Source organism: Pseudodesulfovibrio halophilus DSM 5663, assembly GCF_059568665.1.
This window is the reverse complement of sequence record NZ_JCANTV010000016.1, coordinates 1-57,671: the sequence shown is the minus strand read 5'-3', so window position 1 is coordinate 57,671 and position 57,671 is coordinate 1. Positions and strand designations below refer to the sequence as shown.

Below are 57,671 nucleotides of genomic sequence, written 5' to 3'. Positions count from 1 at the left end.
CTGGATCGCCGATTTTTACTTCACCGTCTTTGTAATAAAAACAGACGTCTTCCAGATCTTCCTGCACCTTGTGATATGCGGGTCCGATGCTGATCTCCACGCCTGACCTCACCCGTCCCGGAACCAGCACCTTGCACTCGTGAAGTTTCTCCGTCCTGCGCACCCCTTCCCAAAGGCGGGCGCGTTTGGCCATGCATTCACGAATCTGCTTTTCGGTGTCCTCGAGTTTCGAGGCATGATCCTTGGCGGGAAAGCCGCCTTTCTCGATCTGATTCCTGCTGTGCCGGGCATCGGCCCTGAGTTGCTTCAGCCGGGCGTGCAGATTGTTGTCCACGAAGAGCATCATGGGATGATACCCGAGAAGAATGGACATGTCGGCGTCCAGTCCCCCGCCAAGCTGCTCCCCGACGTATACATACTTGTGGCAGTAGATATCGCTGCCCTGCATGCGTCCGCCCACTGCGAGGCGCTCGCCGCAAAAGACCTTGCTGTGCATGACGGAGCCGCGAATCAGGACATTGCGCTTGCTTTTCAGTGTGGCCATCTCGCAAAACGACAGCTTCATGTCGCCGCCTGATTCGAGAAAGGCCTTGCCCTGCCCTTTTACGCCTCCGCGACAGGAAAGCTGCTCGTGCGCCCTGACCGTTGCACCTTCTATCTGCCCCTGAACGTCAATGTCATTCGCGTGAACCTCGAACCCGGCGCGAATGGAGCCGTAGACATTCAGGGAGCCGACAAAGCGGATGTTCCCGGTGTTGAAATCGAGATCCCGCCGGACGTTGAGGGTCTTCTTAACGGTGATCCGTCCGTCCATGTAAAGGACGTAGCCGTTGACGGCCGCGAAGAGCTTGTCGGGCTGGCTCCGTTTCAGGCCGGTGCCCCTACCTGCAGGAAACACAGCTTCCGCGAAAACGAACCGCTCCTCCAGCGCCTCGACCTCTTCCTCCGAGACCTCGACCAGTTCGGCGAGCAACTGGCCTTCCACCACATTCTGAACGTAGTCGAGCTGGTAGTGATTGACACTCCCGTCCTCCTGCTGTCTTGGCTGAAGACGAGTGTAGTCGAAATCAGGGTCGAAGTGATGCTTCAGAAAGAACGGCATTGGCCCTGGCGCCTCGAGAAGTGGTTACATGCATGTTCGGTTGTGTTTTCAAAAGCCTATTTGAATTTCCCATCCGCGTCAACGAGGCAGGATGGAGCATTTGTCTTCTCTCTACTATAACATTCAGCAATAAAAGAAAAAACCGGAAAAACCGGTTTTTTCATGCTGCCCGTCCGAAGATTCACTCGACCGGATAATAAAGGTGTACGCTGGAGCGTGTCATCATTTCATCGTAATGTTTGGCCTTTTTTAGTTCCTCGTCGTAATTCCACTCCCGCCCGTCTTTCATCTGCTGATAGGAAAACAGCACCGTGAAGCCGGAAAGCAGAAAAATCATCAGCATCAGTCTCAATGCCATACCTCCGGTATTATTTGCCCGCCCGGCAAAGCAGCAATAACCATTCCCGAAGGCCCTAAACCGGCACTCTCTACGCGGACTTGTAACTAAACAATTTTAATATTATATTACAGCATATTAAATTTTTCATAGAAAATTTCTAGAGTCGTTTCATGCGTTTTTCTCATTTATCTGGAGTTTACGGGGCAACATTTTCCGTCCCAACCTGCCCCCGCTTTCGTCTACCGGACCATATGCACTCTCCTTGCATACTCCCGCCCCCTGAGGAGAACTCATGGTACCGGTTGAAAACAGCCTCCAGACAACCTAAAGAATTACCTGCCCAGTGCCGATAAGGCTTACAAGGAAAACCTGTAATGGGTTATTCATGTTAACCAGGGAGGGAAGATCATGAATATCCCGGAAATGAACAACACCATCGGCACCGGGAACTCTCGCGAAGGGGGTATCGAACTCCCCCGCGCTGAGACGGAAAAGGCAACCTCTAGCGCCCGAAATGCGACAAGGACAGCCGCAGAGGGCGAGCGGAACAAGCCTGAACTGACCAGAGACGAAGCGATCAAGCTCGCGGAAGAACTCCAGAGCAAGCTGCGCGAGGGCAACGTGAACGTCGCCTTCAATGTGCATGACAATCTGGACACAGTTCAGATCGAACTTCGCGATGAAGCGGGAAATGTCGTCCGCAAGATACCGAGCGACGACTTTCTGAAGCTCTCCAGAAATATTCGCGAAGGAAGACCCACGGGCTTCCTGAACCGCTCATACTGATTCCTGACACTCGGCCACTTGATTTTCTCCCTCCGATGCTGCATCATCATGATGCAACATCGGAGGTCTGCCATGTCCGACATCAGCTTATCGAACAACAGTGTTCAGGCCATGGGGTATGATTCCCAGATCAGGCCGATCGAACTGGAGTCCACTTTCATGCAGGCGGAAGGTGCGGAAATCGATACCGCGCGGACCAAGACCGAATCCCCCAACATTGAAGTGGCGCCGAAGAACACAGGGGAACACGTGGACACCACGAACGACCCCAACACCCAGCGGCTCAACGCCATGTTTCTCGAAACAGGCGTCGGCTCCATAACCGAACGACTGGCCTGATGTGAACAGCGAAGACACGAAAAATCCCCCTGAAGGAAGAATCTTCCTTCAGGGGGATTTTTTCATATCTTGGTCCGGCTAGTCGCAGTCGGTGCAGATGCTCTGCACTTCCTCCACGATTTCAATCACCTTGATAAACTGATCTTCGGGGACGGCTCCTTCGACTTTAACGCCGTTAATCAGGAATGTGGGCGTACCGGTCACGCCGAACCCCGCGCCCTCTTCACTGTCAGCCCGGACTCGCGCCTTGAGCTTTTCGCTCGTCATATCCTTTTTGAGACGCTGCACATCTATGCCAAGGTCTTCAAGTATCCCCATAACAAACGGTTCACCATTCTCAAAGACCTGCTGCTGCGACTCGAAGAGCCTCTCTCCGAACTCCCAGGCCTTGTCCCGGTCCTGCTCGGCAACCGCCTCGTACATGAGCGCCAGCCGGTAGGCATTCTGATTTCTGGGAGAATGCTTGAAAACCACTCGAACCTTTCCGTCGGACTCTTCAACGATGGAATTCACCGTTCTGGCCCCCTTGGAACAATACGGGCACAGAAAATCCGAATACTCCACTATGGTGACGGGAGCATCAGGATTCCCGAGTGAGGGCCGGTCACCACTCAATTCGGGGCTGAGGGGGTCGGCCGCCTGCATCCGCCACTTGTCTACTTTCTGCTGAAGCTGACGCTGCTTGGCTCCTTCTTCAACTAGTTCCAGAAGAGCCAGCTTGTCCTGCTCGAGAGCCTCAATGACTATGGAGGGATTCTCGCGAATGGTCTGCTCCACGGTTTTTTTCGAGGCTGTGGCGCATCCGGCAAGCAGGACGACTGCTGCAAGCGCCATAACTATACGAGGTGTCATAAATATCTCTCCCAAAGGAAAAGCGGCCCCGGAGAACCGGAGCCGCTTATTGTCATACACTGATTACCACTTCTGTTCTCGTTGCTTGGCAAGGGCGGCTTCCTGCTCTTCCCAAGTGGAGAAACCGGCGTGATGCAGGGCGTCCTCGACGGTGTGGTTCCAGTCCCAGGACGCGTAAATCACGGGTTTGTGGAACATGCCGCGGAACTTCTGCATTTCCTGGCGGTAGAACTCTTCCTTCTGCGTCTCGATATTGTCGCGCAGCTGTTCGCTGAAGCGGTCGAGCTCACCTTCGTACCATTCCATGAAGTCGTCAGAGGTCTTGTAGCGCTTGAGGATGTGGCTGTAGCCATTCTCGTCGAGCAGCTTTCTCAGGCGATTCATGTGCTGGGTGGAGAGCCACTTGCCCAGATCGCGGGTGGGGATATTCTCGGCTTCCAGTTTGGCAATATCTTCCTTGGTCTGGTGGTAGGTATCCGGAACCACGGAAGCGGAAACGATGCCGGCAATGGAGACGAGGCCACGCAGGATAACGCTGTTGGAAACACCCTGCCCGCAGAAACCGACCTTCTTGCCGTATTTCTGACCCGCAAAGATGGTGGACAGGATAGCCCAGACCACTGCGGGGTCTTCTTCGTCGTAGATGTGCTGCAGCCGCGTGTTGTCACGGTCCGTTGCCAGCACCATCTGGGTCATGTCGTTGGAGCCGATGGAGAAACCATCAACTTCCTTCAAGAACTCCTTGCAGAGGACGGCGTTGGCCGGGATCTCGGACATGAGGATGACCTTGAGGCCGTCCTTGCCGGATTCCAGATTGTGAACCTGCTTGAGGTAGCGCTTCATGCTGCGGGCTTCTTCGAGGTTGCGGACGAACGGGAACATGATGTGCAGGTTCTTTCCGCCGAACATGCCGCGCGCCAGCTTGAAGGACTCCAGCTCCCAGTCGTGGATGTCGCGGGAGACGCCGCGGTAGCCCATCATGGGGTTGTCTTCATGACCTTCAAAGAGCGAGCCGCCCACAAGGTTACGGTACTCGTTGGTCTTGAAGTCGGTGGTGCGGTAGACGATGTCCTTTCCGTAGAAAGCCATGGCGAACAGGGCCAGTCCCTGCGCCAGCGTCTGGATGTAATTCTCCTTGCCGGTGCGGTAACCGCGGGACTCAAGGAGCTTGCGGATACGCTCGGAGAGGGTCTTCACCTCGTCCATTTCGGACTTGAGCCCCATCTTGAGCGCCACTTCGCGGCGAAGCTCGGCCACCTTATTGATGTAGCCAGTGACTTCGGGGTCGTTGGCAACCTGTTCGACGGTGCGCTTGACGTCATCCTTGTGATCGCGCCATGCCTGCCACGCTTCGGTATCACGTTGATCCGGCGCACCTTCGAGAAGGTCGGTGTAGCCGAGAATGACGGCAACATGAGCTTCAAGGTCCACGGAGGTCTTGAGGACGTCAAGGCGCTCGGTGGCCATCTCGATGTGGGTGTCGAGCTTTTTGTCCAGTTCACGCAGCTTCCGGTGCAGGGCGAGCACTTCGTCGGTTCCGCGCGCCGCTTCCTGATCGGAAAGGGAATCCATCTTCTGCGTCAGGCCGGTGATGCGGCCCACGTATTCGCGCAGCTTCAGCGGCAGCGCAATGAGACCGTCCGCCAGCTGCTCCTTCATGACCTTTGTCAGGCGGGAGTCCATCTCTGCGAGCTTCTCGCTGACAAGGTCGTTGAGGGTATCGTTGTCGTATGCCTCCAGCGCCATCGGATGAACGCCGATGTTGCCGAGCATGAATTCCGCGCGCAGCAGGCCCACTTCGAAGTCGGGCACGTTGCGCAGGCGGGAGAGGAACAGGGCCTGCCCCACGTCGGCCAGAATCAGGCCGACCTTGGTCTTCGTCTCGGGCAGCGCGCTGATGTCGATTTCACCGCCGACTTCCTCAAGGGGAAGCTGGCCGCGATAGACCTTTCCGCTGGAGCCGTCCACGGTGATCTCCTGCCCTTCAAGCGAGCGCAGGACTTCCAGCCGCTGCAGGCCGATGATTGCGGGAATTCCCAGTTCGCGGGAAGTGATTGCCGCGTGGCTGGTGTCGCCGCCCACGTCTGCGAGGATGGCGGAGGCGATGCGCATGCCCGGAACCATGTCCGGGTCGGTGCGCTCGGCAGCAAGGATGTCGCCCTTGTTCACCTTGTTCAGTTCAAGAGCCGAACGCAGGAACTTGACCACACCCTGCCCCGCACCGCGGGAGGCGCCGTTGCCTTCGAGGATGACTTCCGCGCCGACCTTGGCCTTCTTGTCCACCTCGAGGCGCCGCATGAATATCTTGTGCGGATGCTGCTCGAATTCCTCGTTCCAGCGGGTTTCCGGGCGGGCCTGCACGAACCACAGACGATCCGAGGCGTCGATGCAGAACTCGGTGTCCATGATCATACCGCCATAGGCCTCGGAGATGTTGCGCACGCCGCGCGCCACTTCCTCGGCCTGAGCGATGGACAGGGACCAGCGGAAAACGTCGTTCGAAGGCACCTTCACGCTGTTGGTTCCGGAGCCGTCTTCCTTGTAGACGATCTTCTTTTCCTTGCACCCCATGTAGCGGACAACGACCTCGTTGCCGCCTTCGCGCTGGAATACGTAAAACTTGTCGGGGGTGACCATGCCGCCCACGACCGCTTCCCCGAGGCCGTAGCTGGCATCGATGGAGACGAGATCATTGCGGTCGGTTCCGCGGCAACCGGTGGCGGTATCCGCGCTGAACGCGGTGCCGGAGATCACCGGGTTGATCATTCGCATGATGCACACGGAAAGAGAGGTGTGCTCGATGGCCCATTCTTCCTTGGCCTTCTCCGCGATGGAATCGTCGCCGGTACGCTCCGCGGTCATGATCGCGTCGAGGATGGCCTCACGGCGGTAAGTCATGGAGCGCAGGTTGTACGCGGAAGAACAATCCCAATGGTAGGCCTCGAGGCAGGAGTCCTCGCCCACGATATTCAGGTAGGTATCCTGAAGTCCGGCGAACGCCTTCTTGCGGCTGTCCTCACCCGCTGCGGAAGAGCGGACGGCGACAGGAACGTCGTCAAGCCCCGCTTCCTTGCAGATGGAGGTGTATGCGCCGCGGACTTCCTTCTTGACGTCTTCGGGCACCTCGACGGAGAGGATCGCGGTCTGCACGAGCACGGAGCGCTTGCGCAGCTGGTCGATTCCCTCGGGAGAGGTGGCGAACCCCTCGACCACGTTGTTGATGAACGTTCTGAGCTTGATGGGGGTTCCGGTGTGGCTCTCCGTGGCCTCGCGCACCTTGGCGCCGAGCCTGCGGACGAACTTCTGAAGGAACTCCGAATCTTTGTTCGTATCGTCGGACGCCCAGTCGATGGCGTTGTACTCTTTATCCACGATGGACCGGACAAGCGAGGCATGCACCTTGGTCTCGTCCAGGATCTTGTGGAAACAGATGGAAGAAATGGCCCTGAACTCCGGAGCCCGGATGCCTTCAACCTGACTGATAATGGCAGTGTTGTAGTTCTTGCCGCCCACCAGCAGTTCGGCTTCCTCGCCGATTCCGGCGATATCGGCACCGGTGAGCACCATTTTCTGTTTCAACTTGTCCACTCCGGCCTCACTCTTCTTTTTATTCTTGGCCGGAGCCTTGGCCGCAGGCTTCTGGGTCTTCCCCATTTTTTTCCTCCTGACTCATGCCCGAACCAACATTCAGGCAAGTCATACCATGTAATTGAAGGGTTACGAAACGCACAAATCGTAAATCAGCTCAGAATATATGCCTACAAGCTGCAGGCACGTTCCGTCAATAATTCCCGCAGGAAAAATCACACGGCGCGTGCCTGCAGCAATGCATAGCTACAATTTCTGTCCGCAGGAGGGGCAGAACCTGCAGTCGGCGATGGGAACCGCTTCCTTGCAGGTGGGACAATTGTCCGCGGGCGGTCCGAGCTCCACGAGCAGTTCGCCTTCCACTACGGGGACCATTTTTCTGTCTTCCTCGTAGTTTGCGGCCTTAAGAACGCGCTTCACCACGCCGTCGACAGGCGCGTAAACCGACTTCTCCTGCTTCATGACGGAGATGTTGAAGATCTCCTCCCCTGCCTTGACCGCATCGCCCGGTCTCACGTGCATGACCCACAGGTCGCCGTTGCACGGGGAGCCGATGTGATTTTCGTTGCCGGCCTCGGCCATCTCAATGGCATCCTTGTCGGAGCCGACAGGTTCGGCGATCTTGACCTGATGGCTGACGTTCTCGGAGTCGAGCATGTAGCGCACGAGGCACATGCCGTTCTCGTCAGGCTCGGGGATGTCGATGATGCGCATCATGTGAGGCTTCTTGCAGTCGCCCTGGAAGTGCAGCACCTCACCCTTTTCCAGCCCTTCGAACCAGACGTCCAGAGGCAGGTTGTTGATATTGCCGTACTTCTCGCAGAAGTCGATGGTATTGATCGCATCGCCCGGGTGGTTCAGGTACATCACGAACTCTTCGGGAGACGGGAACCGGCCCAGACGCTCCTGAAGCGTGGCCTCTTCGGCCTTCACGTCCAGATCGGGCAGGGTCTTGAGCGGCGAATCCTCGGTACGACTGTTGAGCGCCTTTTCCCAGTTCTTGCCGAACGCGGACTGGTAGACCCAATCCGGCGGAAAGCCCAGCGGCAGCTTGCCGTAACGGCCAAGCAGCAGCTGACGGAAGGCATCGTTGGAATCACGGTACAGGTCGAGTCGCGCATCGCGCTCGTGGTACGTGAGTTCCTCTTCATCGCAGAGGTTCACGATGTCCAGAATGTTCAGCAGCCTACGCACTTCCACCTCGCCGCCGCGCTTGAACGCGCCGGTGACGGCCAGGAATGCGGTGTTCCAGGTGATCTGCGAGCCCGGAGTCACATCGTGATACCGCACGATCTTGCGGGTTCCTTCAAGGAACTTGAGCATATACGGCAGCAGCTTGATGTACCCCTGCTTCATGGCCCCCTCCTGCGAGGAGGAAGTCGCGCCGCCGGGCATTCCGTGGCGGACCACATCGTGGTCGATGCCCTGGAAGTAGGGAGCCGTGTACTTGTCATAGTACGGCATGACCTGTTTGAGCACGAAGTTGCAGGTGCGGATCGCGTCCTTGTCCAAGTGCGTCTTGAGGCCGATTTCGTCCTCGATGTAGCTCGCGGTGGAGAGGACTTCGCCCTGCCCGTACCAGCGCACGGAGGAGCCGATGGCCACGTCCACGATATGCGCACCGGCATCTGCCGCGGCACCCGTGCTGGGTACGAACAGACCATCGGTATAATGGCGGTGGGAGTGCAGGACCAGCTCGGGGTACTTCTTGCGAATCGTGCCGATGAGCTCGCGCATGAAACGCGGCGGGCAGACGCCTGCCATGTCCTTGAGGCCGAGGATGATCATCTTTTCGGCCTGCTTCTTGGAAACACCGGCCACATCGGCGCACATGCTGATGATTTCATCCGTCACCGTCAGATAGCGGTCCACGCTGAAACCCTTGGCCCACGACAGGGATATGGCGGGCTCGAAGATGGCGGTGTCGGAAGACAGAGCCACCTCGGCGAACGGCCGCATATTCTCGACATGGTTAAGGAAGTCGAAGCAGCGGATGACGTCGTAATGCTCGTTGATCATCTCGCCGGTCATCCGCATCACGTTCTTTGGCTGCGGCTTGTAACCGAGCACGTTGGTGGAGCGAATGAGGATCTGCTTGAGCGTGTCCGGAGCGAACTGATTCCACTTGCGCCCTTCGGTGAAGGGATAGGTCATGTTCGCAAGCATGGCCACATGAAAGTGCGCGCCGCCGCCGTTCTCCAACGAGAAGAAGCCGCATTTGTCGAGGTACGGTCCCACCAGCTTGTCCTCGGCCAGCCGGAAGCGGTTGCCTGAGTTGGACTGCGTGATGTCGCGGGTGGTGGTATCCGTCATGTGCACGATGCCCGCGGCGCGGTCTTCGCGCAGGCGGTCGAGAATTGTGTCGCGCCGCATGCCGCGCTTGAAGCGGGCTTCGAAGCCGGTCGTGGGGAGGTCCGGCAGGACCGGATCGAAACGCCCGAGGCGCTTGTCCTCGCGGCCACGGTACTCGCCCAGCTTGACATAAGGATTATAGCCCTTGGCGGAAATCTCGGCCACGAGGCGCGAGAGCCGCAGGGAGTCCGGTTCGCGATCGGAGTAGTCCATCAGCTCCGCGCGGTTTTGGCGCACGAAGTTGGTATCGTAGTCTCCGGCGATGAACCCGGGGTGCTTGGTAATCTTGCGGTGGAACGGGATGGTGGTCTTCACGCCGCTGATCATGTACTCGCGCAGCGCGCGTTGAGTCAGCTTGACGACCTTGTTCCAGGACCTGCCGTACGTGATCAGCAGCGAGGCCGCGGAATCGTAGCGAGACGGGAAGCGGTACCCGTCGCAGATGCATGAGTCGATTCGCACGCCCTGCCCGCCGGGAGACACGTAGCGGGAGATGCGGCCCGCATTGGGGGCGAAGTCCTTCTGCGGATCCTCGCAGTTGATGCGGCACTGCATGGCCCACTGGAACGGCTTGGCGTTCTCCTCGTTGAGGCGCAGCTGCGAACCGAAGGAGACGGCGATCTGCTCTTCTACAAGGTCTATGCCGTAACGGCACTCGGTGATGCCGTGCTCCACCTGCAGGCGGGTGTTGACCTCGATGAGGTACGGCGTGCCCTTCTGGTCCACGAGAAACTCGACCGTGGCGAGGGAGTGATACCCCACTGCGGAAACGAGCCTTCTGGAGTATTCCTTCAGCTTTTCGCGAAGCTTTTCGTTGTACACCGGCCACGGGGACGGGGTGATTTCAACGAGCTTCTGGTGATTGCGCTGCACGGAGCAATCGCGCTCATCAAAGGCGAACACGTTGCCGAACTGGTCCGAAATGACCTGAATTTCGATGTGCCGGATGGAGGTCAGGAGCTTTTCCACATACAGGCGCGGGTTGCCGAACGAGGCCTGCGCAAGCGCAGACGCCTTGGAGAACGCACTCTCGAGCTGCGACTCCTCGTAGACCTCGTAGATGCCGCGGCCACCGCCGCCGCCCTCGGCCTTGAGCATGATGGGAAAGCCAATCTCCTTGGCGAGCTCGCGCGCCTCCGGGATGGAGACCGCCCCTTCGGACCCCGGAACCACCGGCACGCCGACCTCCTGGGCCAGCTTGCGCACCGCGACCTTGTTGCCGAGGGTGCGCATGGGTTCCTGTTCGGGACCGATGAAGATGATGCCCGCTTCCTTGCAGCGTTTGGGAAAACTGTCGTCCTCGGCGCCGAATCCCCAACCGGGATGGATGGCCACGATGTCACGCGCTTTCGCCTCTCGGATGATCCTGTCTAGGTCAAGATAGGCGCGGGGATCGGGCCCCAGCAGCATGAGTTCGTTGGCGCCGGATGTGGCGGGAGAAGTCTTGTCGACGTCTGTTGCGGTCATGACCGCGACCGCGTCGAACACTTCCGAGATGGAGCGGCAGATTCTGCGGGCCGGGATTCCCCGGTTCGCCACCAGTATCCGCTTGCCCCGGACCTCTTCGAGTACCTGCTCAAAGGATTTGGGCTGCATGCTTTCTCTACTCTCCTTCCTGAGACCGTGCACGCCCGGGGAGCACCCGGACTTTCCGCTCTTCGGAATCGGTGGCGGACTACACCGGCGAGACAGACCCGGAGCGAACGACGGACTCCACGCCGTTCCGGGTCAACATCAACCCGCCGTCGGGATTCAGACCGACGATGCGGCCCTCCGCGGCGGGTTGTTCCCCCTCCCGGACAAGAACCTCACGTCCCATCCAGGCTAAACGACTCTCTGCAAGAGAGAGAAATTCGCGGGGAGAAAAATCGTAGATCAGGCTTTCATATATATTTTTCGCCCGATTTACAAGGAGTGCCAACAGCTCCGGCACGGAAGGCGCCCCTCCCGGAGCCAGCAGGACCCCGGCGGCACAGGCCGCGTCGCGCCGCATCTGCGCATCTTCGGGCCGCGAACGCAGATTGACGCCGATCCCGGCCAGAAGCGCACCAAGGCGGTCTTCCAGCAGTATCCCGGCAACCTTGCGCCCTTTCTGCAAAATATCGTTGGGCCATTTAAGCTCCAATTCGACGCCAAACTCTTCGAGCGCGCGAATCACGCACCAGCCGAGCACCACGGACTGCAACCCGGAATCCGCACGACCCCACTCTCCCCCGGGGGAATCGGGCCAACGCAGGGTCAGGTACAGGTTACCCTGCGGCGAAAGCCACTCGCGCCGCATCTGTCCACGGCCGCTTTGCTGGATGAGACAGGCCACGCCGCCCCACTCGGGGAGCAGGCCAAGCCTGAGCAATTCCGCGCCCACATCCATGGTTGACCCACACTCACCGCAGACATACAGCGGCGCGGGAAGGTCGGAAGGCACGACGCCGAATGCCAGTCCGGCCTCGCAAAGCTGTGTGGAATCATCCGCACTTGCGCGCAGATCATCCCAGCCGTCCCCTGTCTCGTCCGGCGAGCGGGGAAACGGTTTCGCAAGATCGTTCAACCCTTCGGAAAAGAGGTAAATTCCCTGTGGAAGCATGGACCGGTTTCTGTTAGCTTTTCGCAATGCGCATTTTTCTCAGCGGCGGTGCCGTCAGAGACCTTCTACTAGGCAGAGAGGCCACCGACAAGGACTATCTTGTTTTCGATGCCGAACCGGATGAATTCTTGGACGCTTTTCCCCGCGCGCAGCGAGTCGGCAAGACGTTTCCGGTCTTCATGCTCGACGGGTCAGAATACGTTTTCCCGCGCGCCCTGCCGCTGAAAGAGGACCTTCGCCTGCGCGACCTTACGATAAACGCCATGCTGCTTGGGCCGGACGGCGAACTCGTATGCCATGACAAGGCTCTCGATGACATCTCCAACCGGGTCTTGAGGCCCGCTTCGGATCGCAGCATGAGAGACGACCCATTAAGAGTTCTCCGCTGCGCCCGGTTCTCGGCGCAGTTGCCCGAATTCACAGTGCTGCCGGAGCTTCTCGACGCCATGCGCGCCTGCGCCGAGGACGGCCTTCTCAGCGCCCCCGCTCCGGATCGCGTGGCAAGGGAAGTGGAAAAAGCCATGAGCGCACCACGTCCGGGGAATTTCCTGCGGACTCTGGCGAAAGCCGACTGTCTGGTGCCGTGGTTCAGCGAGTTCGCTCATGCGGCGTCCATTCCGGCAGGGCCTCCGAGACACCACGACAGCAGCGTCCTGGAACACACCTGCCGCGTCATGGACGAGTGCGCCGGGCGATGGCCCGGAGACGCCCTTACGACATGGATGGCGCTCTGTCACGACATCGGCAAGCCCTCCACTCCCCCGGAGGAACTGCCGAAACACATCGGCCATGAAGCCCGGGGGGCAACCGCCGCAAGGGAACTGGCCCTGCGAAACAGGATGCCCAACCGTTTCCTTCACGCCGGGGTCACCGCCGCCTCCCAACACATGAAGGCCGCTGGATACCTTGAAATGCGCCCTGTCAAACAGGTGGACCTCATCATGCTCGGACGCAAAAACGCCTGCCTGCGAGAACTCTTTCGGCTCGTGCTCGCCGACAGCGGCATCGACCTGCGTGAGAGGGTGCACGAAGACACCAAGACGATTCTCAACGTAAAGCTCCCGGCCGAGTTGCAGAACCTGGGGGAAGAGTCCGGAAAGCGTCTGCGAGAGATGCGAGCCGCAAAAATCACGCGAGCGCTTTGACACGGATTTCTCTGGGGGCTATTCTTTACCGAACTCCGCCCCGCGCGAACATGCCGGTTCGGCAACCGCATCAAGGAGGGATCCCATGCGTCTCGTCACCCGCTCGGACTTCGACGGTCTCGCCTGCGCAGTGCTCCTGAAACAGGCCGGCGTCATAGACGACTATCTTTTCACCCACCCCAAGGACCTCCAGGACGGCAAGGTACCCGTCACCAGCAACGACGTGCTCGCCAACGTCCCCTACGTGCCCGGTTGCGGCATGTGGTTCGATCACCACAGCAGCGAGCAGGAACGGCTTTCGGCGGAGCTTCGCTACGAGGGGGATTCGCGTCCGCTGCCGAGCTGTGCGCGGGTCATCTGGGAATATTACGGCAAGGAAACCTTCTCCCACACCCTGATTCCCATGATCGACGCAGTGGACAAGGTGGACAGCGCGGACCTGAGCGCCCGCGATATTACCGACCCGCAGGGCTGGATTCTACTGGGTTACATCATGGACCCGAGAACGGGACTGGGCCGCTATCGCGACTACCGCATAAGCAACTACCAGCTCATGCTGGACATGATCGAATACTGCGGCTCCATGACCGATGACGAGATCCTCGACCTGCCCGACGTACGCGAACGCGTGCAGCGCTACAAGGCGCATGAAAAGCCTTTTCAGGACATGCTGTTCCAGAACGCAACCGCACACCGCAACCTCGTGGTGGTGGACCTGCGCAATCAGGAGCCGATATACTGCGGCAACCGGTTCGTAATCTATACGCTGTTCCCGCAGTGCAACGTCAGCGCACGCATCATCTGGGGATTCCGCAAACAGAACGTGGTCTTCACGGTCGGCCACAGCATTCTCAACCGGACCAGTAAAACCGATGTCGGCAGCCTCATGCTGCGGCACGGAGGGGGCGGGCACAGAGCCGTGGGCACCTGTCAGGTTCCCGAAGATCGCGTGCAGGAGACGCTGGCGGACATTATCAGTCAGGTGAACAGCGACGGCTGACCCGTGGAAGGCAACACCACCGCCTGAGTCAGAGGTTTTCCATGAGCGCCCTGATCTCGTCCTTCCGGCGTGGATACACGGCGCTACAGAATTCGGTGATGTCCTTCTCTACTTTCGCCGGGTGAGGCAGGTCCTGAATCTCCAGCAGGCCGAAGCTGTCGAAGTCGAAGGGCCTGAACCGCAGCTGGTCATCAATGCCGCAACCTTCCTCAGGGACACAGGGATCAACCAGCTTCTCCTTGGATACGTGCTCGGAGTCCATGCTCCTGATGTAGCGAAGCGCCTCGCTCGGAGCCATGTCCTTGTTGATGTGCTCCACCTGATCGTTGACGTATTCCGTCATGGCCTTCAGGCGCAGGTAATGCAGGGTCAGACGCTTGCGGCCCTGTTTGTCGGAGTAGTACCGACCGTTGATATATTCATCCACCTCTGCCTGCAGTTCGCCGTAAGCCCGTCGCACGCACTTGGTCCAGCGCCCCTTGAGCGTGAATGCGAACGGCACCTTCTCCAAAACCGGCTCAGGCGGGCTGGAGTCGAACGGCGGAACGCACGACGGAAGAATATCCAGCGCAATGTAGAACTCCCGGACGATTTCCTCCTCAAGAAGAAGATGGTGCAGGCGACCGGCCGCGGCCAGAACGCGCTTTTCCATTTCCTTGAGTTCGCCGACCCACTGGTCGATGACCTCGATCATCCTTTCGAGATCCTTGCGCGCCCCGAAATAGTGCTCGGCCATCTCCGAGACCACGTCCCGCTGCAGGTTGTCGGCAAATTCCTTCATGCTGCTCACGTGATCACTCCTCTGTTTAGGGCATGGTTCCAGACAGCTCATTCCACACCCTTCAGTCCCTCGGGTCAACCATTTCACCCAAATCGACACCCTCTCCGACGATAATTCGGCTGATCACCCAGTCAATCCGAACATTTCCGTTGAAAAAACATGGCAAAGCACCTAATGTTTCGCGGAAAATCACTTAAATCTCGCACGGGGACGCCACATGCTGTTGAACGAGCACCAAAGCAAGCTGCTGTTTGAGGAGGCGGGGATTCCGGTCCCGCAGGGTATCGCCATCACTCCTTCCGAAGCCGAAGGCAAACGACCCCGTTTTTCGATGCCCTGGTTTCTCAAGGCTCAGGTCCTTGCCGGAGGACGGGGCAAGGCCGGGGGCATCCTTCGCGTGGATGACGAAAAGGAATTCACCGCTACGGCCAACAGGATTTTCGACCTGACCATCAAGGGCGATCACGTACCGCTCATCCGCGTGGAGCCCGCCGCCGACATACAAAAAGAGTTCTACCTCTCCTTCGCCGTCTCCCGGGAGCGACGTTGCCTGCTGCTCACGGTGGGAAGGCAGGGAGGCGTCGACATAGAGCAACTCGGCGAAGACAACCTTCTTGTTCAGGAAATACAGCTGCCAGGCGGCCCGCGTCCCAACCAGATGCGAGCCGCCTTTTTCCATCTCGGGCTGGAGCGCGAGTCATTCAAGGAATTCTCCCGCCTGTTGCACATGCTCTATCGCGCCGTATTGGATTACGGGCTACTGCTTGCGGAGATCAATCCGTTGGTCATCACGCGAGGGGGAGACTTCGTCGCCCTCGACGGCAAGGTCAAGATGGACGACAACTTCGTGGACCTTCACGCCGAGATGGAGAAATACTACCAGCCCGAGCACGTCTCGGAAGAGGAGAATCGCGCCCGTGAGGCCGGACTGTCGTTCGTCAAGCTGCCGGGCTGGGTCGGCCTCATGGTCAACGGCGCGGGGCTGGCCATGGCCACCATGGACCTGCTGAACTTTTCCTCGCTGCCCGCCTCGAACTTCCTCGACCTCGGCGGCGGGGCGGATCAGAAGCGCATGGAAATCGCCATGGACCTGCTTTTCGGCGACGACGCAGTGGAAGCGATCTTCATCAACCTCTTCGGGGGCATTCTGTCCTGCGAAAAAGTCGCACTGGCCCTCAAAGGCGCACTGGGCGGCAAACCACCGCAGAAACCGGTGGTGGCGCGCATGTCAGGCAAGGACTCCGAGAGCGCGCTGGAAATTCTGCGTTCCCTTGACGCTGAAGGGCTGCACATCGCGACAAACATGGCAGAAGCCATGCAGGCCCTCAGGAGCCTCAAGTCGGAAGGAAGATCAACCGTCGAATACCCCGAGCCCGTGGGTGGCCAAGGACGCGCCCTGACCAACGACCAAGGGTATGTCTCAGAATGCTTCTTCGATATTGACGCGGGCACCCCGGTCCTCGTACAAGGCATCACCGGCCGCGAAGGCCAGCTGCACACCCGGCTCATGCAGGAGTACGGCGTCAATGTGGTGGCGGGCGTGACCCCGTTCAAGGGCGGTCAGGAAGTGCTCGGCGTTCCCGTCTACGACTCGGTGGCCGAGGCCCTGCGACATCACGAGGTACACGCTTCGATCATTTTCGTACCGCCCGCCATGGCGGCGGACGCGGTCATGGAGGCAGGCTTCAACCACATTCCGTGGGCTGTCTGCATCACCGAGGGCATCACCCAGCATCAAATGATGGAGGCCTTCGACGCGATTCGGGAGACCCCCACGCGCGTCATCGGACCGAACACGCCCGGCATTATCGTGCCCGGACAGGTCAAGATCGGCATTATGCCCGTGAAGCCCTTCACACCGGGTCCGGTGGCCATCCTGTCCCGCTCGGGCACGCTGACCTACGAAGCCGCCCAGCGGCTCACGGACGCGGGCATGGGCCAGTCGCTGGGCATCGGCATAGGCGGCGACCCCTTCATCGGCACGGATTTCGCGGACATCTTCGAGATGCTGCGCAACCATGCGCCCACGGAAGCTGTGCTCGTCCTTGGCGAGATCGGCGGACAGGCCGAAGAGGAGCTGGCGCGCTACGTCAGGGACACGGGCTTTGACAAGCCAGTGATATCCTTCATCGCCGGGCAGACCGCTCCCCCGGGCAAGCGGCTCGGACACGCCGGGGCCATCCTCGACAGGAAGGGCGGCATCGGCGGCAAGATTCAAACAATGCTCGACGCGGGCTTCTACGTATGCCGCAGCCTGCGCGAAATACCGGAAATGACCAGAAAGGCGCTTTCATAGATGCGAGAGAAAAGCATCTGCTTCTTCAACGGCAACAAGCCGTGGGGCGGCGGAGAAAAATGGAATCACGAATACGCCAGACTGTTGCGCGAAAAGGGCTACCGTGTGTGCGCCGTCTGCAACGCCCCGAGCGAGCTAGGCGACCGACTGGAGCAGGAGCGCGACATTGAGGTGCTGCGCATGGGACTCGGGAACCTCAGCTTCCTGAATCCGGTAACGCGGGAAAAGCTCAAGCGATTCTTTAAGAAGAACCGTGTCGACACCGTGTTCACCGCACTGCCTTCCGACCTGAAGACCGGTGGAATAGCTGCACGAAGCGCCGGAGTGCGCGAGGTCATCTTTCGTCGCGGCATCGCCCTGCCGACGCGAAACACTGCCCTGAATCGGTACCTATTTCGACACGTTATCACCAAGCTCATCTGCAATTCGGAGGAAACGAGGCGTCAGGTGCTCTCTGCAAACCCGGACCTCATTCCTCGCGAACGGACCCATATCCTTTATAACGGCTTCGACGTGGCCGCGTTCGACGCACAGCCCGACGAGCCGCTGGTGGAACGAAAAGGCGATGAAATCATCATCGGCAACGCGGCACGGCTCACCGCGCAGAAGGGACAGGCCCTGCTCATAGAGGCTGCGGCAAAGCTCAGGGAGCGCGGCAGAAACATCCGGGTTCTCATAGCCGGAACCGGCGAACTGGAAGATGAACTCAAGGCAAAAGCCAGAGAGTACGGAGTGGCGGATGTGGTGGAATTCCTCGGATTCACCGATGACATCAAAGGATTCAACCGCTCCCTCGATATTTTCGCCCTCCCTTCCCTTTGGGAAGGGTTCGGCTACGCCATGGTGGAAGCCATGACCGCCCGGCTTCCGGTGGTGGCTTTCAACGCCAATTCCATGCCCGAGGTGGTTTCGGACGGGGAAACCGGATTGCTCGCAACGCCCGGAAACGCGACATCGCTGGCCGACAAGCTGGACACCCTCATCGCAGACGCCTCCCTGAGAAAAGAGCTCGGAGAGGCCGGACGGCAACGAGTCATCGAAAGATTCGAGCTAAACAAGACTTTCGAGCAATTCGAACGGATTCTCGACGCATAAGGCCAAACTGTTTCTCACAAAAAACGGGCCGGATTCCATATGGAATCCGGCCCGCTTTTCGTGAGTGGCCGCAGTATCAGAAATCCCAGTTCATCTGTTTATCCCACTGAACCTTGCCCTTGAGCTTCTTCTGCTTGCGCAGCAGCACGTACATGGCGCCGCCCCCGCCATCGCGGGGCAGAGCCGTACAGAAGGCCAGTACGATGCGCCGCAGCGGCTCGCGGGTGAGCCAGCCCAGAGCCTCCTGCTTGATGATGCTCATGCCGCCAGGCGAGTTGCGCCCTCTCCCGGTGACGATGAGCACGCATCGCTTGCCCTGGAGGTAGCTTTCGCGAACGAAGAACAGCAGTGAGTCGTATGCCTGCTCAGAATTCATCCCGTGCAGGTCCAGATGTGCCTCGCGACTGAGGGTTCCGGCCTTGAGCTGCTGAAATATCTTGCTGTCCAGCCCGCGCACATAGCCGTGCATGTATTCCTCGGTGTTCTCGAGCTCAAACTCGATGTTGCCCTTGAGAAAGTCGTCCAGCGCCTGCTTTTCGGGGTCCTTGGCAACGGGCTTGCTCACCTGCTGCTTGGCGGGCGCAACCTCGCGGCCCTTGCCTTCAAGGGTGTCCACGCCCTGCATGGCGTTGAAGAACAGGTCGGCCTCGTCCGGCTGCTGTTCTTCCTCGATAACCTCGGTCTCCTCGGCATAGTTCTTCTGCCGCTTTTTCCTGCCCTTTTCCAGCAGTTCGGAAGCATAATCCTTGGGCTTTTCCGGCTCTATCTTCAACTTGCCGAGTTCATCGAGCGAACCGACGCGTTTTTTCTTCTTTCCCATGAGTCTGGCTCCTGTTCACTTGTAGCCCGGCATCACCGGACGCGTAGTGTTTACCGCATTCGCCTGCCGGTCGCAAACGCTCTCCCTTCCGAGCGGCTGATCAAAGATATTTCACACTGGACTTAACAGGCCGGCTCAAGTATGCCACCCTTTGCGTAAGCCGCAAGGTATGAAAACGAGGAAACCCCAATGCTCAAGATAGAAGATCTTCACGTAAATATCGGCGACAAAGAGGTTCTCAAGGGTCTCAACCTGGAGATTCAGGAAGGCGAGACCTTCATCCTGTTCGGGCCCAACGGCTCGGGCAAGACCTCCCTGCTCATGACCCTCATGGGCTTTGCCGGATACACCGTCACCAAAGGCAAAATCACCTTCAGGGGCGAGGACATCACCCACGCCCCCACCTACGAACGCGCCCGCCTCGGCGTCGGCATGTCCTTCCAGCGTCCGCCGACCATTCACGGTCTGCGCACGCGCCATCTGGTGCAGATGTGCGGACAGGGCGACGAGGTGGACGTGGAAACCCTTTCCAGGAAAGTCAACTTCGAGCAGTTCCTGGACCGCGACATCAACGCCGGCTTCTCCGGTGGCGAAATCAAGCGCTCCGAACTGCTGCAGCTGATGGCCCAGCGCCCCAGCCTCGTGCTTTTCGACGAACCCGAGTCCGGCGTGGACCTCGAAAACATGCAGCTCATCGGCAAGGTCTGCCGCCAGCTGTTGGACGGACGCATTGACGCGCGCCCCGACCAGTCGCTGAAGGAGATCAAGGAACAGTCGAAGACCTCCGGTCTGATCATCACCCACACCGGCTACATCCTCGACTACGTCAACGCGGACCGCGGACAGGTGCTTTACAACGGACACCTCTGCTGCGAGGCGCGCCCCCGCGACATTCTGGAGCACATCCGCACCTACGGATATCAGGAATGCGTCCGCTGCCTCAAATAAGCCGGAACGGAGACGACCATGAGCGATAAATTCAAACTTACCGACTACAAGTTCAAGGGCTATGACCGCGAGAAGATCGACGATCTCGGCACGCTCGACGCGCAGGACAAGGAAACGCTGATCATGTCCGGCGTGGACGTGGACGACGCCAACAGGAGCGGCTCGTTCCTCCAGATGGACCACTCCAACGTCCACTGCAAGTCCACCGACCCCGGTGTCGAGATTCTCGACATCAAGGACGCCATCGAGAAATACGACGGCCTGCCGGAATACCGCTGGCAGCTGGTGGACAAGGACAAGGACGAATACACCCGCAACACCTATGAGAACACCCACGGCGGATACTTCATCCGCACCAAGCCGGGTGCCAAGGTCGAGAAGCCGGTGCAGTCCTGTCTCTTCCTCAAGGCCGATCAGGTCGGCCAGAATGTCCACAACATCGTCGTGGTCGAGGAAAACTCGGAACTGCACATCATCACCGGCTGCTCCGTAGCCCACGACACCACCAGCGGCGCACATTTCGGCATCTCCGAGTTTTACGTGAAGAAAGGCGGAAAGCTCACCTTCACCATGGTGCACAACTGGGGAAGCAACGTGGCCGTTCGGCCCCGCTCCGCCGGCGTTGTCGAAGAAGGCGGCGTGCTGCTGAACAACTACATCCTCATGAAGCCGGTGAAAGACCTGCAGATGTACCCCAGCATAACCCTCAAGGGCGAGGGAGCGCGCGCACGCTTCAACTCCGTGGTCGTGGCCCCCGAAGGCTCACACCTCGACATGGGCAACCGCGTGGTCATGGACGCCCCCGACACTCGCTGCGAAATCATCGCACGCACCATCTCCACCGGCGGCACCATCATCAACCGCGGCCACATCGGCGCCAACCACGTGCCCTCCAGAGGCCACCTCGAATGTCAGGGCCTCATCCTCGGGGAAGGGCGCATCTGGGCCATCCCCGAACTCGACGGCACCCTCGAAGGCGTGGAACTCTCCCACGAGGCCTCGGTCGGCAAGATTGCTCAGGAAGAAATCGAATACCTCATGGCCAGAGGCCTTGACGAAGACGAAGCCACCTCCACCATCGTGCGCGGTTTCCTCAACACCGATGTCATGGGCCTGCCCGAGAAGCTCCAGAAGGAAGTCGACAGACAGATTGACGAACTTCAAAAGCACGGCGCCATGTAGCTGCCTACAAGAATATGTATAAAAGGGGCTCCCTGATGGGAGTCCCTTTTTTTTTGGGCCTCCGGCGGCCGAGGGGAAGGGGGAAACCTCTTGCCAAAGAGGTTTCCCCCTTCCCCTCGGACTCCCCATCCCCCTTCCAGAATCTTTTGGCGGCGCTTCGCGCGGGTGGATGGTAGGTGGGTGTGCAGGATAAACGGCGGGGGTGAACTTATGCTTCCAGGGGTTATTTGATATGAAGAGAGGTTGAAGAAAAGTGGAAGGCTATATTTCAAGTGGTTGAAGTACAAGCTTGCGGTGGCACCCGCTTACGGCTAATCTGCCGCGCATGCCCGGATACAAAGGACATCTCGCCGGAGGAATCTTCGTGGGCGGCATGTGCGCCACCGGGGCCGTCATGTTCGGCCTGCTGCACATGAACCCGCTGCTGATCGCCGGACTCATGGGCTTTTGCCTCATGGGGGCCCTCTTCCCCGATACCGACACAGAATCGAAAGGGCAGAACCTGTTCTACCTGATCTTTGCAGCAGTGGACCTTGGCCTGATCCTGAAGAAATACTACATCTGGGCCTCGTGGCTGGGCTTTCTGGCTATGCTGCCTCCCATCGGGTCACATAGAGGCTGGACCCACACCTGGTGGGCCATGCTCGTCGTCCCGCTCCCAATTATCCTCATTCCTGTACTGCTCTTCGATCCAACCGATATCACGCCATTCCTGCAGTTCTACACCGCATTCACGGTCGGATACTTCTCGCACCTGCTGCTGGACGGAGAATTCCGGTAGAGGGCGATCATCCGATCGTCACGTGGAAGACACTAGAAAGCCCCTTTCCCTGACAGGGAAAGGGGCTTGATTTGTCGCATTGCCAAAACCGCCTAGGCGGCTTCTTCCTGATCGTCCGACTTCTCGCCTGCCATTTCACGGGCCATGGCGAGCTCTTCGGCGCTGAATATCTTGTTGATATCCAGAATGATGATGAACTGGCCGTCCTGACGTCCCATCCCCTTGATGTACTCTGCGTTCACCGCAGCACCCATCTTCGGAGCGGGCTCGATGGTGTCAGGAGCCATTTCAAAAACTTCGCGCACAGAATCCACGAGAGCTCCCATAACGGTCAGCTCGCCGTCGAACTCTATTTCTACAATGATTATACAGGTGTCGACAGTGTCTTCACCCTGCGACATGCCCATTTTCTGGCGCATGTCCACTACCGGAACTGCATGACCGCGAAGATTTATAACGCCTCTCATGAATACGGGCGTACGCGGAATCTTGGTGATGGAGGTCAGCTCAAGGACCTCGCGAACAGTACCAATATCAAGGGCAAAGATCTCCTTGCCCAACGTAAACGTCAGGAATTGATTGATATCCTTGAGCACTTCGTCGTTCATTTGACCCCTCCGTCGCTTGGCTTTGGGATGGTTCCACAAAAGCTATGAACTCTAGATACCATCCGCTTCACATTGAGTCCACCCTGTTAGAATCTCTCAAAGTCGGTATTGTCATCCAGCTGTAATGAAACCCCGCTACCGGGTTCGGAAGACTTCGGGACGGCACTGTTCGCTGGACGGGATGCCTTTCCGTTTGCCCTCGAATCACCCTTTTGAACGCTACCTGATGCCAGCGCCCTTTGCGCTTTTCGACCGCTGCCGGAGCCCGCTTCCCCAACGCGGAAAAAGGACATGGCCTGCTGAAGCATCTGTCCCTGTCCAGCCAGTTCCTCACTGGTCGAAGCCATTTCCTCCGAGCCGGAAGCGTTCTGCTGAATGACCGTGTCCAGTTGCTGGATTGCGTCATTAATCTGCTGGGCTCCCGAGCTTTGTTCGGCGCTGGCGGAAGCTATCTCCTGCACCAACTCCGCAGTCTTTCTGATATTGGGCACGAGCTCCTCGAGCATCCGCCCGGCACTTTCGGCAACATCGACGCTTTCGGTCGACAGCTCGCCTATCTCACCGGCCGCCTGACCGCTTCGCTCCGCCAGCTTCCTTACCTCGGCGGCCACGACGGCAAAACCCTTCCCATGCTCACCGGCCCGGGCGGCCTCAATGGCGGCGTTGAGCGCCAGCAGGTTGGTCTGCCGCGCGATCTCCTCAATGATGGATATCTTCTCCGCAATGTTGCGCATGGCTTCGACGGTTTTTCCGACCGCTTCACCGCTATCCTGTGCATTTCTCGCAGCTTCGTTCGCGATGCTTTCCGTCTGCTGAGCGTTATCGGCGTTCTGCTTGATGTTGCTGCCCATCTGCTCCATTGAGGACGATATCTGCTCAATCGAGGAAGCCTGTTCGGTGGCTCCTTGCGAGAGAGTCTGAGAGGCCGCGGAAAGTTCTTCGCTGCCTGATGCCACGTTGTCCGTAGCCGTCCGCACATCACCCACAACATTTCGCAGTTTGCGCACCATCCTGTTGAGCGCACCGGCCAGCACACCGATCTCGTCCTTCTGGTCGATGTCGAGATGGCTGGTGAAGTCCCCTTCCGCCATGGCACCGGCGAAACGCACGCCCTGACTGATCGGCCGGGTAATGGACCGGGTCAGGAACACGGCGGCGAGGATACCGAGGACAAACGCCAGGGCCGTTCCGGACAGCATCATGATATTGGCGTTTTCCATGTCGTCCTGCATCAACTGCTTCTGCTGGGCTCTCGCTTCGGTGCATATCCGCTGCGCCTCGCGTGCCAGCGAGATCATGCGCTCCTCCATTCGCCCCTGCTCGGCGGTAAGCTCCACAAAGGTGTTGAATGCTTCCTGATAGTCGGTCAGAGAGGTATAGACTTCATCAACCATGGCACGCGCCTCGGGCGTCACAGCCTGAGTCCGCAAATCTTCGGCCACGGCCAGAAGGCCGTCCACCGCGGCAAGGTTGTCGTCCAGATACTTACGCTCCCCGGAAATGATGAATTCTTTTTCATTTTTCCGCGCCTCAAGGAACCACTCGATCATCCGGTCCGCGTCATCAGCCCTAGTCCTCGCCTCATCGGCTGCGGCACCGGAAGTCACGCCGCCGGCCAGAATTCGATCAAGAGCCTTCTGCTGCCGGGCCCGGAAGCTGTCCGTACTGGAAAGGGCGTCGCGGGCATTGGCACGCATTCGCTGCATCGCCTTGTCCTTCCTCTCGGCCAGAGCAACGAACCTCTGGAACGCTTCGCGATATTTCTCGCCTCCTGCCTGAACGCGGGAAATCTGTTGCCTATGCTCCTGCACATTCAGCTTGTCCGTGGTTTCGGCCGTCTGCCGCATGATTTCTTTGAGGATGGTCTCATGCTTTTCGAGCGCTTCCGTGCCGCCTCTGAGCATGTAATTCTTTTCCTGTACTCGTGCCTGCAGGATGTATCGAACCAGACGGTTTGCATCGTCGGCCTTTTCAACCCGGCTCTGCACATTCGAGAGCCCGGTGTACCCTATGACCGCCACCACACCGGCAAGGATGAGCACCAGGGCGAATCCCAGCGCCAGTTTGATTCCCAGTTTCAGGTTCTTGAACATATGCCCTCCGCGCAATTTTTAGAATCTCCACTACTTCCAACGTTACGCCCCCTGTTCTTAGCAATTAATTATATTTTCGATATTTACCGCACGAGCCTCCAGCCCTCATAAAAACGGGAAAAGTTAAAAAAACTTTCAAAAACAGTTGACATCTGCGGCGTGTACACATAGATAGACAACCCGCGTCGGGATGTAGCGCAGTCTGGGAGCGCACTTGAATGGGGTTCAAGGGGTCGGAGGTTCAAATCCTCTCATCCCGACCAGAAAAAAGACCACCCCAAAAGGGATCGGAGAAATCCGGTCCCTTTGTCTTTTCATAAGGGAGACTCACACGGAGTTTCATGCAAAAGAGCCGCCCGCAATATTGCGGGCGGCTCTTTTGCTTCATTGCTTCCGCGTCTGCCTGCTACTTCTGCAGCCCCGTCGGCGGCGCCATGAACTCAGGGCCGACCGGAGCTTCCACGCATTCGTTGAGGATGGACTGCACTTCGGACAGCACCGCGCCGTCCATGGACCAATCAATGATGTCGTCGATGGGGTCCATCTGGCTCGGTTTGCGCCCACCCCAGATACATATGGGGACGCCCTTTTCAAAAATCCAGCGGACCGCAAAGGCAAGAATTGATTTGTCGAATTTGGATTCGGAAAGTTCCTGCAACTTGTCCACGGCCTTCAGATACTGGCTGAAGCGCGGCTCGCTGAACTTCGGGTCCACCTTGCGCAGGTCGTCACCTTCAAAACCGGTATCGCTACTCATCTTGCCGGTGAGCAGGCCGCGACAAAGCGCACCGTACGTCATGAGCGAGATGTCGTTTCGCTCGCAGTACGGTTTGATGTCCGCGTCGACGCCCTGCTCGAAGATGTTGTAAGGCGGCTGACACAGATGCAACGGACATTCCTTGCGAAACTCCTCCATCTGATCCGGCGTATAATTACTGACGCCCACGGCTTTGATCACGCCCTGCTCGAAGAGTTCGTACATCGCCGACGCGGTTTCTGAGATGGGCCGCGTGGGGTCGGGCCAGTGCACATAGTAGATGTCGATGGAGTCGGTCTGCAACCGCTTCAGGGACTGCTCCACCTCGTACATGATCCTGTCACGGGAGCCGTTGCGGTAAACCCTATGATCCTCGGTCCAGTCAAGGCAGACCTTGGTGGAGAGGTAGACCTTTTCCGCTCCGGAGTACTCCTTCAACGCCTTGCCGACGATCTCCTCCGAGGTTCCGAAGCCGTAGACCGGGGCCGTGTCCACGAGATTCACGCCCTTACTCAGGGCGGCGTGGACGGTCTCGATGGACTGCCTCTCATCGGTTCCGCCCCACATCCAGCCTCCGATGGCCCAGCTTCCCAGTGCAATTCGGGACACTTCCAGATCGGTTCCGGGTATGTTGTGATACAGCATTGAAAACCTCTCTTCTTTGGTTTTTTCCGAATCCACTAGCATACAGGCAGGCTCATATCTGTCAACCGGGTGGATTCGTTACGGCAGATAAATCGAAATGCAGGTCACGATGCAAATGCTCCGGTGACAATAACCCCGCCATGGTGATATGGTGCAACTTGCGTCTGGATTCTTGTAGGCGGAAAGCCATGCTCACAGTGTCCCCCGCATGGTCATAACATCTGAATGCAAACCATTTCCGAATATGGAGGGAAGGTCATGGATTTCGAGGCGATTCTTAAAAACAGGCGAGCCATCAACCATTTCGACCCGGGAAAAGACGTCGACGATGCGACGCTGAAAACCATCCTGGAGCAGGCGGTCAAGGCACCTTCGAGCTACAATCTGCAACCGTGGAAAGTGATCGTGTTCCGCGATCCCGAAAAGAAGGCATCGCTCAGGAAGCTGGCGTTCGACCAGCCCAAGGTCACGGAGGCGCCGGTCATCCTTATGTTCCTCGCGGACAGGAGCGGCTGGCGGCCTGACAACCAGACCATGCGCAGCGTGTTCGAGGACAACGTCAAATCCGGAAAGATGACTTCAGACCAGCGCGAATGGTTCGCCGGCGTGACACAGGCCCTCTACGGGCGCGACGACGAGGCCATGCAGGCGTTTGCCAACAAGAATACCGGACTCTTCGCCATGTCAGTAATGTACACGGCGAGCCACTACGGCCTGCATACCCACCCCATGGACGGGTTCGACCACGACGGCGTCAGGAAGGAATTCGACATTCCCGAGATATACTGGATTCCCATGCTCATGGCCGTCGGCCACCTCAAGCAAGGCATCACCATCCACCCGAAAGCGTGGCGCCAGAGCTACGAGGACATGGTTCTGAGGACTTACTGAGCATTAGCCATGACCACGAAAATCCGCGCCTCCCTTTTGAAAGGGGGGCGCGGATTTATCAATCATGATTCGCCTGCCGAAACAATCAGCGTGCTGACGAGGACTTCTTCAAGCTAGAAGCGCTCGAACTCCTCGTCGCCGCCCATATCCAGTTCCTTGCCGCCGGCGGGCAGACTGCCTTTGACATCCTGCTTCTTTGTTTTCTTCTCACGCCGCTGAGGGGTGCCAGTCCTCCCTGAATCCTTTGAGGAAACGACCGTAGAGCCGGTCTTTCCGAGCTTGAAGAAACCGACGGTCCGCTGCAGCTGCTCGGATTGAGCAGAGAGGGTTTCGGAGGTGGAGGCAACCTCTTCGGAAACCGACGCGTTCTGCTGCACTACCGTATCGAGTCCCTGCAGGGCGCTGCTGATCTCAGAAGCTCCGGTCTCCTGCTCCGTCGTGGCGCTTGATATCTGCTGCATGAGTTCGGAAGTCTGCTGGATGTCCGGGACCATCTTGGCGAGCATGCCACCTGCCTCTTCAGCCACCTTCATGCTGCTGGCAGAGAGCTCACTGATCTCTCCGGCCGCCTCGCCGCTCCGTTCGGCCAGTTTTCTGACCTCGGCGGCAACCACCGCGAATCCCTTGCCGTGCTCGCCAGCGCGGGCCGCCTCGATGGCGGCATTGAGCGCCAGCAGGTTGGTCTGCCTCGCAATTTCTTCCACTATACTGATCTTTTCGGCAATCTCGCGCATGGACGTCACGGTCTCGGAGACCGCCTTTCCGCCCTTTTCGGCGTCCTGAGCCGCCTGTCTGGACCTGGACTCGGTCTGCTTTGCGTTCTCGGCGTTCTGAGAGATGTTGGCTGTCATCTGTTCCATGCTGGATGAGACTTCCTGCACGGAAGCAGCCTGCTCCGTCGCCCCCTGAGCAAGGCTCTGAGAGGCAGAGGAAAGCTCCTGACCTCCGGAAGCGACGCTGTCGCTGCCCTGCTGCACGTTGTATACTACATCGCGGAGCCTTCCGAGCATGTTGTCCAGCGCACGGGAGAGCTGCCCCAGTTCATCACGGCAATCATCGTCCAGCGAAACCGTCAGGTCGCCCTCGGAGATGATCTCGGCGGTCTCCACGCAGCGCGAGAGCGGCTTGGTGATTGTGGAGGCGATGAACAGCGCCATGGGTATTATGAATATTGCAAGCAAAGCCAGCACGCCAATGCCGATCCACAACACCATGCTGTCGGTAAAACTCTCGAATTCATTCTGGATGGCAGCGCTGCGCTTGTCGATGTCGTCAACATAAATGCCAGTGGCGACCCAGAAGTCGGTGCCGGGGATCATCTCGGCATAAGCAAGTTTCGGAGAAGGTTCATCCTCACCTGGCTTGAAGAACCAATAAGTGACGAAACCGCCTCCGTCCCGCGCCTTCGAGACCAGCTCCCTGATATACTCGTTTCCTTTCTTGTCCCTGTTCCCCATGCGGTTCTGCCCCTGATACTTGGGCCGCAAGGGATGAGCCACATTCACGCCGGATGTGTCATAGGCGAAGTAATAGCCGTTCTCACCGAACCGAATTTCCTTGAGTTCTTCCTGAACAGCAACGTCCAGCGGCTTTCCGATGGCCTTTGCCTGCGACACGGCATCTGCCACCTTGGTGGCCACGGACTGTACAGAGAATTTGAGCGTCCTCTCGTAGCCGCTCATCATGGCCTGACGAGCCTCCTGCGTCCCCTTGGCCGAAAGCTGTTCAAGCCCGTACCAGAAGGCCCCGCAAGCAATGAGTGTTGAGGCCACCAGAAGCCCCAACAGAATAAGGATGCGGACCCTGATGCTTAACTCTCTCCACATATTTCCCCCTCAGTTTTTGAAAAATGTAGATTGAAACCCGCACAAGGGTAATTATAACTTTTCAAAGCGCCTGAATTTATTTGCGGTAATCATGTATGCAAGAGCCGAACAGTTGCCCGGATTCAATTTTTCCATTGACAGTCGCGCCGCAATTCCCTAAGCAATGTCTCCGCATCGGGTGACGCCGATTCCAGCATATCACGGATCACAACCGGCTGGGATTCAAAAGGTTACCCGCGACAATGCCTTCATAGCTCAGGCGGTAGAGCGCGTCCTTGGTAAGGACGAGGTCGGCAGTTCAAGTCTGCCTGAAGGCTCCAGAAAACAAGACCCCCGCTCCGAAAGGAACGGGGGCTTTTCTTTCATTGTCGACAGGTCAGCCTCAAAGCCGGTCCACCACCACCCAGAACACGAATGCGCCGACAAAGAGCCGCACCGCGTGTCCTATATGGAAATGGTAGCCTGTGGGCACCAGATACATGAGCGCCAGCGAAGCGATGAAAGCCACAATGATTAGCTTGCGCCATCTGTTGAGCCTGAGGAGATCGAACTTCATTTACGTTTATTCTCCCTCGGTGAGCTTCTCCAGCAGATCCACGGCCCCCTCGGGGTTGATGGAGGCGCCTACGGAGGTGGAACTCTTGGAGGTTGTCTTGGAATAGGAGCCGTCCTCGCCGAAGGACTCCTTGCTGTGCGAAGAACCGCCGACCTTCTTGCTGCCGCCGATGTCGCCCATACCCGCAGCTGCGGCCTTGAGCGCGTCAAAGGAGGCCTTCTTGCCGTCAACAGGCGCGGTTTCGGGAGCGCCCGTCACCTGATGCGGATACCCGATGCGCCAGTCGTTGGTGTTCTCACGGTACGCCGGGTAAACCCCCGTGAGATGTTTTCCATCTTTTGTTGCCACTACCGAAAACTTACGGACCGGGGTGCCGTGCATCGTCTCGGCAGGCTGAGGCACAACCTTGAAGTGCCAGTGATTCTGGGGGCTTTTCCAGCTCCTGCTCTGGCCGGACTTGCCGCTTTCAAGGACCCGATCAAGAACTTCATTGTCGAATTCGGACATGACGCTCAAGGCGTCGGCCTTCTCCTTGGACGGAGCCGCGGCATGGGACGTACCGTGGGAAGAACCGGAGTGCGCCACGCCACCCACGGGCGTCAGCTGCACTTTTACGGTGGAGGGAGTGAGCACGTAGGCCTCGCCGCTGGACTTCTGCTCCTCGATGGCGCCCACGCCGGAGTTGACCCCCATGAACGCGTCATCGAAAAACTTTCCGTCCTGCACGCCCTTGTTCACGGCGTTCAGCATGGTGCTGTCAGCCTGATACTGACGTTTGATGGTCACGTCCTCCTGACGGTATCCCTGCTTGGTAAGGGTGAGAATATGGTCGCTGTTGCGGGTGAGCTCCACATTGGCAGGGGTCTGGCCCGCAGGCTTGCCGTCCACGAGAATCTGTGCCCCCATTGGGTTGGTGCTGACAGGAATGTTCTGTTTGAAAACTTGAGCCTGACATCCGGCAAACATCAGGGACGCGACGATAAGCATAAGCGTTGGAAAACGTTTCATCAAACCCTCCGGTAGTAGTTCCCATATGGATAGCAGAGGTACCACTGTATGGAAAGACGGAAAAACCGGACCGCCCTGAGGCGGCCCGGTCGAGATGCCGTCATGCTCTGCCGGAGGCTTTCTTTCCGCTTTTCTTGCCGCTTTTCCCGTCATCGTTGTCCGGCCCCTTGCCGAAGTCCCTCAGGCCCTCGGCCAGCTCCAGCAACCTGTCGTTCACCTTTCTGAAAACGGAGTTGGCCGTGTACTTGCCCGACTTGTTCAGGGTACCCGCCTTCACGCCCGTAAGCAGTTCAATACCTTCCGCGATGGTTTTCACGGACCAGACATTGAACTTGCCGTCCTTCACGGCGTCGACCACTTCCGGACGCAGCATGAGGTCCTTTACGTTGGCTTCCGGCACCATGACGCCCTGATTGCCGGTCAGCCCCGCCTGTTTGCAGCAGAGATAGAACCCTTCGATCTTCTCGTTCACGCCGCCGATTGGCTGAACTTCGCCTCGCTGGTTCACCGACCCGGTCACGGCGATATCCTGCCTGAGCGGGACCCCGGACAGGCTGGAGAGCAAGGCGTAGAGCTCGGTGGACGATGCGGAATCGCCGTCGATTCCTCCGTAGCTCTGCTCAAAGGCGAGGCTGGCCGAAAGGGAGATGGGCTTGTCCTGTGCGAACATTTCGCGCAGATACCCGGCTAGGATCAGGACGCCCTTGTTGTGCGTGGGACCGGACATGTCGGCCTCGCGCTCGATATTGATGATCCCGGCCTTGCCCATGCCGGTGGTGGCGGTGATCCGCGAGGGCTTGCCGAAGGCGTAGTCACCCAACGAATATACGGCGAGGCCGTTCACCTGACCGACCTTCTCGCCGTCCGTATCAACGAACAGGCTGCCTCTGTCGATCATCTCCTGAATGCGTTCCTCGATCTGGTTGGTGCGATGGATTCTGGCTTCCAACGCTCGCCGGACATGCTCTTCGGAAACGGTGTCCGCTTCATCGACGCTCGCGAAGTGATCGGCCTCGGCCAGCAGGTCGGACAGCTTGGGGAAGGCGGTCGTCAGCTTCTCCTGCCTTCCCGCCATGCGAACGGACTGCTCGAGCACCGCTGCAACACCGCTGGCGGCAAAGGGACGCAGGCCGTCGCGCTCCGCCTCGTGCCGGATGAATCCGGCAACCTGCTTCACGGCGTCCTCATCACGGTCCATCGAGGGCTCGTAATCGGCGCGGACCTTGAATATCTTGTCCATATCCTGATCATAGTACCGGAGCAGCTGGTACAACCTGTTGTCGCCAAGCACCACGACCTTGACCCCCATGTCGATGGGTTCGGGCTTCAGACCTATGGCGGTAATGAAATAATAGGGGTCATAGGTCTCGATCTCGATCTTTTCGGTCTTGAGCGAACGTTTGAGCGTCTGCCAGACGCCCGGCTCCATGATCGCGTCCATGAGGTTGATCACCAGATAGCCGCCGTTGGCCTTGACGAAGCTGCCCGCGTTGATGCGACTGAAGTCGGTCTGCCAGCCACCATGACGCTCCATGGTACGGTCGATGCTGCCGAAGAGGTTCCGGTAAGTGGGGTAAGACTCGATGATCACCGGGGGCCCCTCCTGCTCGGAGTTGTCCACCAGCAGGTTCACGGAGTAGGGGCGCATGAGCGCGTCGGGGTCGGGGCCGGGCATCATCATTCCGGGCATGGGACCCTGCTGCGACTTGCCCAGCTTCTTGAGCACGTCGAGGTTTTCCACCATGTCCTCCAGCACCGAATCGAGGTAGTCACCGACCTTTTCGCCGGGAAACTCCTCCCGCACCGGCGCCATGTATTCCTCGGCCAGATTCAGGAACATCAGGCGGTCCACTTCATCGTGCTTCTTGTTCACTTCCTGATTCAGCTCGCGGATGTTCTGGACGATGTCGTCGACCTCGTGCTTGATCTTCTCGCGGAGCTCCTTGAGCCGCTCGAACTCCTCGCGTGGGAACCGGCCGTTCTCAACCATTTCCTCCAGCTGGATCATGCGCTTGGGCTCGTTATCCACCAGCGGCACGATGTCCGGACGCTGGTGCGGTCCCATCTGCATGCGGACCATCACGAGGCCGGTGTCCTTAACCTTGTCTTCGATGGCCTTGTAGAAAGACATGACCTTTTTTTCATGCGCCTCGTGAATCTCGTTCTTGCGCTGGATGTACTCCTCGCTCTCGAAAAGCTGCGGGGCCTCGCGTTTGACCGCCTCCACGAACTCCTGCATGGCCTTCTTGAATTTGCCCCCCTGCCCCGCCTCAAAACGCAGCAGGATGGGATACTCCTTCTTTTTGAAGTTGTTGACGTAGCAGAGGTCGTCGGGCGTGTCGCGCTCGCCGTTGAGATTCTTGAGCAGCTGCCGAACCGTCGAGAGCCTTCCGGTTCCCGGCTCCCCGGTCACGAAGATGTTGTACCCCTTGCGACGCATTCCCATGCCGAAGCGGAAGGCTTCCACGCCCCGCTCCTGCCCGATTATCTCGGCAAGCGGTTCAATATCGTCCGTGGTCTTGAACCCGAGCTGTTTCGGGTCGAAACTCAGGCGAAGCCTTTCAACGGGAACACTCGGTGTCTTCTTGCGTTTGGGCATAGCAACTCCTCATCCCTTTTCGATGCGAATGGTGCGCACGGTGGAACAACCGCAGCGGGGCATCTCGATTTCGAGCATGTTCTCCGTAAACGAAGCCTTCACGTCCTCCGGGCGTATTCTGCACGGCAGGCTCACCCGTTTGCGAAAGACCTGAGTACCGGAGACACCCGGACCGGACATCTCGTGCCTGCCCTCAATGACCATGACATCGTCATTGACGCTCACCGAAAGGTCCTCGCTGTCCATGCCTTCCGGAAGGCGCAACCGGGCATAAAGGCGCGTGTCGTCCATTCGGAAACGTATTCCTCCGACCACCGAAGACCCGGTTCTCGGCAGATCGAAGTCGGAACAGAAATCATCGAAAAGCCGATCGATATCCCGTTTCAGCTTGGTCAGTTCCTGCTGACTCCAAATTCTCAAATCCGGCATCGAAACGTCCTCCTTGAACGCTGTGGAGACAAAACCATCATTACCGCAATTGATAGCACAAAAGGGGAAAAGGACAACCGGGTGAACAGCATCCATAACGCGACTAATCATGGTGACGCGCCGCAATGGAATGCAGTATGCTTTTGACGAAACCCTTCACCGCATGTATGCGGGGTGTGTTCGCCAAACAGATTGCCGGCTAACCCCCTCTGGATGCGGCAATTTTGCCGGAAGGCACAACGCAGGGCCTCGGTCCCGCGCAAATGGATAGCAAGGAGGAACAGGCGTGCTCCAAAAAGCGGCGCTCAAGATAAGTCTTGCGGAACCCAGAAAGAAACTGCTGGACATGATCTCGTTCCTGAAGAACTTCGGCACCAGTCAGGTCGTCCTCGTTCACGTCAGGACCAGCACCAACTATCGGCGAAGAGAAGAGGCCGCGGAACAGCTCGCGCAGCTCGCCAAGGAAGTGGCGGACCTCGGCCTCACCGTGGAGACCACCATCCGCACGGGCCACGCTCCCACCATGGTCATGGAAGCCGCCGAGAATTCGGGGGCCGACTATGTAGCCATATTCTGGCAGCAGAAGGCCCTGCTCCGGCAGGCGCTGATCGGCAGCATCGACTCCGACATCCTGCGCATGAGCAACCTGCCCGTCTTCATCTACAATCCAAAACTCTTCAAGCCCGTGGTGAATCTGGACAGCGTGCTCTACGCCACGGACTTCAAGTTCACCGACGCCGTGGTGATGCCGTATCTGGTCAACAGCCGCTTTCAGGCTCGGCAGCTCTACCTGCTGCATGTGGGCGAACGGGCTCCGGATCCGGTCACCGAAAAGGACCGCAAGCAGAACGTGCTCGACAATCTCCAGCGGCTGGCGGACGAATGCGCTCACGCCTACGATCAGGTGGAAGTCATCGAGACCATCGGCATGGTTCGCAGGCAGATCATCCGGCAGGCAAAGGCCAAGGGCGTTGACCTGATCGTGGTGGGCAAATCGGAAAAGCCCGACACCCTGAGCCGCATCATCGGTTCCACCGCAGAGATTCTGCCGCACAAGGCACGGTGCAACGTCTTCATCATTCCCGGCATCTGCAGCATCTCCGACTCCTGAGGAGCGGACAAGCAACAAGGAACGATCCCCGATGTTCAAACTGAAAAAAAACATCGTTTTCGCAATATCCCTGCTGATCGTGCTCATGCTGGTGCTGATCGGCGTATACACGCCAAAAGGGCTGGACGCGTGGACAGCCGACATGCACTCGTACATCATCAGCAACTTCGGCTGGACGTACCTGCTCTCGGCGTTTCTCTTTCTTGTGTTCAGCCTGTTCATGGCCTTCAGCAAATACGGCGAGATCAAGCTCGGCGGCGACCATGAAAAGCCGAGGTTCTCCTACTTCGGCTGGTTCAGCATGCTCTTTGCCGCGGGCATGGGCATCGGCCTGATCTTCTGGGGCGTGGCCGAACCCATGAGCCACTACCTGAACCCGCCCGCCTACATTGCGGACGCATCGCCGGAAGCCGCCAAGTTCGCCATGCGCTACAGCTTCTTCCACTGGGGCGTGCACCCTTGGGCCATCTACATCGTCATGAGCCTGTCCATCGCCTATTTCTCCTTCAGGCGCGGCATGCCCCCGCTCATTTCCAGCTGTTTCTACCCGCTGATCGGCGACCGCATTTACGGCCCCATCGGCTACTTTATCGACATTCTGGCCGTGTTCGCCACGGTCTTCGGCATCGTGACTTCGCTGGGCCTCGGCGCGCTCCAGATCAATACCGGGCTCGCGTGGGTCTTCCCGTTCGAAGCCACTTACACAACCACCCTGATCATCATCGCCGTGGTCACCGTGCTGTTCATGATCTCCAGCATGACGGGCCTCGACAAGGGCATCCAGATACTCAGCAAGACCAACGTGATGCTTGCGATCATGATCCTGCTGTTCATGCTTTTCGTGGGCCCCACGAACATGTCCATGAACGTACTGGTGAGCACCTTCGCGGACTACGCCTCGTCGCTGTTCAGCATGAGTCTGTCCACCAACCCCTTCCGGGGGCTGGAGTGGACCCAGAACTGGACGCTCTTCTACTGGGCGTGGTGGATTTCGTGGTCGCCGTTCGTCGGCCTGTTCGTGGCGAGCATCTCGCGCGGCAGGACCATCCGCGAGTTCGTGACAGGAGCCCTCATCGTGCCGACGCTGCTCACCTTCGTCTGGTTCAGCGTCTTCGGCGGCGCGGCCTTCAATCTGGAACTGCATCAGGGGGCAGGCATTGCCGCCGCCGTGTCGGAGGACATCTCCACGGGCCTGTTCAAGCTCTATTCGTTCTACCCGCTCAGCGAAGTGCTGACCATGCTCACCGTGGTACTGCTGGTCGTGTTCTTCGTGACCTCGGCCGACTCTGCCACGTTCGTACTGAGCATGATGACCTCCGGCGGACAGGAGAACCCGCCGGCCGCCAAGAAGCTCATCTGGGGGCTGACCGTTTCCGCCACGGCCGCCATCCTGCTCTTCTCCGGAGGACTCGAAGGCCTTCAGCGCATGGCAATCGCCGCCGCGCTCCCGTTTGCGGGGATCATGCTGCTGTTATGTCTTTGCCTGCTACGCGGGGTTCGTTACGAATTCCGCAAGGAGCGATACATGGAAACCCCGAAGAGCGAGGCCGTGCCGTTCTCGCCGGACGAGTAAGCCAAAACCGACACCGCAAAAAGCAAAAGGCCCGCCTAGGCGGGCCTTTTGCTTTCCGAAAGACGGAAAAATCAGAGCCACTTGAAGACGTTGCCGAGGGCAAGCCCGACAAATCCCGTGCTCACCAGCCAGAAGGGACGGATCAGGTCTTCGAGTGCGGGGATGTACATGATGTCGAGATGGATGAGGATGCCGACAAGCCCGCAAAGAACGGACAGCATCCAGGTGACGATGCTTGGACTGTTCATGGTCATGGTGAAATCCTTGCGTTTCGTTACAGCTTCAGGGCGTTGGGAGTCAGAAGTAGTTCCCTTGCTTCCGGTTCGGGCACCGGCTTGGAGAAGAGATAGCCCTGACCGTGGTCGCATTGCAAGGAGTAAAGCGTATCCTTCTGCTCCGGAGTCTCGATCCCCTCGGCCACAACGGAGAGCTTGAGAGCGTGAGCGAGGTTGATGATGGCCCGGACGATCTCGACGCTGTCGCGGTCGCGATCAAGCCGCTGGACGAAACTCAAGTCCACCTTGAGCTGATCCACGGGGAACTTCTGGAGGTAGCTCATGGAGGAATACCCCGTCCCAAAGTCGTCAACGGACAGAGAAACGCCTATATCCTTGAGCGCATTGAGCTTTCGCACGGAATCCATGACATCGAGCATGATGACTGTTTCGGTGATCTCCAGCTTGAGATGCTTCGGGGGCAGGCCTGTCTCCGTAAGCACGTCACTCACCATCTGTACCAGAGACGGCTCCCGAAACTGTCTCGCCGAGATATTCACCGAGAAAAAGACATTTTCTGGATGGCTGCACTCTTTCAGCCACTCGGTGAACACGCCCGCGGCCTTTCGCAGAACCCACTCTCCCATCTCCACGATGAGGCCGGAGTCCTCGGCAATGGGGATGAACTCCCCGGGACTCACCAGCCCTCTGTCGGGATGTTCCCAGCGGATGAGCGTTTCCAGCCCTGTCACCTCGGTGCTTCCGAGGTTGATTATGGGCTGGTAATGAAGAATGAACTCGCCGTTCAGGAGCCCGCGGCGAAGATCCTTTTCCAGCGTGAGCGTCCGCTCCGCCTTTTCCCGCATGGAGTCTTCAAAGAACGTGTACTGATTCTTGCCCGCATCCTTCGCTACGTACATGGCGATGTGAGCATTGTGCAGAATGTCCTCCGAACAATCCTCGCAGTTTCCGTTGGAGATGACCACTCCCATGCTTGCCGAGGACCGGACCTCGTCCATTCCCAGCATGAAGGGCTTTTGCAGTTCGGCAATGATCTTGTCCGCAACCTTACGGACGTGCTCCCGGTCGGAAAACTCTTCCACAAGCAGAACGAACTCGTCTCCGCCGAAGCGCCCTACCGTATCCATGTCGCGCACGCAGCCGCGCAGCCGCTCCGCCACTTCGGCAAGCAGCTTGTCGCCCGCCACATGCCCCAGCGTCTCGTTGATGACCTTGAACCGATCAAGGTCAAGCAACAGCACGGCGAAATACATGGAGTGCCGCTTGGCGCGCTGGCGTGCACGGTTCACTCGTTCCATGCACAGCACGCGGTTCGGAAGGCCGGTCATGGGGTCATGAAGCGCCTGATGCTCCATGCGCTCTTCCATCTCGCGCCGCTCCGTCACGTCCCGAAGGCTCACGCGCGACCCGAGATGTTCACCCTGATCCACCACACTGCGCTTGACCGCGTTTACCCAGCGCATGCGGGCGCTGCTGTTGTAAATCCGGAAGTCGATGGAACCGCCGTCGCTGTCGTCCTCATCGGAAAGAAAGTCGCGCCACATCGGGATGTCGTCCGGATGCATGATGGTTTCCATAAATCCGGGATCGTTGATGAACCGCTCTCTGGGATAGCCGCTGATACGCTCGCAGGCGGGACTGACGTAGAGCGTGCGGTCATCAGGGGATATCCAGCTCTCCCAGTCGTAATTGTAATCGGCCACGATGCGGTAGCGCCGTTCCGATTCCTCCAGGGCGTTTCTGGATTCCTCGAGCTTGTGCACCAGCGTGGAGAGACGCGTGGCCGCGGTCTCGATGCTCCGCCGCTGCCGGTGCAGCTCCACGAAAGTCCGCACCTTGCCGCGGAGGACCTCGGGCTCCACGGGCTTGAAGAGGTAGTCCACCGCGCCCAGCTCGTACCCGCGGAAGATGTGCCGCTGTTCCTTGTTGATGGCTGTGACGAAGATGATGGGCGTGGAGCGGGTCTCAGGTTTTTCGCGCAGCCTCTCGGCGCATTCGAAGCCGTCCATTCCGGGCATCATTACGTCGAGCAGAATCAGGGCGAAATCCCCTCTGGCGGCGATCTTCAACGCCTCTTCGCCGGAGGTGGCCGAAAGGATGTTCAGCTGAAACCCCTTGAGAATTCCCCTGAGCAGCTTCAGATTTATCTGTTCGTCATCGACGATGAGTATATTTATTGGTTCATTCATTCTCGCAACACTGCGTTTAATCGAATTTTGACTTAAAACAGTTATTAACAGCTGTTCTCGAAATAACGAATTATATACTGCATCCTTTTTCGGAGCGATGCACGCATTATCCCTGCGCGCATTGACAATCCGAAATCCACACTTATAGTCAGCGGATTGCACACCTCAAGGAGAAACCGGCATGACTGATAAGAACCGACAGTTCATGGAAACCCTCGACGAACACCACGACTGGCCCTGCCCGTACGTGTTCAAATTCATACTCCCCACGGAAAACCTCCATCACTTCGAACAGGAATTTTCCGACTACGAGCGCTCCTACAAGGAATCCAGCAGCGGCAAATATACCAGCGTTACCATGGAGCCCACCGTCTGCTCATCCGCAGAGGTCATGGATGTCTACGAGCGCGCCGCCTGCATTCCGGGCATCATGTCGCTCTAGACATTCCATACCAAAAGAGTAGATTAAACCCCACGCGGCGGGTGGACAACGCGGCGCAAGAGTTTTAACAGGTGTATGGATGGAATAATGCCCTGCACCAAATCCACAGCCTCAAGCAAAAGGAGCGCCCCATGTGGGAATATACCGATCAGGTCAAGGAACACTTTCTCAACCCCCGCAACACGGGAACCATCGACGACGCCGACGGCATCGGAGAGGTCGGCTCACTCGCCTGCGGGGACGCGCTGAAGCTCTTTCTCAAGGTCAATGACGACGGCGTCATCGAAGACGCCAAGTTCCAGACCTTCGGCTGCGCAAGCGCCATCGCCTCCAGCTCCGCTCTCACCGAGATGATCATCGGCATGAGCATCGACAAGGCGGAAAAGCTCACCAACAAGGACATCGCCGAATACCTCGGCGGCCTGCCCCGTGAAAAAATGCACTGTTCCGTCATGGGACAGGAGGCGCTCGAACAGGCCATTCGCAACTACCGCGGCGAGGCCGGAACCGTGGCCGAACATTCCCACGAAGGCGAACTCATCTGCGAATGCTTCGGCATCTTCGACGAAGAGATCCTCCGAGCCATCCGCGAGAACGACCTCAAGACCGTGGAGGATGTGACCAACTTCACCAAGGCCGGCGGCGGCTGCGGCAAGTGCATCCCGGACATCGAGGACCTCCTGGCGCAGGCTCACGGCGAAAAGGCCGCGTGCGAGGCACCGGTGCAGGACGCTCCTCCGGCGCAGGGCATGACCAACATGCAGCGCATGCGCCTCATCGATCAGGTCGTCGAGGAGGAAATCCGTCCCATGCTCCAGAAGGACGGCGGCAACATCGAGCTGGTGGATGTGGACCGTACCAAGGTCTATGTCCGGCTGCTCGGCATGTGTGCGGGCTGCCCTTCCAGTCAGGCCACCCTCAAGGGCCTCGTGGAAGCGCGCCTGCAGGAAAAGGTCGACCCTGAAATCACCGTTGAGGAGGGCTAGCCATGAGCACCATCTACATGGACAACAACGCCACCACCAAGGTGGACCCGCAAGTGCTCGACGAGATGCTGCCGTATTTCAGCGAGTTGTACGGCAACCCCTCCAGCATGCACCGCTTCGGCGGCAACGTCGGCGGCAAGATCACCGAAGCACGCGAACGCGTGGCGAACCTTCTGGGCTGCGAGCCTCGGGAGATCATCTTCACCGCCTGCGGCACCGAGTCCGACAACACGGCGATCCGCTCCGCGCTCAATGCACAGCCGGGCAAGAAACACATCGTGACCACCCGAGTGGAGCACCCGGCCATCCTGAGTCTGTGCAAGCACCTTGAAAAGCGCGAGGGCTACGAAGTCACTTTCCTGAATGTGGACACCGACGGCAACCTCAACCTCGATGAGCTCAAGGCTGCCATCCGCGACGATACCGCCGTCGTATCCGTCATGTGGGCCAACAACGAAACCGGCGTAATCTTTCCGGTGGAGGAGATCGGGGCCATCTGTCGTGAGAGGGGCGTCATGTTCCACACCGACGCCGTGCAGGCCGTGGGCAAGATCCCCATGAACCTGAGCGAAATGCCCATCGATATGCTCTCTCTTTCCGGTCACAAGCTGCACGCCCCCAAGGGGGTCGGCGCGCTTTACGTCCGCAAGGCCCTGCCCTTCCGGCCCTTCATGGTCGGCGGACATCAGGAGCGCGGCCGCCGCGCCGGAACCGAGAACACCACCGGCATCATCGCCCTCGGCCGGGCCTGCGAGATCGCGGGGGAACACATCGCCGAGGAGAACGACTCGGTGAAGGCCCTGCGCGACAAGCTCGAAAAGGGGCTGATGGAATCCATCGCCGACGCCAAGCTCAACGGTGATAAGAAAAGACGCCTGCCCAACACCAGCAACATCTCCTTCGGCTACGTCGAAGGCGAGGCCATCCTGCTGATGATGGACCAGCTCTCCATCTGCGCCAGCTCCGGTTCTGCCTGCACTTCCGGCAGCCTTGAGCCGTCGCACGTCCTGCGCGCCATGGGCGTGCCGTTCACTTTCGCTCACGGGTCCATCCGCTTCAGCCTCAGCCGTTTCAACACCGAAGAGGAAGTGGATTTCATCATCGAGAACCTGCCGCGGGTCATCGAGAACCTGAGAAAGATCTCTCCGTTCTCTGCCAAGGACTCCGGCCCCGCATGCACGCCGAGGAGCACGGAATGAACATAGCCGACAGCATGACCGCTCTGGTCGGGAAAACACCGCTGGTCAAGCTCAACAAGCTCAGCAAGGACCTCCCGGCCACGGTGGTCGCCAAACTCGAGTTCTACAACCCCTGCGGGTCGGTCAAGGACCGCATCGGCGTAAACATGATCGAGGCGGCCCTTGAACGCGGCCTCATCGACGAAAACGCCGTAGTGGTTGAGCCCACCAGCGGCAACACCGGCATCGGGCTGGCCTTCACCTGCGCGGTCAAGGGAATGCGCTGCATCCTGACCATGCCGGAATCCATGAGCATGGAACGCCGCAAGCTCCTCAAGGGTTTCGGCGCCGAGCTGGTGCTGACCCCGGCGGACAAGGGCATGAAGGGAGCCATCGAGAAGGCTCACGCGCTGGTCGAAGAGCTGGACAACGCATACATGCCCATGCAGTTCGAAAATGAATTCAATCCCGAAGCGCACCGCAAGACCACAGCCGAGGAAGTATGGAACGACACCGACGGGCAGGTGGACATCTTCGTGGCCGGCGTGGGCACCGGCGGCACCATTACCGGCGTGGGCGAAGTGCTCAAGCAGCGCAAACCCGAGGTGAAGATCGTGGCCGTGGAGCCTGCGGCCTCGGCGGTGCTTTCGGGCGGCGATCCAGGCCCGCATCCCATTCAGGGCATCGGCGCGGGCTTTGTGCCCGGCGCGCTCAACACGGAAGTCTATGACGAAGTCATCGCCATGGACAACCAGACCGCGTTCGACACCGCCAAACGCATGATTACCGAAGAGGGCATCCTCTGCGGCATCTCTTCCGGCGGCAACTGCGCCGCCGCGCTGGAGCTGGCCGCCCGCGAGGAAAACCGCGGCAAACTCATCGTCTTCGTGGTCTGCGACACCGGTGAACGCTACCTGAGCACCCCGCTTTTCGAGGATTAGGAGCCTGACAATGACCGAGGAATACAATCTCGACAAAGTGGTTGAGCGCCTGTGCGGCAACGGACACGCCATCGCGTCCCGCCGTTTTCGCGGCGACGCGCCCATGCCGTCTGTGGACACGCTCTCGGAGATCGTGGAGGACCTGCGATCCGTACTCTTCCCGGGCTACTACGGACCGTCCGAAATCACCCCGGCCACCCTGCCCTACTCCGTCGGCTCCACGCTGGACCGCGTTGAACGCAATCTGGCGGATCAGATCAACCGCGGCTACTGCTTCGTGTGCGACCGCGAAGGCCGGGAACGCTGCGCCGACTGTGAACAGCGCGCGCTGACCACGGCGCGAAAGTTCATCATGGCCCTGCCGGACATCCGCGAGATGCTTCTGGGCGACGTAGAGGCCGCCTACGACGGCGACCCGGCGGCCAAGACGCACGGGGAGACCATTTTCTGCTACCCGTCCATCCGCGCGCTGACCAACCACCGCATCGCGCACGAGCTGCACCGGCTCGACGTGGACATCATCCCGCGCATCATCAGCGAAATGGCGCACTCTGACACGGGCATCGACATCCATCCGGGCGCGACCATCGGCAAGCGCTTCTTCATCGACCACGGCACGGGCACCGTCATCGGCGAGACCTGCGTCATCGGCGAAAACGTGCGCATCTATCAGGGCGTGACCCTCGGCGCAAAGTCCTTTCCCAAGGGCGAAGGCGACCAGCTCATCAAAGGGCTGCCGCGCCACCCCATCGTTGAAGACGACGCCATCGTCTACGCGGGCGCGACCATTCTCGGCCGCGTCACCATCGGCAAAGGGGCGGTCATCGGCGGTAACGTCTGGATCACCCGCGATGTCCCGGCCGGAGCATCCGTGGTTCAGTCCCGGGCCATGCGCTACGCCTTCGAGAACGGGGGCGGCATCTAGAACCGCCCCTGCAACCCCGCCCGCAACCGCCCTCCGAAACAAGCTCCGGGGGGCGGTTTTTCCGTTCATCAAACCGCCGAGCCCTCACAAACGCATCAGCTGTGGAAAAAGGGCGTCCGCAGACGCTCGTAAAGGCAGACCGAACTTGACAAAAATGACCGCACCGTAAATGTAGGTATTAGTACAATTGAACGGAACGGGCGACGGGCCGTCCCGCCTTTCGCATAACCGCCAGCATACAATCCGGAAGTCTTCATGACAGAGAAATCGGAACAATCCCCTTCTTCCGCGCAGGACGCTTCAAGCACCGCCGGGACGAATACGAAAGAGGCCGGACCGGACCTCGGGCGCGACGAGCGCCTGCTGCCCAGCGACATCGACTTTCAGCCGCCGCTGGTCATCTGCCTCTCCATCATAAGCCGCCTGCTGAACAAGCCGGTCTCTTCGGCCACCATCAAGGCCGGTCTGCCGCAGGAAGAGAACGTCATCACCGCGTCCTCCATAGTCCGGGCCGCTGAAGGCATCGGCATCGCCGCCAAGACGGTGCACCGGCCGCACCTCGAAAACATCACCAAGCTGGTCATGCCCTGCATCCTGCTGCTTCGCGGCGGCAACGCCTGCGTTCTCCTTGAAAGAAACGCGGAGACGGCCCGCGTCGTGATCCCCGGCCACGGCATGGACGAGACCGAAATCCCGGTGACCGACCTGGAAGAGGAGTTCACGGGCTACGCCATCTTCTGCCACCGCAGGAGCAAACTGGACAAGCGCGCCAGCGAACTCAAGCTGCTCAAGACCAAAAAGTGGTTCTGGGGCGTGATCCTGCGCTTCTGGCCCATCTACAGGCACGTCATCGGCGCCAGCGTCATGACCAACCTGATCATTGTGGCCTCACCCCTGTTCGTCATGAACGTCTATGACCGCGTCATACCGAACAACGCCTTCGACACGCTCTGGGCGCTGGCAATAGGCATCGGTATCGCCTACATATTCGACTTCATGCTCAAGAACCTGCGCAGCTACTTCGTGGATGTCGCCGGCAGAAACGCCGACATCCTCATCGGCAGCAGGATCATGCGGCACCTCATGTCCGCCCGGCTGGACCACATGCCGGAATCCGCGGGGGCCATCGCCAACAACGTCCGCGAGTTCGAGTCCATGCGGGAGTTCTTCAGCTCCAGCTCACTCGTGGCGCTGATCGACTTGCCGTTCCTGTTCCTGTTCATGTGGGTCATCTACTACATCGGCGGCCCGCTGGTCTGGCCCATGGTAATTGCCGTGCCGGTCGTGATCCTCGTGGGTTTTCTCATCCAGATGCCCTTCCAGCACATCATTGAGAACCACTACAAGGAATCCACCCAGAAGAACGCTCTGCTCTTCGAGATCGTGCAGGGGCTTGAGACCATCAAGACCAGCATGGCGGAAGGCCGCATGCAATCCCGCTGGGAAAACGTGGTCGGCATGTCCGCCATGTCCAACAGCAGAGCCAAGGTGCTGGCAAACATGTCCGTGACCTTTTCGGCGCTGGCCACGCAGCTGGTGAGCGTTTCCATCATAATCATCGGGGTCTATCTCATTTCCGAAGGCGAACTCACCGTGGGTGGGCTCATCGCCTGCAACATCCTCTCGAGCCGCGCGATGGCCCCCCTGAGCGCCATCGCGGGACTCCTCACGCGCTTCCAGCAGTCCAGAATGGCCCTGAACGCCCTGAACCTGCTCATGGACATGCCAAGCGAGCGCCCCGAGGACAAGGAGACCTTCCACTACGGGGAAATCGAACCTTCGATGACGCTGGAGGACGTTTCCTTCAGTTATCCCGGAACGGACAAGGCTGTCCTCAGCGACATAAACCTGCACCTGAAACCGGGTGAAAAGGTGGGGATCATCGGCAAGACCGGCGCGGGGAAATCCTCTCTGGGCAAGCTCTGCGTGGGACTCTACCAGCCGGTAAGCGGCTCGGTGAAGCTGGGCAACATCGACCTGCGCCAGATGGACGTCGCCAACCTCAGACGCAAAGTGGGATACATTTCGCAGGATCCGCTTCTTTTCTACGGAACCCTGCGGGACAACATCGCCTTCGGCCTGCCTGAAGCCGACGACCAGTCCATAAAGTTCGCATCGGAGCTTGCCGGCGTGAACGATTTCGTGAAAAACCACCCTGCCGGATTCGGCATGAAAGTGGGCGAGCGCGGAGCCTCCCTCTCCGGGGGACAGCGTCAGGCGGTCTCCATCGCCCGCGCCGTGCTTCCGGACCCGGAGGTGCTCATCATGGACGAGCCGTCCAGCAACATGGACAACCAGTCCGAGGTCAGGCTCAAGAACAGCCTGCAACCATTCGTCAAAGACAAAACCCTTGTCGTCATAACCCACCGGCACTCCATGCTTGATCTGGTTGATCGGCTGATAGTCATGGATAACGGCCGGATAGTTGTAGATGGCCCGAAGCAGGCAGTGCTCGACGGTCTGAAATCCGGTAAAATCAAACTCCCGTCCTGAGGCCAAGCATGAGTAAAGAGAGATTCGACAGGGAAACCCTGCTCTATATGTCCGAAGTGGATCAGGCGATGCACGGCCGGGGCCGAAAACTCGCCTACCTCATGTCCGTGGCCATAATCGTCATGATCATCGGATTCGTCGTCTGGGCCAGCTTTGCCGAGCTGGACGAGGTGACGCGGGGCTTCGGCAAGGTCATCCCGTCGCGACGGGTACAGGAAATCCAGAACCTCGAAGGCGGGATCCTCAGCGAAATCTACGTCCGCGAAGGTCAACGCGTGGAAAAGGAAACCCTGCTCTGCCGGCTGCGCAACGAACAGGCCGTGAGCAGCTACCGCGACGCCGTGACCAAGGAACTTGAGAACAGGGCGGCCGTGGCGCGGCTCGTCGCCGAGGTGGACGGCACAAAGCCGACCTTCGACGAAGAACTCAAGGAAAAGATTCCCCAGACAGTTGAGGACCAGAGGCGCATCTACGAAGCGCGGCAGGAACAGCTCGCCATCGAGGTAGAACTGCTGCGGGACCAGTACGAGCAGAAGAAGCAGGAAGTGGCGGAAATGATAAGCCGTCGCAAACAGCTCATCTCCCGACTGAAAAACGCCGAAAAACAGCGAAACATAACCAAACCGCTGGTGGATAAACAGATTCACTCCGAACTGGATTATCTTGCGCTGGAGCAGAAGGTCCTTGAGCTCAGAGGCGAGGTGGAAGGCATCGCCATGGCGCTGCCGCGCAATCGCAAGGCCGCCGAGGAAGCCCTTGGACGCATACAGCAGCGCAAGGCGGAATTCCGCAGCAAGGCGCTTGAGGAACTCAACGAACGTCGACGCAGGCTCACCTCCATTCAGGAGATGCTCACTGCGGGAATCGACCGCGTCACCCGGACCGACGTCCGCTCCCCGGTCAACGGCATCGTCAAACATATTCTGATCAACACCCTCGGCGGTGTGGTCAAGCCGGGCGAGTCCATCATGGAAATCGTGCCCGTGGACGGCACGCTTCTCATCGAGGCGCGCATCAAGCCCGCGGACATCGCCTTTCTTCACCCTGACCAGAAGGCCATGGTCAAGATTTCCGCCTACGACTTTTCCATCTACGGCGGCCTTGAAGGCAAGGTGGAGCACATCAGCGCGGATACCATCCAGGACAAGCAGGGGGACAACTACTACCTCGTCAAGGTCCGGACCAACACCAACTCCATGACCTATCACGGCGAGGAGCTTCCCATCATTCCGGGAATGACTGCGCAGGTGGACATCCTTACGGGACAGAAATCCGTGCTGGACTATCTGCTCAAACCGATCCTCAAGGCAAAGAACAACGCCCTGAGGGAGCGATAGGAGCCGCATGGGGGCCGCTTCCGCCATATCACGACTGCCCGGAGTCGGGCTGGCCTGCGTGCTCTCTCTGGCAGTGTTGGTGTGGTGGCCAACCGCCGCCAATGCCAAGGATCTCGGAACCGGAACCAGGCCGTCGACTGCGGGGGATACTGCACAGACAAAGGAAGCGGCCAAAAAAAAGAACCGCCTGTTCGGCACTCTGGAGTTCAAGGGTCGCATCAAAAAGCTGCCCAAATGGAGCCGCGTTCTGGACCGGATGCGCGCTTGGAAGGGCTATTTCAGGGATGACGCGCTGGCGGACCTCCCCTCCAGAGCGGGCTGGGTCAAGCTCAAGGCAAGCACCGATGACATGTCCCGCATGGAGCGCATCAATGCGGTAAACAAGTTCTTCAACAGATGGCCCTACAGGCTTGACCCCGCGAATTACGGCAGCAAGGACTATTGGGCCACGCCCCCCGAATTCCTGAAGCGTTCAGGCGACTGTGAAGACTACGCCATTGCCAAGTTCTACGCGCTCAAGGAGCTCGGATTCTCCGGCGATGAAATGCGCATTGTGGCGCTCAAGGACCTCATCCGAAACATCGGACATGCGGTGCTTGTTGTCTATCTGGAGGATGACATCTACGTACTCGACAACCAGACCGTGCTGGTACTGCCCCACTCGCGCTACAAGCACTACCTGCCATATTATTCCGTAAACGAAAAATTCCGCTGGATGCATGTGCCCACCTCCGGGGGCGACCTGCTCAAGCGGAGAATGAAACAGTGACCGACGGCCCCTGCGGGGGCGGAACGCTATACACCAGATGGAGATGTAACATGAACGCACAGATGCCTCACCCCGAAGAGGTCCCGAAGTATCCGGGAGAGCGGCAGAAAGGGCTGAAAATCGGCCTTCTCGCCACGTTCGTGGTGGTCGTTTCGGCGGCCATCGTGATTCTCGCGGGAAGGGTGATATCGGCAAGACACGCCGAAGCCATCCACAATCAGGAAAAACGGCTGGAAATACTCGCCGACGGCCGCAGCGAGGTCTTCGAGGCGTGGCTTTCCGGTCTCGCCCAGCAGGGCGACAGGCTCATAAAGTCCGACCTTTTCCGGCTGTACGCGGCCGAAGTGAATCTCATCGACGGGGACCTCTCCGCCATTTTCGGGACCGTTCCGGGCGAACCCGGCGAGGACGGCTCGGACCTCGCGGCCCAGCTGCCCATGATGCAGAACATCCTGCGCGAGTTCTCAACGTATTCCGGCTTTCTCAACGCACGGATCATCAGCCGCGAAGGGCAGGCGTACATCGCCACCGACGGGCATCTCCCGCCCATGAGCGACCGGCAGATCGCGCTTTCGCAAGCGTGCATGCGGGACCATCAGGCCAAGTTCTCCCCCCTGCGCAAGACATCGCAGGGACTGGAAATGGACATCATGGCTCCGATCTTCCCTCCGGAGGCTGATGAGGACGCGAATCCCGTGGGAGCGCTCATGATGACCCGACAGGTCACCGGAAAGCTCACCGAGCTCCTGTCCAATACCGCCCTCTCCACCGAGGGCGAGCGCACCCGACTCATGCAGAAGACCGCCCAAGGCTTCAAGCAGGTCACTCCATGGACGGCGGAAGGATTCTCCGACATCACGGCGGACCTTGAAATGGACAAAAACGGCCACCTCAACTTCGCGCCGCGGCAAAGCCTTTCCGACCCTGCCAAAAAGGTCTTTTCCCTCGGCATCGCCGTGGAAGGCACGCCGTGGTGGGTAGTTCAGGAAGCCGATCGCGACATTGCAATGGCCGTGGTGGAGAATTTCACCCGCACGGTCTACCTGTTGGCCGCCTTCGGCATTCTCACGGTGCTGCTCGCAGCCGGACTGGCATGGTGGATACTCGCCGGTGCGCACAACAAGCGCATTGCGGAGGAATTCCGCAAGCTCGCTACGCGCATCGAGGACCAGAAGCGGTTCATCGATTCCATCAACAGCAACATCACCGACTTCATCACCCTCAAGGACCTCGAAGGGAAGTTCACCTACGTCAATGATGCCTTTGCCAAGGCGCTGGGACGCAGCGAGGAAGAAATACTCGGCATGGATGCGCAGGCGGTCTTCGGCTACGACACCGCCAAACGTCTCTGCACCTACGACGAATCCGTGGTCCGTGAAAAGAAGCGCGTGACCGTCAACGAGCCGGTCTACCTGCTCTCGCAGCGGTACGAGTTCAAGATATCCAAGTCCCCCTACCTCGACGCCAGCGGCAACTGCCTGGGCATCGTCGAAGTCTACCACGACATGACGGAGTTCATGACCATACAGGAGCGTAACCGAAAGCTCATACGCCGGGCCATGGAAGCCCTTGGCAGCACCATCGAGGCAACCGACCCCTATCTCGGCGGACACACCAAACTGCTGGCCGGACTGTCCGTCGAGGTGGCGAAATCCCTCGGGCTGTCCGAGATGGAGATTGCGGAGATCGAAACGGCCGCAAACCTCTCGCAGATCGGCATGGTGTTCGTGCCCAAGGAAATCCTCACCAAGCCCGACAAGCTCAACGAGGAAGAAAAAGCCATCATGGAGCAGCACGTCGAACACGCCTATCGAATCCTGCGCAAGATAGACATCGACGACGGCGTCCTGCGGGCCATCTATCAGATGAACGAGCGCATGGACGGTTCGGGCTACCCGAAAGGTCTCGCCGACGGCGAAATCATCATGCCCGCACGCATCCTGTCAGCCGTCAACTCCTTCTGCGCCATGATCCGGCCGAGGTCGTACCGCGGTGCCAAGACCATGCAGGACGCCATGGACATCCTGAAAAAGGATGCCGCCCACTACGATGACAACGTGCTCGAAGCGCTCTCGGAAACGCTGACCTCGCCCGCAGGCGAGAGGCTCATCGAGCAAGACTAGTCCCGATATCCATCTGGTGCTTACCCCCGGCGCTTCGGCGTCGGGGGTTCTCTTTTATCCAGCCCCCGGTCCAAAAGGCACAGCTTCCTTCACGATCATCCGCGCCGTGCAAACGCAGCTACCCTGACGCCAGACCTTTAGTCGGACATAAAAAAGGCGCGGCCGGAGCCGCGCCTGATAAACCTGCAAGCAGGATACTGACTAGATTTCTTCGGGGGCCTGATACACGCCGTCCGCGATTTCCAGCGTCTTGACCAGCTCACCCTTGAGGGCCATCAGCTTGTAGAGGCTGAAGGTACGATTGCTCTTGGCGGTCTCAAGCTGCACGCTGTTGCTGAACACCTCGTTGATGGCGTCCAGCACGTCCAGCAACGAGCGCTGCCCGACGTTGAACTGCAGCATGTACATATCCAGAGATTCCCTGCTGTACTGCAACGCTTCCTGATACTTGGCGACCTGATCCACTGCGGTCTCGTATTCCGACCATGCGGTGGCCACCTGACGGGCCAGGTCATCGGTCGTATCCTGCAGATCGGACTGCGCCTGCTCGACCCGCGAGTCGGCTGCCTTGGAGCGATTGTAGTCAGAGCCGCCGTTGAAGAGATTCCAGGACAACGCCAGCATGGCGCGGTTATCCTGAATGTAGGTATCTACACCGTCGAGATCGTCCGCGTGCCTGGAGCTGACCTGTATGTCCACCTCGGGATACATGGCGGAATCGGTGACGTTGCGGTCCTTCTCGCTCACCTGCACCTCGGCTTCCCCGACCTTGACCTTGGGGTTGTTGTCCAGCGCCGCGGACATGATCTCTTCCATGCGAACGGGAACCGACTCCATGTTGAACGGACTCACGCTCAGGGCGGCGGCACTCTCTCCAGTGACCCGCAAGTATGAAGCCTCGGCTGTTTTGAGGGAGCCCTTGTACGAAATGACGGTGCTCTCCGCCCGGGCGAGGCGGCCTCTAGCCTGCATCTCGTCAGCCCGGCTACCCGCTCCCGCGGCGACCCTTTCGGATATGGAGGCCAGCACGTCGCGATGCTCTTCCACGTTCTTTTCGGCCAGATCAAGCAGCTTGCGCTCGCGCATGACATCAAGGTGCGCCCTGACCGCGTCAAGTGCCACGCTCTCCACGTTGTCGCGAAGCCTGTACTCTGCTGAATTAACACGCGCTTTGGAGCCCTGATAGTCATTGTAACGGTCCATGCCGTCGAAAACGTTCTGCGTCAGCGTGACCGTGGTGTCCGTCACGCTGGTGTGGGTGTTGTCTTCGCCCCTGGTTCTGGTGGTTCCACTGCTGTACTGCTGAATTCCGTATTCGGAACTCAGGTCAAGCGAGGGGAAGAAGCGGCCGAGTGCCGCGGAAAGGTTTCTGGAAATGGCATCCCGGTTGTGAAGCAGGGCTTTGACACGGGGATGATGCTGGACGGCCTTGGCCGCGCTGTCGCGCAGCGAGCTGGTACCGTCGTTGGCTCCGAAAGCGGGAACGGTCGTCATCAGCAGTATGGAGAGCGTGAGAGGAAAGAAGCGTTTCATGTCGAATTAACACCGATGTTGATATTTATGTTTCATTCCGAAATTGCAGGGCGACATCCGGCCGCCGCCTGCTCCGTGAAAGCCCGGCCTCTACTGGAGACCGGGCCTTTATACACCATTTTGATCCGTGCGGCTATCCGAGTTGTCCGTCATTGGCGGAATCTATCACCTGCTGCACCAGATCATCGGCCTGCACGTCTGTATGCACCGTGCTGTCGAATTGATCGAAGTCGGCCTGAGTCATGCCCATGAGCTTGACGACCACCTCCTGATCGCCGTTGTCCTCACTGACGAGCATCTGGGCCAGCTCGTTGTCGGGATCGTAGCTCATGCTTTCGACGCTCATGCCATCACCCAGCTTTATCGAATCCTCATGGACATTGTAGTCCTCGACCACGATCTCACTTCCGTTCGTCAACACCGAGGGATCGATGAAGATACTGTCCTCGCCCGATCCGAGATGCACCCGGTCTTCGCCGCCCCCGGCAAGCACCGTGTCGTTCCCGGCGCCGCCGAAAAGCAAGTCGTTGCCGTCCCCGCCGTTGAGAATGTCGGCACCATTGCCGCCCACCAGCAGGTCGTCGCCTCCGGCACCGTGGAGGGTGTCGTTCCCTTCCATTCCGTAAGCGACATCGTTGCCGTCGCCGCCGTGGAATATGCCGTCCTCGGTGTCGCGAACGTCGACGACGAGATCGTCGAAATCATCATCGTCATCGTGGTTGCCATTATTATCGTACGGATGGTTGTCCTCGGTCTTGTGCCTGCCGGGTCCGTTGAACTGATCGTCCATGGCGACCTGCGTGGAGTCACCATCGTCGAGTTCCATCCCGGGACCAAAGCCTTCCTCGAAACGGAATCCGGGCTCTTCGCTCTCGGGATTGAACGCAGGGTCGTCGAACTTCACGTCAACGTGCTGGTTGCCGATCGCAAGCTCATAGCGACCTTCGGAGGCGACGAAGTACATATCTCCATCCAGATCCAGCCCCTGATCCGCGCCGTCGGGGATAAGGAAGAAGCGAACACCCTCGTCGCCGGCAAAGGTCTTGAGCACATCGCCGATAGCAGCAGAACGACTGTCGGCAAGGATGATCTCGGGGTCCGTCGGGGCGCCGTCCTCGTCAACCCTGTAAACGCCGAGCATGTTTCCGTATCCGGCTGCCGTGGAAGTAAGAACAACCTCCGTACCGTCCACGTCGAGGTTGACGATTCCCTCAGCCGCGGTGTTCACGTTGATCACGCTCGTGGCGGTTTCGCTGCTGAGGGATTCGCGTCCCTCGGAATCCGTGAGCGTCACCGTGATTTCGCGCGGCGTGTCGTCCTGACTGTCGGTGCTGAACTTCACTGCCTGCACCGCGGACTCGTAATCCTCGGCAGAAGCCTTTCCGCTGATGGTCACCACTATCTGACCGTCCTCAGTCGTATCAGTGTCCACAAACAGCGAATCCGGAACGCCGGAGGTATCGAGCACGTCTCCGTCCTGCGCGTTGGTCAGGGTCAGCACGACCTTGGCCATGCTGCTGCCGTCCGCGTCGGTGATGGAAACGTCTCCCGCGACAGAGACAGCCTCGTCGCCGGTGTTGAACGTGGTGGAATAATCGATGGAGTCGTCCTCGACGGGCACCACGTTGAACCTGATGTCGTCGTAGTCCACCGAGTGCCCGTTGAACTCTTCCACTGCCCAGCGCTCGGAGCCGTCGGGACGGGTCAGCTCGATGGTGAAGCGATCATGGTTGTCCGCGTTCATTTCCGGATTGTCGAAGTAGGCCCGCTGCGTCATGGGTTCACCATTTTCGTTGACGCCGGTAGCCCACCACTGGCCGTCACCATCCTTTGTGAAGCTGATCTCGGCGTCCGTGCGGAAAGCCGGACCGCTGCGATCGTCGCCGCTGTTGATGATGAAGAAGTTCGGAGTCTCGCCGGATTCGATATGACTCAACAGGTCGCCCTTGGCCGCGCCGCGGGGACCATGTTCATCCGCGTAATCATAAAGGACGTCGGAAACAGTCGGGTTTCCGTCCGCATCCACCACGTAGGTGCCGAGCAGATTGTATCCCCAGGAGTTGCTGATATCCGCGGTCACGTCGAGATGCTCGCCGGTAGCGTCCAGATCAATGGAAGGCGCTTCATTCCTGCCCGCGATGTTCAGTGTGACAGTGGCGGAGTCCTGCCCGCCGTTCCCGTCTTCCACGGTGTATTGGAAGCTAGCCTGCCCGCTGTAGCCATCCTCCGGCACGAACTGAATCTGTCCGTTCGCGTCGAGAGTTACGCTGCCGTGGGAAGCATTGCCCACGGAGGTGACGGAAAGCGAATCGCCATCCGGGTCGCTGTCGGACAGCCCTTCCGCATTGGCGCTCGTCACAAGCAGCGAAGAGTCCAGCGTAATGGTCTCGCCCTCGTAATAGGTTCCCGAGACTTCGGGCATGGTTTCTCCGGAAACCGCCTTGAGCAGGAAGTCCGAGTTGGTCCCGCCGGCGCCGGCACCGTCGTCGAGCGGCATGACGGAGACGCTGGCGATGGGAAGGCCGAAACCAAGGTCATCCACATCGAGAGTCACTTCGGCAAGGCCGTCCTGAGTGCCCTGAACATCCACGTAGCCCATAAGGTCGCCGTCGGCATCGAAGGCCGCCACACGAGCCGATTCGGTATGTCCGCTGTCGAAGGGCGCGCCGTCGTTACCGTCGAACAGGGCCGACAGAGTCAGCGTCACGTTCTGCATGGGAGATGCGAAGGACACAGCCAGAAGCTCGGAACCCGTGGACTCCTGACCGTCCTGAAGGTCGACCTCTCCGCCGTCGAGATTGCCGGGAGAGCTCACGGCAAGCCCGGAATAATCGTTCCCGCCGACCTGGTCCGCGTTAACGCTCTTGGTGCTGAGAGTAGCGTCGTTCCACGATCCAGGGTCGAGCGCATCACCGGTCTTCGCCTCGACAGTTACGCCGCTTTCCGCCCATTCGGAGACGGTCTGCTGGATGTCGGTCACCACGCCGGTGTCCACGGCAAGCGTTTCAGCCTGGCTTACCACGCCGAACTCGTCGTCCACCGCTTCGGGAGCATCGTTCACCGGAGTAACGTCCACCTGCACGCTTCCGTCGGCCGTGCCGCCCTTGCCGTCGGAAACAGTGTAGCTGAAGGATGCGTCGCCGTTGAAGTCGGCATCCGGGGTAAAGACCACGTCGCCGTCCACCAGTTCGACCGTGCCGTTCTGGGCCCCCTGCACCGAGTCGATCGTCAGCGTATCGCCGTCGAGGTCATGGTCGTTGCCGAGCAACTCGGCTGCGGAGATGCTGAGCGTTCCATCCTCCTCGACCGTGTAGGTTTCGCCGTTCACCACGGGGTTTTCGTTGGTGAGGGAGTCCGGAGCGTCAAGAGTGAGGTTCACCGTGGCAGTGTCTCCTTCCACGCCGTCGGAATCCACCGGGGCATACTGGAAGGAGTCTCCGGCGCCGAATTCGGCATCCACGTAGCGCAGCTCCCAGTTGGAGCCCTGATCGGAGTCGGTCGAAAATTCGATCCTGTCGAACAGCGCGCCGCCGAGTTCGTCCTGCCCGATGGTGAGGGTATACTGCAATCCCTCTGTATCGTTGACGACGTTGCCGCTGGCGACCAGTTCGTCACCGTTATAGGCAGCCCATGTGGCCGTAGCCACGGTCTGACCGTTTCCATCGGGCACGAAATGCCCGCCCAAGCCGTCGAGTCCGACTTCCGCATGGGAAACCTTCGCGCCGTCAAAGGAGAGGGTCAGCGTGTCGTCGGCATTGATGCCTTCACCGGAATCGTCGCCGACACCGATGCCCATGTGACCGGAGTTCTCCTGATGGTACTGTTGGAGCGCACCGTCACCGACGGAGAGGGTGGCAGTGACGCCATCGGCGATCTGCATGACCCGGGTGGAGGCATCCACGGCCTGCCCCCAGTTGTCCAGCGACTCATCGCCGACCTCTCGGGCACCGAGGAATGCACCGCTCACGGGAGCGGGTTCGCCCGAGTCGAGGGGCACGTACCGGATGCCTTCCATGTCGTACTCGCCGCCCGCTTCCGTGATGGGATTGCCGTCCGCGTCCACGAGGTAGCCGTGCTCCTCGTCGGGCAGCGTCTTGATGATGATTCTGGTCTCCGCACCGGAGGCATCGTCTTCCGCGTCGGTGACATGGTCGCCGAAGCTGATGTCGACGGGCTCCGAGGATGTCGCCGACTCGGTGAAGCTGTCTGCCGCGGGCGGCTCATTGGCGAGCGCGTCAGGCGTCAATTCGACATCCGCAAAACTCTCGTTGCCGACAGCACCCTCATTGTCCACGGGAACGAAGCCGATGGAGGTGTCCGTGCCGAATTCGGCCTCGACATACCGCAGCTCCCAGTTGGAGCCGGACTGCGAGTCGGTGGTAAATTCGATGGAGTCGAACAGACCGCCTTCCACATCGTCGGAGGTGATCAGCAGCTCTTCGAAAAGCGGGTCGCCGTCTTCGCCCTGAGTCATCACACCGCGAGCGACTTCCTGACCGTCGAGCTTGGCAACCCAGACGGCGGTGGCCTGTCCGTTCTGGGCATCGAAGTGATCACCCAGCCCGTCGAAACCGATGCGCGCCGTGGACACGACCTCGTCGCCGAAGTCCACCGTCACGGTCTCACCGGCGTTGATGCCGTTTCCATCGGCATCGCCGATGCCGATGCCCATGTGATTGGACTGTTCCTGATTGTACTGCCTGAGCGGCCCGCTGTCGGAGGAGACGGTCACAACGTTGCCGTCGGCAAGCGTAAGCTCACGAACCGCAGGGTTGCCGTCGACGGCCTCACCCCAGTTGGCAAGCGCCTGATCGCCCACGGTCTTGGTGCCCAGAAGGATCGAGGATTCACCGGAACCGTCGGCCTCGAAGGTGAAAGTACCGTCCGCGCCGAACCTGGTTCCGCTCTCATCGCCTGTGACGTCGGACTCCTGAACCGCCACGGTGTCGCCGGAATCGGCGTCCGTGTAATAAAGGGTCCCGCCTTCAGGCATCTTCGTGATGACGATCTCGGAGACTTCGCCGTCCGTGTCCTGAGTATGGGAGAGGAAATCGACCTCAACAGGCCCGGACTCGGTGGATTCCACACCGAACGATTCGCTGACGGGCGCTTCGTTCACATCGTTGACAACCACGTTCACGGTGGCGGAATCATAGCCGCCCTGCCCGTCATTGACGCCGTAGGTAATGGTGTCGGTTCCGGTGAAGCCTTCGTTCGGGGTGTAGGTCAGCTTGCCGTCCTCACCCACCTCGACCACGCCGTTCTCGGCCTGCGGCGTACCGTGCAGAGAGAGCGTGCCGCCGTCCACATCGGAGTCGTTTGCAAGCACGTCGATCTCGACGGACTGCCCCTCGTCGACCGTGGCCGAGTCATTCACCGCCACTGGGCGGTCATTCACGCCCACGACCCTGATGACTGTCTCCGCGCTGTTGCTGGTAGCGCCGTTGTCATCGGAGACCTGAACCGTAATCGTGCGGTCGGAAGTGTCCGGGGATTCGGAGTCGTTGTAAAATGAAATGTTTCGGATGGCCGCTTCAAAATCAGCTGCGGAAGCGGTCCCCGCGTCCGCGGTCAGCAGAACGCTCAGCCCGACGCCGTCGTCGGCCGTCACCACTTCCGCGCTGATGCCTTCAGGCAGATTGCCCACGCGCAGTTGATCTCCGGCCTGGGGATTTTCAAGGGTGACTTCGGCGTTGGTCATTTCATCGCTGTCAACATCCGCAATAGATACGGAGCCGGACGCGATGTAGACCTGACCGGCATCTTCCACGAAAGTTCCTTCGAATCCGGTGCCGTCCGTTCCCTCTTCGGTGGTCAGCCGAACCACCACGTCGCGGTAATCGTTGTCGCCGCCGTTCCAGAGGTCTTCGACACGAATGATGGTGGAGCCGTCAGCCTGTGTCTCTATAATGAAATGGCCGGGAGCGGGTTCGCGCCCGGGGTCACTGCCGTCGAGATTATCCGGATTGTACTCGTCCTGAGAGAAGAAGACCGGACGCGACGAGGGGTTGCCATCGACAAGCAGTTGAGGCTTTTCACCGCTTGTATCGAAGGAGAGCTGAGAATCGGCCAGATCAGGATACGAACTGGCGCCGTTGGCGATAAGGAAGTACTCGTAGTGTCCTCCCTCCGGCAGGGTTGCGAGCGTGTGCCCCTCGGCCTCGACCCCGTCCTGCTGACTGTCGGTAAGCGCATTCTGGTTGTTGAGAATAACCTGCGGACTGCCGGGATTACCGTCTGCATCCACCACATACACGCCGAAGATGTTGTTGTGGCTTGCGCTCTCGGAAACGAAGTCCACCACCCTGCGAGCTCCGGCATCAAGGTCGATTGTGGGCGCATCGTTGGTGCCGTTGACGGTCACCACGACGTCGTGCGTGGCCGTGCCGTCGGCGGACTGCACCGTGAACGTCTCGGTAAAGCTGTCGCCCT

41 protein-coding genes and 2 tRNA genes (1 of these 43 running past the window's edge) are annotated in these 57,671 nt (G+C 59.2%); 23 read left to right on the top strand and 20 right to left on the bottom strand.

Going from position 1 to position 57,671, the window contains the following annotated elements:
- Positions 1-1,102, bottom strand: partial view of a FapA family protein gene (locus tag BR24_RS15665; RefSeq protein WP_496542415.1) — the 5' portion only. It extends 14 nt beyond the left edge of the window; 1,102 of the gene's 1,116 nt are visible here — the first part of the coding sequence; it begins with the start codon at positions 1,100-1,102; its stop codon lies off the left edge, out of view.
- 181 nt (positions 1,103-1,283) lie between these two features.
- The gene (locus BR24_RS15660) at positions 1,284-1,460 is read right to left on the bottom strand and encodes a hypothetical protein (protein ID WP_496542414.1); all 177 of its coding nucleotides are present in this window, start codon (positions 1,458-1,460) and stop codon (positions 1,284-1,286) included.
- A 390-nt stretch (positions 1,461-1,850) separates the two neighbouring features.
- Between BR24_RS15660 and BR24_RS15655 the strand changes: the two genes are divergently transcribed.
- Both BR24_RS15655 and BR24_RS15650 read left to right on the top strand, forming a co-directional pair.
- Positions 1,851-2,228 (top strand): flagellar protein FlaG, encoded by a 378-nt coding sequence (locus tag BR24_RS15655; RefSeq protein ID WP_496542413.1) that lies wholly within the window; start codon positions 1,851-1,853, stop codon positions 2,226-2,228.
- A gap of 72 nt (positions 2,229-2,300) precedes the next feature.
- A complete protein-coding gene (locus BR24_RS15650; RefSeq protein ID WP_496542412.1) occupies positions 2,301-2,567 on the top strand; it encodes a hypothetical protein in 267 nt (88 codons plus the stop codon).
- Between the two features lie 78 nt (positions 2,568-2,645).
- On the opposite strand, the gene BR24_RS15645 is transcribed toward BR24_RS15650, so the two are convergent.
- The 4 genes from BR24_RS15645 to BR24_RS15630 form a co-directional block, all read right to left on the bottom strand.
- The gene (locus BR24_RS15645; RefSeq protein ID WP_496542411.1) at positions 2,646-3,419 is read right to left on the bottom strand and encodes a DsbA family protein; all 774 of its coding nucleotides are present in this window, start codon (positions 3,417-3,419) and stop codon (positions 2,646-2,648) included.
- Positions 3,420-3,482: 63 nt separating this feature from the next.
- Positions 3,483-7,073 carry a PEP/pyruvate-binding domain-containing protein gene (locus BR24_RS15640; protein WP_496542410.1) on the bottom strand — a complete coding sequence of 1,197 codons (3,591 nt, stop codon included), beginning with the start codon at positions 7,071-7,073 and terminating at the stop codon, positions 3,483-3,485.
- Between the two features lie 180 nt (positions 7,074-7,253).
- Positions 7,254-10,955 (bottom strand): pyruvate carboxylase, encoded by a 3,702-nt coding sequence (locus tag BR24_RS15635; RefSeq protein WP_496542409.1) that lies wholly within the window; start codon positions 10,953-10,955, stop codon positions 7,254-7,256.
- A 79-nt stretch (positions 10,956-11,034) separates the two neighbouring features.
- Positions 11,035-11,943 carry a biotin--[acetyl-CoA-carboxylase] ligase gene (locus BR24_RS15630; RefSeq protein ID WP_496542408.1) on the bottom strand — a complete coding sequence of 303 codons (909 nt, stop codon included), beginning with the start codon at positions 11,941-11,943 and terminating at the stop codon, positions 11,035-11,037.
- A gap of 26 nt (positions 11,944-11,969) precedes the next feature.
- Between BR24_RS15630 and BR24_RS15625 the strand changes: the two genes are divergently transcribed.
- Positions 11,970-13,088 carry a tRNA nucleotidyltransferase/poly(A) polymerase-related protein gene (locus BR24_RS15625; RefSeq protein WP_496542407.1) on the top strand — a complete coding sequence of 373 codons (1,119 nt, stop codon included), beginning with the start codon at positions 11,970-11,972 and terminating at the stop codon, positions 13,086-13,088.
- A gap of 85 nt (positions 13,089-13,173) precedes the next feature.
- Positions 13,174-14,088 carry an exopolyphosphatase gene (locus BR24_RS15620; RefSeq protein ID WP_496542406.1) on the top strand — a complete coding sequence of 305 codons (915 nt, stop codon included), beginning with the start codon at positions 13,174-13,176 and terminating at the stop codon, positions 14,086-14,088.
- Between the two features lie 28 nt (positions 14,089-14,116).
- Here the strand turns inward: BR24_RS15620 and BR24_RS15615 are convergent, their stop codons facing one another.
- Positions 14,117-14,878: a hypothetical protein gene (locus BR24_RS15615; protein ID WP_496542405.1), complete on the bottom strand. Its 762-nt coding sequence runs from the start codon at positions 14,876-14,878 to the stop codon at positions 14,117-14,119.
- A 208-nt stretch (positions 14,879-15,086) separates the two neighbouring features.
- Here BR24_RS15615 and sucD point away from each other — a divergent pair, with 208 nt between their 5' ends.
- Complete coding sequence (gene sucD / locus BR24_RS15610) at positions 15,087-17,165, top strand: succinate--CoA ligase subunit alpha (protein WP_496542404.1); 2,079 nt, start codon at positions 15,087-15,089, stop codon at positions 17,163-17,165.
- Positions 17,166-18,260, top strand: coding sequence for a glycosyltransferase family 4 protein (locus BR24_RS15605; protein ID WP_496542403.1), 1,095 nt, complete (start codon positions 17,166-17,168; stop codon positions 18,258-18,260).
- 76 nt (positions 18,261-18,336) lie between these two features.
- Here the strand turns inward: BR24_RS15605 and BR24_RS15600 are convergent, their stop codons facing one another.
- Positions 18,337-19,080, bottom strand: a complete 744-nt coding sequence (locus BR24_RS15600; RefSeq protein WP_496542402.1) for a Smr/MutS family protein — start codon at positions 19,078-19,080, stop codon at positions 18,337-18,339.
- A 189-nt stretch (positions 19,081-19,269) separates the two neighbouring features.
- On the opposite strand from BR24_RS15600, the gene BR24_RS15595 reads away from it, so the two are divergent.
- The 3 genes from BR24_RS15595 (at position 19,270) to BR24_RS15585 (ending at position 21,991) form a co-directional block, all read left to right on the top strand.
- Entirely contained in the window at positions 19,270-20,028 is a 759-nt protein-coding gene (locus BR24_RS15595) for an ABC transporter ATP-binding protein (RefSeq protein ID WP_496542401.1), read from the top strand.
- A gap of 18 nt (positions 20,029-20,046) precedes the next feature.
- Positions 20,047-21,210 carry a SufB/SufD family protein gene (locus BR24_RS15590; RefSeq protein ID WP_496542400.1) on the top strand — a complete coding sequence of 388 codons (1,164 nt, stop codon included), beginning with the start codon at positions 20,047-20,049 and terminating at the stop codon, positions 21,208-21,210.
- Between the two features lie 325 nt (positions 21,211-21,535).
- The gene (locus BR24_RS15585; RefSeq protein WP_496542399.1) at positions 21,536-21,991 is read left to right on the top strand and encodes a metal-dependent hydrolase; all 456 of its coding nucleotides are present in this window, start codon (positions 21,536-21,538) and stop codon (positions 21,989-21,991) included.
- 92 nt (positions 21,992-22,083) lie between these two features.
- On the opposite strand, the gene BR24_RS15580 is transcribed toward BR24_RS15585, so the two are convergent.
- The gene (locus BR24_RS15580; protein ID WP_496542398.1) at positions 22,084-22,599 is read right to left on the bottom strand and encodes a chemotaxis protein CheW; all 516 of its coding nucleotides are present in this window, start codon (positions 22,597-22,599) and stop codon (positions 22,084-22,086) included.
- 86 nt (positions 22,600-22,685) lie between these two features.
- Positions 22,686-24,692 (bottom strand): HAMP domain-containing methyl-accepting chemotaxis protein, encoded by a 2,007-nt coding sequence (locus BR24_RS15575; protein WP_496542397.1) that lies wholly within the window; start codon positions 24,690-24,692, stop codon positions 22,686-22,688.
- Positions 24,693-24,878: 186 nt separating this feature from the next.
- Here BR24_RS15575 and BR24_RS15570 point away from each other — a divergent pair.
- A tRNA-Pro gene (locus tag BR24_RS15570) sits at positions 24,879-24,955 on the top strand.
- 143 nt (positions 24,956-25,098) lie between these two features.
- On the opposite strand, the gene BR24_RS15565 is transcribed toward BR24_RS15570, so the two are convergent.
- Positions 25,099-26,094, bottom strand: coding sequence for an aldo/keto reductase (locus BR24_RS15565; protein WP_496542396.1), 996 nt, complete (start codon positions 26,092-26,094; stop codon positions 25,099-25,101).
- Positions 26,095-26,352: 258 nt separating this feature from the next.
- On the opposite strand from BR24_RS15565, the gene BR24_RS15560 reads away from it, so the two are divergent.
- Positions 26,353-26,985 (top strand): nitroreductase family protein, encoded by a 633-nt coding sequence (locus tag BR24_RS15560; protein ID WP_496542395.1) that lies wholly within the window; start codon positions 26,353-26,355, stop codon positions 26,983-26,985.
- Between the two features lie 113 nt (positions 26,986-27,098).
- On the opposite strand, the gene BR24_RS15555 is transcribed toward BR24_RS15560, so the two are convergent.
- On the bottom strand, positions 27,099-28,811 hold the full coding sequence (locus BR24_RS15555; RefSeq protein WP_496542394.1) for a methyl-accepting chemotaxis protein: 1,713 nt from the start codon (positions 28,809-28,811) through the stop codon (positions 27,099-27,101).
- 244 nt (positions 28,812-29,055) lie between these two features.
- On the opposite strand from BR24_RS15555, the gene BR24_RS15550 reads away from it, so the two are divergent.
- Positions 29,056-29,131 (top strand) — tRNA-Thr (locus tag BR24_RS15550).
- Positions 29,132-29,193: 62 nt separating this feature from the next.
- Here BR24_RS15550 and BR24_RS15545 read toward each other — a convergent pair.
- The 4 genes from BR24_RS15545 to BR24_RS15530 form a co-directional block, all read right to left on the bottom strand.
- Positions 29,194-29,367, bottom strand: a complete 174-nt coding sequence (locus tag BR24_RS15545) for a hypothetical protein (protein WP_496542393.1) — start codon at positions 29,365-29,367, stop codon at positions 29,194-29,196.
- A 6-nt stretch (positions 29,368-29,373) separates the two neighbouring features.
- Positions 29,374-30,333: a PEGA domain-containing protein gene (locus BR24_RS15540; RefSeq protein WP_496542477.1), complete on the bottom strand. Its 960-nt coding sequence runs from the start codon at positions 30,331-30,333 to the stop codon at positions 29,374-29,376.
- Positions 30,334-30,475: 142 nt separating this feature from the next.
- Positions 30,476-32,974 carry a Lon protease family protein gene (locus BR24_RS15535; protein ID WP_496542392.1) on the bottom strand — a complete coding sequence of 833 codons (2,499 nt, stop codon included), beginning with the start codon at positions 32,972-32,974 and terminating at the stop codon, positions 30,476-30,478.
- Between the two features lie 9 nt (positions 32,975-32,983).
- Positions 32,984-33,403 (bottom strand): Hsp20/alpha crystallin family protein, encoded by a 420-nt coding sequence (locus BR24_RS15530; RefSeq protein WP_496542391.1) that lies wholly within the window; start codon positions 33,401-33,403, stop codon positions 32,984-32,986.
- 286 nt (positions 33,404-33,689) lie between these two features.
- Here BR24_RS15530 and BR24_RS15525 point away from each other — a divergent pair, with 286 nt between their 5' ends.
- Together BR24_RS15525 and BR24_RS15520 are read left to right on the top strand one after the other, a co-directional pair.
- Positions 33,690-34,514: a universal stress protein gene (locus tag BR24_RS15525; protein WP_496542390.1), complete on the top strand. Its 825-nt coding sequence runs from the start codon at positions 33,690-33,692 to the stop codon at positions 34,512-34,514.
- Positions 34,515-34,545: 31 nt separating this feature from the next.
- Entirely contained in the window at positions 34,546-36,087 is a 1,542-nt protein-coding gene (locus tag BR24_RS15520) for a glycine betaine uptake BCCT transporter (RefSeq protein ID WP_496542389.1), read from the top strand.
- Positions 36,088-36,158: 71 nt separating this feature from the next.
- On the opposite strand, the gene BR24_RS15515 is transcribed toward BR24_RS15520, so the two are convergent.
- Both BR24_RS15515 and BR24_RS15510 read right to left on the bottom strand, forming a co-directional pair.
- Positions 36,159-36,341 carry a hypothetical protein gene (locus BR24_RS15515; RefSeq protein ID WP_496542388.1) on the bottom strand — a complete coding sequence of 61 codons (183 nt, stop codon included), beginning with the start codon at positions 36,339-36,341 and terminating at the stop codon, positions 36,159-36,161.
- Between the two features lie 20 nt (positions 36,342-36,361).
- On the bottom strand, positions 36,362-38,512 hold the full coding sequence (locus BR24_RS15510; protein WP_496542387.1) for an EAL domain-containing response regulator: 2,151 nt from the start codon (positions 38,510-38,512) through the stop codon (positions 36,362-36,364).
- Between the two features lie 181 nt (positions 38,513-38,693).
- Between BR24_RS15510 and BR24_RS15505 the strand changes: the two genes are divergently transcribed.
- The 9 genes from BR24_RS15505 (at position 38,694) to BR24_RS15465 (ending at position 49,706) form a co-directional block, all read left to right on the top strand.
- Positions 38,694-38,954: a DUF493 family protein gene (locus BR24_RS15505; RefSeq protein ID WP_496542386.1), complete on the top strand. Its 261-nt coding sequence runs from the start codon at positions 38,694-38,696 to the stop codon at positions 38,952-38,954.
- A 131-nt stretch (positions 38,955-39,085) separates the two neighbouring features.
- Positions 39,086-39,940 carry a Fe-S cluster assembly protein NifU gene (gene nifU / locus BR24_RS15500; RefSeq protein ID WP_496542385.1) on the top strand — a complete coding sequence of 285 codons (855 nt, stop codon included), beginning with the start codon at positions 39,086-39,088 and terminating at the stop codon, positions 39,938-39,940.
- A gap of 2 nt (positions 39,941-39,942) precedes the next feature.
- Positions 39,943-41,139, top strand: coding sequence for a cysteine desulfurase NifS (nifS, locus tag BR24_RS15495; RefSeq protein WP_496542384.1), 1,197 nt, complete (start codon positions 39,943-39,945; stop codon positions 41,137-41,139).
- Positions 41,136-42,059, top strand: a complete 924-nt coding sequence (gene cysK / locus BR24_RS15490) for a cysteine synthase A (protein WP_496542383.1) — start codon at positions 41,136-41,138, stop codon at positions 42,057-42,059. Before nifS ends, cysK begins: the two co-directional genes overlap by 4 nt.
- Before the next feature lie 10 nt (positions 42,060-42,069).
- Positions 42,070-42,984 carry a serine O-acetyltransferase EpsC gene (gene epsC, locus BR24_RS15485; protein WP_496542382.1) on the top strand — a complete coding sequence of 305 codons (915 nt, stop codon included), beginning with the start codon at positions 42,070-42,072 and terminating at the stop codon, positions 42,982-42,984.
- A 255-nt stretch (positions 42,985-43,239) separates the two neighbouring features.
- A complete protein-coding gene (locus BR24_RS15480) occupies positions 43,240-45,477 on the top strand; it encodes a type I secretion system permease/ATPase (RefSeq protein WP_496542381.1) in 2,238 nt (745 codons plus the stop codon).
- An 8-nt stretch (positions 45,478-45,485) separates the two neighbouring features.
- Positions 45,486-46,814, top strand: a complete 1,329-nt coding sequence (locus BR24_RS15475; protein ID WP_496542380.1) for an HlyD family type I secretion periplasmic adaptor subunit — start codon at positions 45,486-45,488, stop codon at positions 46,812-46,814.
- A 7-nt stretch (positions 46,815-46,821) separates the two neighbouring features.
- Complete coding sequence (locus BR24_RS15470) at positions 46,822-47,583, top strand: transglutaminase-like cysteine peptidase (protein ID WP_496542379.1); 762 nt, start codon at positions 46,822-46,824, stop codon at positions 47,581-47,583.
- A gap of 50 nt (positions 47,584-47,633) precedes the next feature.
- On the top strand, positions 47,634-49,706 hold the full coding sequence (locus tag BR24_RS15465) for an HD domain-containing phosphohydrolase (protein WP_496542378.1): 2,073 nt from the start codon (positions 47,634-47,636) through the stop codon (positions 49,704-49,706).
- A 201-nt stretch (positions 49,707-49,907) separates the two neighbouring features.
- On the opposite strand, the gene BR24_RS15460 is transcribed toward BR24_RS15465, so the two are convergent.
- Both BR24_RS15460 and BR24_RS15455 read right to left on the bottom strand, forming a co-directional pair.
- Entirely contained in the window at positions 49,908-51,239 is a 1,332-nt protein-coding gene (locus tag BR24_RS15460) for a TolC family outer membrane protein (RefSeq protein ID WP_496542377.1), read from the bottom strand.
- A gap of 133 nt (positions 51,240-51,372) precedes the next feature.
- On the bottom strand, positions 51,373-57,671 hold a 6,299-nt coding region (locus BR24_RS15455; RefSeq protein WP_496542376.1), incomplete at its 5' end, for an Ig-like domain-containing protein.

What these genes read in the sequence shown, in the direction of transcription:
- BR24_RS15480 (WP_496542381.1), top strand. Translation starts at nt 43,240, where the DNA reads ATGACAGAGAAATCGGAACAATCCCCTTCTTCCGCGCAGGACGCTTCA.
- BR24_RS15650 (WP_496542412.1), top strand. Translation starts at nt 2,301, where the DNA reads ATGTCCGACATCAGCTTATCGAACAACAGTGTTCAGGCCATGGGGTAT.
- BR24_RS15470 (WP_496542379.1), top strand. Translation starts at nt 46,822, where the DNA reads ATGGGGGCCGCTTCCGCCATATCACGACTGCCCGGAGTCGGGCTGGCC.
- BR24_RS15465 (WP_496542378.1), top strand. Translation starts at nt 47,634, where the DNA reads ATGAACGCACAGATGCCTCACCCCGAAGAGGTCCCGAAGTATCCGGGA.
- BR24_RS15555 (WP_496542394.1), bottom strand. Translation starts at nt 28,811, where the DNA reads ATGTGGAGAGAGTTAAGCATCAGGGTCCGCATCCTTATTCTGTTGGGG.
- BR24_RS15460 (WP_496542377.1), bottom strand. Translation starts at nt 51,239, where the DNA reads ATGAAACGCTTCTTTCCTCTCACGCTCTCCATACTGCTGATGACGACC.
- BR24_RS15595 (WP_496542401.1), top strand. Translation starts at nt 19,270, where the DNA reads ATGCTCAAGATAGAAGATCTTCACGTAAATATCGGCGACAAAGAGGTT.
- BR24_RS15535 (WP_496542392.1), bottom strand. Translation starts at nt 32,974, where the DNA reads ATGCCCAAACGCAAGAAGACACCGAGTGTTCCCGTTGAAAGGCTTCGC.
- BR24_RS15655 (WP_496542413.1), top strand. Translation starts at nt 1,851, where the DNA reads ATGAATATCCCGGAAATGAACAACACCATCGGCACCGGGAACTCTCGC.
- BR24_RS15605 (WP_496542403.1), top strand. Translation starts at nt 17,166, where the DNA reads ATGCGAGAGAAAAGCATCTGCTTCTTCAACGGCAACAAGCCGTGGGGC.
- BR24_RS15520 (WP_496542389.1), top strand. Translation starts at nt 34,546, where the DNA reads ATGTTCAAACTGAAAAAAAACATCGTTTTCGCAATATCCCTGCTGATC.
- BR24_RS15515 (WP_496542388.1), bottom strand. Translation starts at nt 36,341, where the DNA reads ATGACCATGAACAGTCCAAGCATCGTCACCTGGATGCTGTCCGTTCTT.
- BR24_RS15600 (WP_496542402.1), bottom strand. Translation starts at nt 19,080, where the DNA reads ATGGGAAAGAAGAAAAAACGCGTCGGTTCGCTCGATGAACTCGGCAAG.
- BR24_RS15660 (WP_496542414.1), bottom strand. Translation starts at nt 1,460, where the DNA reads ATGGCATTGAGACTGATGCTGATGATTTTTCTGCTTTCCGGCTTCACG.
- sucD (WP_496542404.1), top strand. Translation starts at nt 15,087, where the DNA reads ATGCTGTTGAACGAGCACCAAAGCAAGCTGCTGTTTGAGGAGGCGGGG.
- BR24_RS15640 (WP_496542410.1), bottom strand. Translation starts at nt 7,073, where the DNA reads ATGGGGAAGACCCAGAAGCCTGCGGCCAAGGCTCCGGCCAAGAATAAA.
- BR24_RS15620 (WP_496542406.1), top strand. Translation starts at nt 13,174, where the DNA reads ATGCGTCTCGTCACCCGCTCGGACTTCGACGGTCTCGCCTGCGCAGTG.
- BR24_RS15475 (WP_496542380.1), top strand. Translation starts at nt 45,486, where the DNA reads ATGAGTAAAGAGAGATTCGACAGGGAAACCCTGCTCTATATGTCCGAA.
- BR24_RS15590 (WP_496542400.1), top strand. Translation starts at nt 20,047, where the DNA reads ATGAGCGATAAATTCAAACTTACCGACTACAAGTTCAAGGGCTATGAC.
- BR24_RS15585 (WP_496542399.1), top strand. Translation starts at nt 21,536, where the DNA reads ATGCCCGGATACAAAGGACATCTCGCCGGAGGAATCTTCGTGGGCGGC.
- nifU (WP_496542385.1), top strand. Translation starts at nt 39,086, where the DNA reads ATGTGGGAATATACCGATCAGGTCAAGGAACACTTTCTCAACCCCCGC.
- BR24_RS15630 (WP_496542408.1), bottom strand. Translation starts at nt 11,943, where the DNA reads ATGCTTCCACAGGGAATTTACCTCTTTTCCGAAGGGTTGAACGATCTT.
- BR24_RS15530 (WP_496542391.1), bottom strand. Translation starts at nt 33,403, where the DNA reads ATGCCGGATTTGAGAATTTGGAGTCAGCAGGAACTGACCAAGCTGAAA.
- BR24_RS15560 (WP_496542395.1), top strand. Translation starts at nt 26,353, where the DNA reads ATGGATTTCGAGGCGATTCTTAAAAACAGGCGAGCCATCAACCATTTC.
- epsC (WP_496542382.1), top strand. Translation starts at nt 42,070, where the DNA reads ATGACCGAGGAATACAATCTCGACAAAGTGGTTGAGCGCCTGTGCGGC.
- cysK (WP_496542383.1), top strand. Translation starts at nt 41,136, where the DNA reads ATGAACATAGCCGACAGCATGACCGCTCTGGTCGGGAAAACACCGCTG.
- BR24_RS15625 (WP_496542407.1), top strand. Translation starts at nt 11,970, where the DNA reads ATGCGCATTTTTCTCAGCGGCGGTGCCGTCAGAGACCTTCTACTAGGC.
- BR24_RS15505 (WP_496542386.1), top strand. Translation starts at nt 38,694, where the DNA reads ATGACTGATAAGAACCGACAGTTCATGGAAACCCTCGACGAACACCAC.
- BR24_RS15545 (WP_496542393.1), bottom strand. Translation starts at nt 29,367, where the DNA reads ATGAAGTTCGATCTCCTCAGGCTCAACAGATGGCGCAAGCTAATCATT.
- BR24_RS15510 (WP_496542387.1), bottom strand. Translation starts at nt 38,512, where the DNA reads ATGAATGAACCAATAAATATACTCATCGTCGATGACGAACAGATAAAT.
- BR24_RS15580 (WP_496542398.1), bottom strand. Translation starts at nt 22,599, where the DNA reads ATGAACGACGAAGTGCTCAAGGATATCAATCAATTCCTGACGTTTACG.
- BR24_RS15635 (WP_496542409.1), bottom strand. Translation starts at nt 10,955, where the DNA reads ATGCAGCCCAAATCCTTTGAGCAGGTACTCGAAGAGGTCCGGGGCAAG.
- BR24_RS15645 (WP_496542411.1), bottom strand. Translation starts at nt 3,419, where the DNA reads ATGACACCTCGTATAGTTATGGCGCTTGCAGCAGTCGTCCTGCTTGCC.
- BR24_RS15565 (WP_496542396.1), bottom strand. Translation starts at nt 26,094, where the DNA reads ATGCTGTATCACAACATACCCGGAACCGATCTGGAAGTGTCCCGAATT.
- BR24_RS15575 (WP_496542397.1), bottom strand. Translation starts at nt 24,692, where the DNA reads ATGTTCAAGAACCTGAAACTGGGAATCAAACTGGCGCTGGGATTCGCC.
- nifS (WP_496542384.1), top strand. Translation starts at nt 39,943, where the DNA reads ATGAGCACCATCTACATGGACAACAACGCCACCACCAAGGTGGACCCG.
- BR24_RS15540 (WP_496542477.1), bottom strand. Translation starts at nt 30,333, where the DNA reads ATGTTTGCCGGATGTCAGGCTCAAGTTTTCAAACAGAACATTCCTGTC.